The following is a 57671-nucleotide window of genomic DNA, read 5'->3' on the forward strand; positions in this document are numbered from 1 at the left end:
TTCATACACTATTTCGGCTAGAACGCCTCCTTTCGACGCTCCAGTGTAGGATTCATACACTAATCCGGCTCGCATGCCCCTTTTCGGCGCTCCAGTGTAGGATTCATACACTATTTCGGCTCGCACGCCCCTTTTCGGCGCTACAGTGTAGGATTCATACACTAATCCGGCTCGCATGCCCCTTTTCGGCGCTACAGTGTAGGATTCATACACTATTTCGGCTCGCACGCCTCCTTTCGGCGCTCCAGTGTAGGATTCATACACTAATCCGGCTCGCATGCCCCTTTTCGGCGCTACAGTGTAGGATTCATACACTATTTCGGCTAGAACTCCCCTTTTCGGCGCTACAGTGTAGGATTCATACACTAATCCGGCTCGCATGCCCCTTTTCGGCGCTACAGTGTAGGATTCATACACTATTTCGGCCAGAACGCCCCTTTTCGGCGCTCCAGTGTAGGATTCATACACTAATCCGGCTCGCATGCCCCTTTTCGGCGCTCCAGTGTAGGATTCATGCACTATTTCGGCTCGCACGCCCCTTTTCGGCGCTACAGTGTAGGATTCATACACTCATATGGCTCGCACAAGTCTATCCACTTGCCTAGGGTATTCAGCTCGGGCTCCGCTTCGAAGCTTACTGGGGTACTCTGCGGGGACCCCGAAACTTATATTTTCTATGTATGTAAAAAAACGCCCCTTGTCTCATGGAGACATAGGGACGATTGTTCAACCTCGTTATCGCCCGGCCTGCATCAATGGATCATTAAGCAGTCGGGCTCTGTCATCGTAATCAGCTTCTATTCATTTTCTCATATATCATCAGGTACTGCTCATATTGGACTGTAAAGTCGGCTTCCTTCAACTCCTCAATCACTGCGGGACATGCCATGGACAAATTAACGGTCCGGCGGGTACACGCACAATCGCCGGGGCCATACACTTCCTGGAGCATAATGCGGATCAATAGGTCCTTATCCGGGCGCTCGGCTGCCGCTTCACATTGATACAATGCAATTGACGCCAGCTGACCTTTCTCGTTATAGAGACGGCGGTACAGGGCATAACCCGCCGCTTCGCCCGAAGCGTCCAGCACAATCACAACTTCACCGTCTGGGATATTGTTACATATGGACGACCATGCAGCCTTATCCCGGTAAAATGACAACAGACCGGCTTCGATCGCTTTCCCGTGTTTCAACCGAATGCCCTCGGGCAGCTCGCCTTCATGCCACTGATGATGCAGCGGTCCCTCCTTCGTTAAACCTATCAACCGGTCTTGAATGGCAAATCCGCCACGCTCATAAGCGGCAATGGCATGTGAATTGATCGTAACCACCTCCAATATGGCCCGATCAACTTGCTCCGCCCGAATAATGCGCTGTGCCTCCTGCATCATCGCTTTGGCAATCCCTTTTCCCCGATATTCGGGGAAAACACCGGTTCCGCCGTTCCAAGCCAGCTTCAACTCCCCAACCTTCTTGAGAGCGATGAACACAAAGCCGACTGGCCGATTATTCCAATAAGCAACGACAGACAGATCAGGCCGGATGGCATTCGCCGCGAAATGCGCCAGCAGTTGTTCCATCGTGCTTGTCATATCCGTGTAATAACCTTCAAATCCTTTATTTTTCAATTCCAACGCTTGTTCAAATGTGCAGACGTGCAATCGGCCAAAAGTCAGCTCTGCAGCATCCATCATTTCCCCACCTCTCGTTCCGCTTCCGTTGTCGGAACGTTTGTTATGCGATCGGGCACTGTCATTCGCTGCAGCAGCTCCAAACTTTGCTTGACCATTATCTCGCCCGCCTCTTCGACAAGCCTGTTCTTCGACGTTATGCGCGGCTCGTAACCGCCTTGCCGGTAAGCTTCACGGGTACAGAGGTAAGCGTCTACGGACCCGTTGCACAGCTCATTGATGAAAGTCATCCGGAACGGAGACTTATCTTTAATCTCCAGCCCGAATTCGACGAACAGCTCTGCCGGCAAGCCAATGACGGCATAATCGCCTATCCGGACTGCCTGTATTTCGATTTCCACTGCTCCATCCTTCATCTCCGCTGCCTCTAACAGCTCCTTGGCGAAAGCATGTTCAACGTCTTGAGGCGAAACCGTGCGCAGCGTAGTTCGCGCGGCGCTGACTTCACTATCGGTCGGTGCACGATATTCCATTGGGAAAAATGACTGGCGAATTTCAAGTTTCACGCTGTCAGGCGAAGTGCGGATTTTCTCCCTCACCTTCACTACTTCTCCCGCCAGGATGCGGCCCATCTTCTCATAATGCCTGGAGAGACTGGCGTTGTCATCTGAACAACCGCCCTGAACATCGATATGATTAATATTGCCGCTTGCTCCCATCATGAACAAGCTGACCACCTCGGCGCCGAGCACCTTCTTGATTACAGCGGACAGCTCACCTGGATAATCTCCGCTATATTCCGTTCCCCCAACAACGTCCGTATGGCAAGCATAGTTCGTGACCACGCCAATCGGATTGCCAGCCGTATCATCAATTCGCATAACCGACACTTCTGGATCAATTGGACCTGTGGCGCAATGGACTTGCGGATTGCCTATCCCCGGATTGGTCTTCACCGTCCCGTCGTTCATCCGGAAACGGCGATTGAACGCAATATCCTCCTCATGGCCCGAAGCGAATCCAACCTGCGCTTCTCTCCGCGTGCGATAGGCCATAATGGCGGCATCCGCGGCCTTATCCGCCATCCAGTCCAAATACTCGTGGTTGGCTTCAAAGATGGTGTTGGACTTCACTGGCGGCCCGGTATGCGTATGAGTCGCCGAGACCATCACATTGGACGGGGAGATGCCTGTCTCCGCATGGATTCGCTCTCTTATCCGAATGACCACCGAGCGTGTCAGTGTCAGACAATCCAGACTTACGAACGCGACTTGTGTTCCGCCGGACTCCATAACCAATGCCTTCGCATACAAAGGATCTCTTATGCCCGTCGATTGCCGAACATAGAAATAACCGGGAATGGTATTGCCAAGCGGCGGCGTAATGTCCAATTCAACCATTCCGCAACGTATCATCTTCATCACCTGCCCTTTCATCACAATGGGAAAGCTGTCCTGTTCCAATGACCAGGCGTAATAACCTTCTCCGGCACATCGCGGAATAACTCCATCATTTCCGCCCTCATCCGATCCGGTATCGCGGGCCCGCCGATCAACGCCATATTTTCTCGAACCTGTTCCCGGGTTTCGGCGCCAATGATAAGGCTGTTCACGCCGGGCATATCGCGTATGAACGATACGGCCATTTGAGCCAGAGGGATCGTATACCGTTCGGACAATTCCCGCAGCACGGCAAGCGGGCCACGGGCCTCCTGCAGGCCGGCAGGGAGCTCTTCTGCCTTCATATGAATAAGCCCTTGCAGAAATACACTTCGAACGAATACCGTCTTCCCTGCTCTGCTCAACATGTCGAGGCAGCCGTTCCGAAGCGGCCGGTGGTCCAGCATGTTCATCGGAATTTGGATTGCATCATAACTATCGTCCTGTAAGTACTTCCACATCGTCTCGTACTCTTCCTTCGTATTGTGCGAGATTGAAATGCCTGCTTTTTCTACCAGCCCTTCCCGCACCATCGTCCGGAACGAGCCGGATATCGCATCTCCGTAATGCTTCATGACGTCCGTATTATGAAGCATCAGAATCGGCACAACGGATAAACGCAAATGCACAAGGGAGCGTTCAATCTTCTCGCGCATATCCCGCTCAATCATGTCCGGCGTTGCGCCGGGCTCCGGCTGCATAGCAATCTTCGTCATGATCAGCGGACGCTTGCCCTCAAAAAAACGTCCCAACAGCATCTCCGACTGTCCGTAAGCGGAAGCCGTATCGAAAGATACGACGCCCCCTTCCCACGCTTCCCGCAGCAGTTCGAAGCTGCTTTCCTCCGAAGGCACCCCATTCCGGTTGTGAATGCCGTAAGGCATGCCGAGCTGTACCGTGCCGAGTGTAAGCCTGGACGGCACCATTCCCATCTTCTTATTCGCCACTAGATCCGCTCCTCTCCGCCAAGCATTCCCGGTTCTGCTTAACTCTTCGCTTATGCCGATTTCATCCTGTCCGACGTTTTCGTTACTTCGCCGTATACCCGCCATCGACGGGCAAGTTAGCTCCCGTCACGTATGCGGAGGCATCGGAAGCCAGGAAGACGACGCTTCCCATCAGATCTCTATCACCGGCCATTCTGCCCAGCAGCGTTCGCTCACAGTACCGTTCAATGAATCTTTCCGGCGTGCGGTGAGAAGCAAGTCCGCCAGGGCTCAGGCAATTGCAGCGAACGTTGCGGGAACCGTAATAGCTTGCCGCGTAACGGGTGAAATTGAGCATGCCGCCCTTATGGAAGAAATAATCGGGATTGGGGATACGCATCCCCAATCCCTTGTACAGCGAGCTGTCCGCGCCGACCATCCCCTGAATGGAGCCAATATTGATGATCGAGCCGGAGCCCTGCTCCGCCATTATGTCGCCGAACGCGCGCGTAATCGCGAACAATCCGGAGGCGTTAATCCGCATGCTGCGTTCAAACGTCTCCAGCGGGTCATCCCATGTTCCCATCGTACGGGCGACGGCGTTGTTGACGAGAATATCGATCCGGCCGTGCTCGGCCAGTATGCTGTCCCTCAGTTCCAGAATCGACGACTCCCGCTCCTGATCCAGACAATGGGCGCGAACCTTGGCGCCATCTTGGGCGAAGCCTTCCTCTATCTCGGACAGCCTCCCGTTGTCGCGGGAGGTCATATTCGTCACAGCCCCGGCTTGCGCCAGCGCCAATGCGATCTGCCTTCCATACATACCGGCGCCGCCGGTAACAAGTGCGACCTTCCCCTCCAGACAGAACGATTGCATGATATTCATAACGAAGCCTCCCCGCTTCCTATATCCGAATAAATGCTCTTGACTCGGCCGCTGTCCTGCTTGCGCAGCTCGTCGATCAGACATCGGTAGTATTGCGACAAGGCGACTACGTCCGCACCAACGCTAATAAAGCGGTAACCCATCTCGACGAGCGCTTCGGCATTGCCGGCAGAACCGACCGTTCCGGCGAATTTGCCGTGCTTGCCCGCGAGCTTCGCTATCCTGACGCGCGTCTCCAGCAGCAGCGGATGATCCATCTGTCCCGGAGCGCCGATCGACTGGCTGAAATCTCCGGGACCGAAGAAGATCATATCGAGCCCCGGAAGGGCGATAATCGCTTCAAGCTCGTCAAGAGCCTCCGCGTCTTCGATTTGCAAAATGTTGAACCGTTCCGCATTCGCCTGTTCCAAATAATCCTTAAGCCCGATCGTGCAAAAGCCGCCGTCTGCATTGCCGCCATCAACGGCTCTGCGGCCTAACGGATGAAATTTGGTGTGCCGGACAACCGCCTTTGCATCGGCAAGACTCATAATGTGAGGAACCATAATGCCTGCCGCGTCCATTTCAAGCGGCCGTATATAATCGCTATAGCTGCCTCGTGATATCCGGACAATCGTATCGACACCGTAAACCTTTCCTGCAAGGATCTGCTTCTCGACGGCGGACCAGTCGTTCGGAACATGCTCCATATCCGTCCAAATGCAATCGAAGCCGCTCATCGCCGCAATTTCCGCCGCTCTGGCGTCGGCCAAATTCAGCTTCGTGCAGTAGGCGGTCTCACCCGCTTTAAGCTTCTGCAGCACCCGGCTGGGCCGCATCGCATACGTCGATCCCGACATCTCTCTACCTCCCTGTGACAGAGCTCCTTACTCATTCGGGGCAATCTCCGTCAACCATACTTCACGGCCATTTTGTTCGCGGCTAATGATGCCGGCAATGATCATTTTCATCAATTCAATCGTTTCGTCAAAGGAGTACGGCCTTACTCCCGTCCGCACATAATCGACAAAGGCCTGAAGCTGCGCCTTGAACGAATAAAAGGTGTCCTGGAACGGCACAAACGCATGGCCGGCCGTTCCGCATAGCTGCAGCAAACCTGAGCTTCCGAACATATCCGCACTCGCGACGGCAACGATATCGGCTCCGTACGCATGCTTCAAATGGACGATATTCCGTTCGAACGTTCCCGTATTCCGAACAGAGAGGAAGCCTGCTCCAAAAATCGGATACACGCTCTCCAGAGCATGAATGCCGTAGCGCTCCCATGTTTTCGGAGTTGTAATGGAGGCGAAGCGTATCCCGCCCAAGTTGTTGGCGGACAAGCGGTAAGGCGCGAACTCCTTGCTGTAACGCATGCTGCTGGAAGACATAATCGCCTTTCCCTGCTTGACCCATTCAGTGAATGTGATCAAATCCGCCTCATTGTCGGCAAGCGGTTTGTCCACGAAGACGGGGATTCCCGCCTCTACGAAAGAACGGCAGCGCTCGACATGCTCGTGTCCTTTGTCAGTAGCGACGACAACCGCATCGACATGACCGATCACTTCTTCCGGCCGTTCGACGACATTGGGGATAAGCGATGCCCGCGATACGCGCACCGCATCGGCTGGGTCGTCGGTCCAAATATGCGTGACGACCGCCCCTTCAATCCGCAGCGTCTCTTTCGGCTCCTTGTCCAGATAGGCTGGTATTCTGGTGTATGGGCAGAGCATCATCTCCTCGGCGTCGTATCCGTTGCATATGGCGCTCCACGAATACGGATGCCCGTTCCCCTCCACCATGCCGAGCATCGCAAGCCGAATCGCGTCGCGCTTCACGGGCGGACTTCCCGAGGCTACGGATGCTTGCGCAGATATTGCTTCTGTCACGGTACGGTCACTCCGTTTCATTAGATGATGGTGATCCGGCGGACAAGAATCGTTTTGCATGGAACGCCATCGCCGTTCGGATACTGGAAATCCGAATAGACGATCAGAATCGAATGGTCATCAATCGCGAGCAGCCCGCAATAGGAGCACGTGTCCTTCTGATACTCCCCCGGAGGTACAATGACCAGCTTCCGGTCGGCCCGCAAGCCTTCGGGATCGTTCGAGACGTTCAGATACAAGCCCAATCTGCCGTAAGCCGCCAGCGTATAACCGCTCTTCAAGACAATCAGAGTCGGCCACACGCCAAAGGACTCATATAATGCCGGCCTGCTCCACGTTTGACCGTTGTCTGCCGATCGCGTACTGTAAAGCGGTCCGAGGCCCAGCCCATCCGTCGTCCTTAGCAGGCCTATGATGGAACCGTCCGGCATGAAAGCGATGTCCGGCTCGGAAAAGCCTTCGCGGTCGTCCTGCTTCGGATCAACCGCCGAATTACCCCGATAAGGAATTGTCGATTGAACATGCCAGTTGTGCCCATCGTCGTCCGATTGGAAGAAGACAGGCGTCATCCGCATTATGCCCGATCTCTCATCGGGCATATAGGGGTAAGCCAGTCCCCAGAGGGAGCCGTCCGGAGCGGCTTTCAACCGGCAGAACGAAGGATAGGGAAGCACACCTTCAGCGGTAAACCGGGTTTCCTCGGGAAAATGAACCTTCGTTCGTTCAACCTTCCATTGGCTCTCGCCTTTCCTCTTCCGCCTTAAAAACCGGCCGCTGTAAAGATCCGGAATATCCGAAGCGCGGTAAATGGTGCGCAGGTTGCCGTAACTGTCTACAATGCCAAGCGGCTTCGGCAGCTGCATATCCCGTTCAGCCAGCTTCTCCGGCACTTTCGCATGCGGCTTCAGCCTGTCCCCGCCGGCAAGCAGAAGTCCTCCTTCCAGATCGTCCGGCCGTTCCGGAACGCTCCACGTAAGCCCGTTATCGTCGGACACGGCATGTCCCACGGGCTTTCCATAGGATACGATGCTATCCTTATGGATGCTGAACTCCACATGCAGTCTGCCGTCCGCCAGCCTCTCGATGGAAGGAAATTGCCAATGTCCCCATTGTTTCACTTCCGGTGAAGCTTGAGCGACGACGATTGGCTTAGACATTCGGACATCAAATTGTTGATTTTGCTTGGTCATGGTTAAGCTCCTTCTGCATAATCCGCCGCTTACTTTTTCGTGACGAACTCGTCTTGCATAATCTGCTCGGCCTTATCGCCGCCGGCCTTGCTCCAGGCCTTGCGAATGTCCTCCATCGCCATATCCGAAGTATATTTGTCTCCGGATACGACCGCTTTCAACCGTATTTTATCGAGCTCGTTGCCGAAGTCAGCCTTTATTTTCGCCAGCTCCGGATTGATGGATGGGATCGGGAAGTCGGAACGGAACGGCTCCGCCGTAAAAATGTCATACGCTTGAACCAGCAATTCATTGCGCTCCTGTGTAAGCGGGTCCGGATTTTTCGGAGTCGCCAGCGATTCCACAGTGGGCTGATAGTTGTTCGTCAAAATGTAATTGCCCGCATATTTCAGCTCTTTGCTGTTTTTCTCCGCATCGATCGGCACCTTCTGCCCGTTCTCGATTTTGTAATGCACGCCCTCAATACCGTATTTGAGCGTTTCCCAGCCTGAATCCAGCATCCAGTCCAGAAATTCAACAGCGGCCTTCGGATTTTTCATCGTCTTGTTGAACATGAACATCTTGTCGCCGATGCCTTCCGGGGTGCGGGCGTAGCCGTTTTTGCCGAATTCCGTCGATACTGCGGGAACCGGAACGATATGCGCCGCAGGCACGTTCTGCTTCACTTCGTTATATTTGACCGAATTCCACGCTCCGTACCACATGCCGGCTTTTCCGCTCGACCAGAGCTGCAAGGAACGCTCGAAGGTTTTGTCCGTCGGGAACTCCTTATCGATCATCCCCTGCTCATACATCGTTTTGAACGTATCCAGAAAGTTTTTGTACCGGTCCAGCGTCGGTCCGTATTTCGCCTTCCCGTCCTCCGAATACCAGTAGCCCGAATTCGCCTGGAACAAATTCTCGAACATGCCGAAGTTGCGGCTGTCAAACGAAAAAGCGACCGTATCCTTCTTTCCGTTGCCGTCCGGATCGCGTTCAACGAAGGCTTTGGCAACCTCCAGCAGCTCCTCCACCGTCTCCGGCATGCTTAATTGCAATTGATCCAGCCAATCCTTGCGGATATACAATCCGGTATCAAGCGAGCTAAGCCGCGTTCGGTTGCTGGTTGCCGCATACATGCTGCCGTCATCGAAGGTGACGTAAGATTTCAACGCCGGATTGCTCTCCAAAAATGCCTTATAGCTCGTGCTATATTTCTCGATATATTCGTCCAGCGGCTGAATGGCGCCCTGCGTGATCAGCTCTGCCGGATAATTGCGTCCCCATTCCCAGATGATGTCCGGCGCGTCGCCTGCCGCCAGCAAGGAATTGAGCTTTTGCGTCCGAGCCCCGTTTCCCGTAAGCGGGATCGACACCCACTTCACTTTGACCGGCGAGTTTTCATTGATCCACTTGGTCCAGCGATTCTCGATGAACGTGCCTTCCTCGCTTGGCACCTGTCCGCTCTCATATACCTGGATCGTCAGCTCCTTGGGAAGCTTGTCGTACGGATCGGCCGTCGTTGCGGCCACTTGCTCCTTCTGCTTCGTCTCATTGTCCCCGCAGCCTGCTGCTGCCATCGCTACCAATGTCATGGCGATTGTCAGCGCGAACCATTTTTTTCTCATATCCGATGACGCCCCTTTGCTCAATGGTATTGTTTGTCCCGTGCCTGTTCGTTCAGCCCTTTATCGAGCCGATCAGTACGCCTTTCACGAAGTGCTTCTGCAGAAACGGATAGACGAGCAGAATCGGCATCGTCGATACGACGATCGCCGCCGCCTTGACCGCTTCCGGCGTTAAAATTTCCACATCGAGTACTTTCATCCCCGTTGAATCCTGCAGCAGCTCGTTCAAATTAAGCAGCATCGAATACAGCTTGACCATCAGCGTCGCTTTGGCCGGATCGTTAATGTAGAGAAGCACGCCAAAGTAAGAATTCCACCAGCCGACCGCATAGAATAGCGAGATCGCGGCCAGCATCGGCTTCGCCAGCGGCAATATAATCCGGAGCAGAATAACGGGATCGCTGGCGCCGTCAATCGCGGCCGATTCCTCCAGTTCCTGAGGCAGCGATTCGAAATAAGTCTTCATAACGAGCAGATTATAGGTGCTGATCATGCCGGGAAGCCATAGCGCCCAGTAGTCCCCCATCAATCCCAGGTATTTGACCAGCAGGAAGCTTGGAATAAGTCCGGCGGAGAACAGCATCGTAAATACGATTGCCATGAGCACCTGGGAGCGGAAGAGCAGACGCTTCTTCGATAACGGATATGCCGCAAGCGAAGTCGCCACAATGTTCAACACCGTCCCGACCAGCGTCAGAATAACGGAATTCTGAAAAGCGGCAAACATGCTCCCTTCGCGGAATATTTGCACATAGCTGCGCACATTGAATTCAACCGGCCATAGCAGCACTTCTCCGGATACGATCGCCCTTGAGCTGCTTAACGAGCTTGCGGCAATATTGATCAGCGGAAACAGCATGGTGACGGCGATCGCGGCGAGAAAAACGTACAGCATGCCGTAGGCAAGCTTGACCGGCAACGGCTCCTTCCATCTTTTCATCGTGGTATTCACCATATCCCCTGCTCTCCAAGCGCTTTCACGATTTTGTTCACCGTCATAACCAGAATGAATCCGACAAGCGACTGAAACAGCCCCAGCGCGGTAGTATAACTGTAATTCATCGACAGAATCCCCTGTTTGTACACGTAGGTGCTGATTACCTCCGCCACATCCAGCACGAGATCGTTCTGCATGGCGTACACATGCTCGAAGCCGATGCTGAGGAAATGGCCGACGTTCAGGATCAGCAGAAGCGCGATGATGCTGCGGATGCCCGGAAGCGTAATATGCCATATCTGGCGCAGCTTCCTCGCTCCGTCTATACGGGCCGCTTCATACAACTGCGGATCAATATTGGACATGGCCGCCAAGTACAGGATTGTCCCCCAGCCAGCCCCCTGCCAAATACCAGACAACACATAAACGATGGGCCACCAAAACGGGCTTATCATAAAATAAGTCGGCTCTATGCCAAAAACCCGATTCAGCAAAAAATTGACGATTCCCGTACTCGGCGATAACACGGCTATAACCATCCCGCTCAGTATGACCCATGAAATAAAATGAGGGATGTACAGGATGCTTTGAATCGTCCTTTTGTACAGGTTGTGCCGCACCTCATTAAGCAGCAAGGCAAGCGCGATCGGCGCCGGGAACCCGAAGACGAGCCCGTACAGATTGAGCAGCAGCGTGTTTTTCAGCACCAGATAAAATTCACTGCTTGCGAACAGCTCCTTATAGTACTTCAAGCCGACCCATTCGCTGCCCAAGAAGCCTTTGTTGATTTTGTAATCCTTGAAGGCGATAATCTCCCCCGATAACGGAAGGTACTTAAAAATCAGATAATAGGCGATAACCGGCAGCAGGAACAAATACAAATACCGGTCACGTCGGATGTGCTTCCATGCCCTGCTCAATTCCGATCACCCTTTCTTTGCTCATCGTCGTCCGCCTCCCCTCTTTCCTCGATTTCAATTGCAATCGTAAGCGAACTGCCCGCTCTCCGGCTATCCGCATTTATTTGCATCATCGTCGTTTGTTCATATCGAGCGGCCTGCATTTTTTCATGCGCCGTTTTTATCCTTTTCAATGACCTGATTCCGATATTCCCCGGGCGTCACGCCTTTATGTTTCTTGAATATGCGGATAAAGCTGTACGCATTGTTGTAACCGACCGCCTCCGCAATTTCCTGGATGCTGAGGCGGCTTTCGCGCAGCAGCGACTCCGCTTTGCCCATGCGCAGCTGGAATAAATAATTGACGAAATTGCTGCCTGCATGCTCCTTGAACAGTTTGCTTAAATAAGGCACGCTGATGCGGAACTCGTCCGCCAGCAAGTTCAATGAAAGCTCGCTTTCCTGAAAGTGGTTGTCGACGTATTGCCGGATAACTTCGATCAAATCGTTTTTCGTCCTTGCCGTTTTTTTGTCCGCCAGTTGTTCGCTTAGCGCCATGAGCAACCGCAGCAGGCAGCCCTCCAGTTCAACCGCATCCTTGCACAGCATAAGCTGCTGAATCGGCTGATCGCCTGGACGGAAAATGCTCTTCGCCTCGATGCCCGCCGCGGCTGCCGCTTCCGCCGCTTTCATCAGTATGTGCAGGCAGCTTTGCTTCAGCATATCGGGAGAGCAATTCCGAAGAATATTGCTGCGGAAAGCGGCATGCAGCGTCTCGCGCAACTGCTCCATATCGCCTTTTTTCACGGCATCCATAACCTTCTCAGCGCCTGTCGCGAACAGGAGCGCTTCGTCGCCCTCCGCTTCCCGAACATCTTCATACGAGATAACGGTGCCGCTCCCCATAATCATTCTGTAGCTCAGCGCCTCAAGCGACTCGAGATACGATCTGTGAACGCCGTCCAGCCGCGAATACGGCTTCCCGACACCGATCGTCACTGTCTGATTGACATACTGAGGCACCTGATCCTTGATCAGCTCCGCTACAGCGTAAGCCGTAATCGCATTATCCCGTTCATCGTCAGCCTCAAAGCTCAAAATGCAGGTGCAGCTGTCCGGCGACAGCTGAATGGAAACGCCTTTGCATTCCGCATTGATCAATTCCTCCGCCATGTTGCCGATGCCGTAAAGATACAGCAGTTTATCCTTCGGATTCACAGAGAGGTCCGAAGGCTCCATTTCGATCGTCATTACGATAAAATTTCGCGGGTACAAGTTGATGTCCAGCATTTTGAAATACGACTTCTCCTGCTCGTAATCGTAACGGTGTGACATGACGATCTCCATCAAATACCGCCATCTGACAGCCTGCTTGCTGTCCCTGAGCTGTTCCTGCAGCTGCTGATGGTCGTCGAGCACCTGATGAAACGCCTGCTCCAGATTGCCAAGGCTGAAGTCCGGACGGCGTCCCGATGCGGGCGGCTGCAGCTTGAGCCGACTTCTGAACGTTTGCATGAAGCTGTCGACTGGCCTTAACGTCCATCGCCCCAGCATGGGAATAACGACTAGAGAGACGATGCCCATCACAACAGCGATAGCGGCCAAAATATTGCGCAATGTCACGAACGGCCCGTTCAGACTGTCTACCGGAATCGTTCTGACGATCGTCCAGCCCGTCTGCTCCGAGCGCAAATAAAACACAAAGCTATTGGAACCGTTTACATTTTGCTTCATAGCGCCCTCGTCTGGTCCGCTTACAATATCCGCAACATAAGGGTCTTGAAGCTTTTGATTCAGCAGCTTTTTGTCACCGTGTATGACGACCTTGCCTTCCGCATTCAGAACATATAAGGTCCCTGATTGCAGCTGACGGTTATCTGTCATGCTCTCGTAAAGCAAGTTTTCGTCGATGTTGGCGACAACGGCTCCCGTACGGGTTCCTGGCACGCTAAGAATCGGATAAGTGCGGACGAGCGTAATCATATCCTTGAAATTGCGGGACTGGTCGTTATTTTCACTGAACTCGACTCTCCTCGCAGGAAGCAGAACGGAATACTCTTCCCGTTCGCGAAATTCGTCCAGCCATCCCATGTCGAAGAAAGCCTCCTCCTTATAAATGGTATTATCCGTCATCATTTTACGCTCGGAAAGCGAGTATAAGTAAACGGAGTAAATATTCGGGTTGGCGAAGGTCATCGATTTCATGGCGTTGCTGAGCGCATCGAATTCACTGTACCTTTGCTCCTCGCTTTCGTACTGATCTTCGACGAAGTTTTTGACGGCGGGCAGCTCGGCCAACTCCAGCGTCGATTGACTGACGTCCTTCAGCGATTGCTCCAGCTTGTGGGACATTTGCTCCAGAAGCGACAGGTTGGACACTTTGAGCGATTGCTCCAGCTGACGAATCGAGTTCCAATAGGAAAGTGCGGCAATTGTTGCGATAATCGTGAGGAAAAAGACGATATAAACGACGACAACCTTCTTGTAGCTGCGATAAGCAAATGGCGGCATAACGACGCTCCATTCTGTTATGATTTACTAACCGATATCCGCTCTTACCGCTGCACCGGTCGCTCCGTTCGAGCGGGTCGTAATGACGAAGCTGCCTTTGTCTACTTGGCTGATAAATGCGCCGGCATCGAGCCCTTCTCCATTCACCGGCTGAAGCGTCAGCTTGCTAGCAGCCGTTACATTGAGGTTGGCTACCGTAACGGTACCGCCCGCTCCCAGTCCCGCCACGCTTATCGTCTGGGTCATCGGATCGTCCGCCAGCCGGACGTTGGTCAATAAGGCTTCCGTCGTACCGCCTTGGTTGAACCTGTGCGTATTTCCCCGGAAATCGCATGACGTTGCCTGAAGCTTCGTATTCCAGGCCGTTAAGCCGAAGACGCCGCACCCTATGGCCACGCACCCGGTCAATGAAGCGTCGACTGCATTGTCCGACACGTTGAAGCCATGCCTGTACGCGCCGATAGCGCGGCAGTTGACCAGCGCGACAGACTGTGAGCCCGCTACAATATTGAAGCCGTTGGCGACGTTCGTGGCCGACGTTGTCATGTGCCCGGCATTGATCGAGATGCAATTGACTACCGTCGTATAATGCGCCGGGACGCCGGCATGACCGAAATTGAACCCGTTGAAATACTTATTGTCCTTGACTATGCAATCAGATACGACAGAGTGGGTGGAATCAATCGATATCCCGGAAGCGCCGGCGTCGATTACGCGAACATTGCAGATCATATTGCGCGTTCCGCTTATTTGCAAGCCGGACCAGCTGTCCGCCCCACCGATCGCATTCAAGCCTTCGATGTTGGAATCGCTGCAATTTTGCAGCCATAAGGCTTCCCTGCCGTAGTCTTCAAGCCTGCTTATATTTAGGGTTACGAATTCGCTGTTCTTGACATACACGCAAGCCGTCGTCATATTGGAAGCGAGCGCAACTGGGAAATAGTTGCCTCTGATCACTCCTGCGGCTTGGACAGAAATATGGCTGCACTTGACGAAATCGAGCAGCCCGACCTTGTTCTCCACTTGCGTTTGCCCGCTTTTGTTGCCGTCTATCATACCGCCGACCGTTATTCGAATATGGTCATTGCCTTGCGTTTGATCCGCGTTGCGAATGATGGCTCCGGAAGTGCCCGCTTTTTTGAACAGTGTCCCATCCACTTTGAAATGAGTGCTGCTCGGGAGCAGCAGCGTTGATACGATGCATGTCAAATGCCCGGGCACACATACAGTTTTGCCGGCGGCGCTGTCGATTGCCAGTTGAATAGCTGTGGTATCGTCCGTCACTCCGTCGCCGACGGCGCCAAAATCCTCAACGCTGCACTCGCTTGCCGCCGACAGCCGTTTTTTCATGTCCACCTTGTCACGGTCGCTGTCTTTTTTCCTTTCGCCGCTCTCTCCGGATACCGCCTCCGTGATTGTTGCAGCATATGATCGATCCGGCCATAATGCGGAGGCCGCCATCACTACACCTGCCGTCCCGAGCGACGCCAGCAGCGCCCTTCTGCTGATCGTTTTTCCCGAACCGACGCGATTATCCTCCAGTCCCGGCTCTTCCCGCTTCGCTTCCTTTGACTGCTCCCATTCCTTGTTCCGCATAACGATCTCTCCTTCGTATTTATTTGTGAATCTCCATAATTGTAAGCCCTTCCATTTCAAAGTGACTATCCTTTCTTTTTCATTTCATGCGCCATTTTTCTTGTAAAAACAGCAAAAAGCCCGCGGTTCCGCTGGAATCCGCAGGCTGGCTTGCAAGGAGCCGAATTGTTGCTACAGCTCGGTTTATTCTTCTTTCCATTCTTCTATGAGAATTTGAGCGTCTTGTGCCAGCTCTTCTCTCACCTCTTCCGTGACCAAATGCTGCAATCCGTTGTTGGTCAAATGCCGGAGAAAGTCCTCCATATGTTTGATCGCTTGCTTGGTGCGCTCGCCTTGTCTATGGTGCTCCGCCTGATCCAATCGATTGCCCAATTGTTGATGCAGTGGATCGTGCAAGTCGCCGGAAGTTTTATAACGATTGAGCGCTTCGCGCATGGACGCAATGCTGAGGACTTGTTCCGCCAGGTTGGATTTGGCGGTAAATGCAATCGTGTGATCACCTCTCTGTATTTCCACCGATGGCGCATCCCCCGCATCATCCAACGAAATTTGGTGCCGGCTGCCGTCCTCGAATACTATGACAAGGTCTTTGCCGCCGTTATCCAGCTCCAAAGCCAACTGATCCGGTTGGGACATAGGCGAAATGACAGTGAAAAACCGTACATCGGTTCCATTTACCGTATACTGCTGTGTCGGTGTAGGCGTATTATGCTCCAACCAGCCCCGCATTTCCTTTTCCCTGCCTGTTCCGTTTAGTTCCGCACCCAGATCGACATTGCCAGGGTTAAGACCCTCTACTATAGCGGAGTCGAATGGCGCTGCGGAGATTCCCTTCATGACCGCTTCAGCAGAGCCAATGCTCCAATGCATGCCGTCCGCCAATTCTACCGCCTCGGCTGTTACGGAAGGGCTGTTCTGCTGATAATATCCGACCGGCGTGTGAAACAACAGCTCATACTGATGCTCTTGCTGATCCAGCGCCTTGAAATCGTCGATAAGGACAGCATATGCATCCTTTAAGTAAATGACGCTTCTTGTATGCTCAACCTCCACATCGGCCGTTTCCAAGATGCTGCCATACCCTGCCGTTCCGTAGGGCTTGTCATACGTGGCGGAAGCAAATGATACGCCTTCCCCGTCATAGTAAAAATAATCGGCCAGCCTTCTTAATATGTTCATCGGAGTGCTTGTTCTTCTTGCCTGGCCATAACCGTCCACCAGGGCGCTGTTGCTACCTCTCGTATTGGTCACGTACCATCTCGCTGCGCTTTTGTCATACAAGTGCTTTCCCGCATTCACAAGAAGGGGATAGCCATTGCTGTACAATTGTACATCCAGTTTATTTTGGAAGGAGTGCCAGCCGGTAGATCCAGTAGGGCCGGCCGTAAAGTGCAAGTAATCATCATTCAGTTCCCATCCTGAGCGCATCGTAATATTGCCCGCGTTTCTCAAGTGATAGAAATCGAAATCGGGACGCTGCCCCTCCGCTCCCCCTGTGGCCACCCATCTGAAGTCCTCCCGTTCCGGAAAGATGTCGAGAGCATTGGCAAAAATCTCACGCAAACTGCTCCCCGCAAACTTGCTCAATGTCGCTTCATTGCCTGTCGGCATGCCTCCATTCGGAGCTGTAATGGCAAGGAAGGCGGAATATTGCCTCTCTATGCTCTCCTCCAGCTGTTCCCACGTCTCACCCCGCAATTTCCCGTCCCTTACCCCCTTTATGAAAGCCGTGTATCTATTCAAAACAGAGATATGGTACGTCGGAGAGAGCTCATTCAGCGCTCCATCGGGAAGCACCTGACCGTCAATCGCCCTTGTCAGACGCTTGGCTGCCAATTCGGCCATTTCCTGTTGCACTGTAATTTCCGGGAAGTAAGTCGCTGTATACAGCATGCCTCCCGCTTCATAACTCCCCCAATTGCTGCCCTCGGTATAATGATGCGGGAAGGCCAGCCATGTCGCCTGATCGACGAGCGAACGCGTCAACAGATCGTTTAATTCCGCATCATACCATTCGGAGTGCTTGAAATAATAAATGGTCTCGACCCATTTTTGGAGTCTCACCCCTACCTCGATCGTTCTCCACGAAGCCGAAGTCCCGATCATTTGACTGCCGTTGTCATCCCTATAGCCGTAGCTGAACGGGTCCTCCTCGTCTCTGATCAGCCCTCCCGGAACAGAATTATAGTTGACAAAGGATTTATTCGCATCGTGAAAATCGTAACCGACACTCCTCACTCCGGGAATTTGGGTCGCAATCCAGCTTTTCATCTGATCCGCCAGCTCTTCCCCGTACTCATTCCCATCCTGAAGCAACGAAGCCATGGCCATGCTCATCCAGGAGGCATGATTGTGCAATGTCCATAACCACCCGTTATCGAGGGGAACTTCTTCGTCATAGTAGGTGGGATTATAATTCCAATCGATCTCATCAGGGAAGTAGTATTCATAGCCGCTTCGAATATGCCCCCGGTTCAGCCCTCTGTTCGCGGAGGAATAATTAATATCGCCCGCTGTCAATTGATCGGGAGACTTTAGATCGGACAACATCAATAGCCGATCATCCCGATTGACGATATAATGATGCCATTTTTCCTTCGCCCCCTGCGCATCCCCGGATTGATACGTTTCTACGATGTCTGCGATTTCTGCATTGTAAGTCGGGTCCAGCAACTTCCCGTAGAACTCGTCTTCACTCACGATAGGACCGGCTTCAAGATTGCTGTGCGGATAAACATCCAATGCGGCAAGCCGCGCCTCATATCTGTATTCATAGGCGAATGCCCTTGCCGGCATCCCGATAAGCACCATCATCATCAATAAAGAGACAGTTATTTTGATCGATCTCATCGTTCACCCTTCTTTCTTTATATATTCAGCGCTGCTCGACTGCATAGATCATCTCTTCACTCAGCATCAATTCGGGAAAGAATGCAAGCGCACTCCGCAAGCCGCTAGTCTCGTCCTCCTCCCACTCCTGTCCCTCGCTGAAATGATGGGGAATGGCCAGCCATGTCGCTTGATCTATGAGAGAACGCGTAACCAACTCGCAAAGCTCCGGATCAAAGGAAGGCGACTCTCTGAAATAGTAAAGCGTTTTCAGCCATTCGCGCAGCCGAATCCCGGTTTCAAGTGTTCTCCAGCTGGCAGACATTCCCGTCAAGCTTGTCCCGTCAGGACCCGTCAGCTCGTACTCAAATACATCAGACCCGTCGTCAAGAATGTCCGAATGCAAGGAGTGGCTGTACTGGACATATCGTTTATGCTGATCATGAAATTCCTGGCCTACGCTGGGTGTGCCGGGTACTTGGGTTGTAATCCAGCTCTTCATCTGGTAGGCGAGTTCCTCCGCATAGGCTGCATTTCCGCTTACGGCCGCTGCTTTCGCCATTTCCACCCACCATTCATGCGCATTCAGCGACCAGGTCCAGCCATGATCCGTCTGCAATTCGGGATCCGAATAGGTAGGATTATACGTCCAGTCGATCTCATCCGTGAATGAATACGCATAATCATTATATTCATGGCCTCTGCTTAAGCCTCTGTCCGCCATATCCCAGTCGACATCCTCCCGCGTCAATTCCGAAGCGGATTTGACAAGCTGAAGCTCCGTTCGCAATTCCGTTGCATATTCCTTGTTTTTGAAATAGGTGTGCCATTTGTTTCTCGTTAGTTCCAAATCGCCTGACCGGTACGTATCGATGATCTCTGTGATTGCAACGGAATTGCTGTCGTCCAGAAGCTGCTCATACAGTTCCTTGCTGCTCAGGACAGGCCCTTCCACAAGACTTGTATCCGCATAAAACTGCATGACAGCAAGTCTGGCTTCATATCTGTACTCATAACCGTATACACTATTGCTGGCGGAAAACAAGAGAATGAGAGCAACGAACATGTAACCTGTTTTTTTGACAAAACGCATGCAACAGTCCTCCTTGTTCATTTTTCCATTCTTATTGAAAATGGATTACATGATATAATGAGTAAAATTCATATCCTTTTTCCAATAGGGGGAATTCCATTGTTTCAAAGCAATCCGAATCCGTCTTATGATTTTGTCGTAACGGACATACCCTTTGTTCTTGAACGGAGAACAGATCCAGATTGGACAATAACAGTGGGAAATCAAAGCCATTACATACTGGCCTTTGCCAAAAGCGGCAAAGCCCGCTATATCGTTGACAATGAACAATACGATGTACAAGGCGGAGACATCCTCTTCTTCCCGCAAAAACTCAAGCGCACTGCCGTAAGCAACCCGGACGAGCCGTGGCATTTTTGTTCCGTCGCTTTTGGAATCGCTTTCTTGGATGAGAACATTTCAGCCCCGCTTTTCTCCGAATGGCCTCTCGTGAACCTCAGCTCGCACACGAACGAACTCGCCATTCTCTTTACTGAGCTCAGCTTGGCATGGACCGGTAAAAAAACGGGTTATTTGCTAAAATGCCGCAGTCTCATATTGGACATCATCCATATTTTCATCAATGAGCAAATGATCGCCGCCCGTTCCAATCCCCCTCATTTCCGTGCGATCGAAAAAGTGATGCATATGATGCTGGAAAACTATCAAACTACGTTCACGATAGAAGACTTGTTGTCTCATACCGAATTAAGTCCTTCCCATTTTCGCCTGTTATTCAAACGAGTGGCCGGCCAATCCATTACCAAATACCAAAATAAAATCAAAATCAACAAAGCGAAGGATTTCCTGCTCAGCGGCAGCTGCAATGTAACGGAGGCTGCCCGGAAAGTGGGATTTGAAGATGTTTACTATTTCAGCCGGTTGTTCAAAAGGATTACAGGGGTAAACCCTTCATCCTTTCTCAAAAAGGGGTGACCAAAAACTCGTTAGCTGACAACGGAACCCGACATCATATCCCCTCCTTATCAGTTGTTGTATTTCGCCCTCATTTTATCGAGAAAGGGCTTTCATAAGCCATGGAGAGAATAACGGAAATTTGGACAATTTGATTACGGTTGTTCACTTACACGTATGACTGGCATGCAAGAACGCTCATCCTCGTATCGGATTCACTAATCGCCAGTCGATCGTATACTATGGATATTATTGTGAAGTGGAGGGCTGCCCATTGGAGAAGAGTATTACAGCCATCATCAGCTTCGTTATGATTGTTGTCGCGTTCGGCGCGGGGCTTCTGTTGTCTGATCGCGAGCATAGACAGCAGTTGACCGAGATAACTTCCGCTCATCAACAGCTGGAGTCGGTGCTTCAGGAGTCGAATGCACAGCTGGCATCCACGCTAGAGCAGGCACGGTTGAACATTGAACAATTGGAAGCGGATAATCGGGGGCTACAACTAGCGAAGGAAGAATACGTTGATTTGCTGGAGGAGCTGAACGACAAGCTGCAGCGCAGAGAGGACATGCTGCGGGTGGTTACAGACGGACAAGTGCCTGACTTCGAGCTGCTGGAGGAGGGAGCGACGGGAACTATCGTATACGTGAAGGAGACGCCGAATGATAATGAGGAACGCGAACGGCTGCTTTACAAATTAGGCGCTGCATTCGCCCACTTGGACACCGTATCCTTCTGGAGCGACAAGACGCAAGCGGAACGGTATGTGAGAGGAGAATTGGAACGGAACGCGGATGAGATGCTGCCTCCATATGTCGGCATGTTCGGAGAGATCGTGCGATCGAACGAAGGGAAGCCGCGGCTGCTTCTGCACGGCTCGACAGGCGGACCGCTTGATTTGCAATTTGGAAAGTATGGAGTTGAGGCTCGGGCTGAGGCTGGGGAACCCTAGTGCGGACAAGTGCGAGGTACTGCCGAGTGAGGATGTGATCACACTCTACTCCGAGATCACACTCCACTCCGTGATCACACTCCACTCCGCGATCACACTCCACTCCTTCTATTGCGCGTTCTGAGCATACGTGGCATTAGGGGAATTCCATTCATTGCTCGTACTGAGCATGCGTTGTGTTAGCGGGTATTCCTTTCATTGCTCTTACTGAGCATGCGTGGCGTTTGCGGGAATTCCACTCATTGCTCGTACTGAGCATGCGTGGCATTAGGGGAATTCCATTCATTGCTCGTACTGAGCATGCGTGGCATTAGCTGGAATTCCTTTCTCGTACTGAGCATGCGTTGCGTTTGAGGGAACTCCTTTCATGTAGCCTGCATGGGGAGGGGGAATGTTTTCGTGGTAAGCAACTGTATTTCATGCCATTATATCGCAGCAAAACGGAGACTCAGCTGATTCAAATGGAAAACCTACAGTTATTATGCACGTTTTCGACCAATTGGACGATTATCCGCTAGATTAACTGTAGGAAATCCATTACCTACCTCACATACCATACTTGGAGCACAAAATAGCTACATAAAATCCATTTAAAGTGACCCTGGACACTGTTGATCCGTCGATGACCAGTCGTTCACTATGATGCCAACGGTTGCCTTTGACAACCGTTATCTCTTACGCCCCTTTTCGCCGCTCCAGTGTAGGATTCATACACTATATCTACTCATACCCGTATTTCCGTCTCCCCAGTGCTGGCCACATACACTATATCTACTCATACCCGTATTTCCGTCTCTCCAGTGTTGGCCACATACACTATATCTACTGATACCCTCATTTCCGTCTCTCCAGTGTTGGCCACATACACTATATCTACTCATACCCGCATTTCCGTCTCCTCAGTGTTGGCCACATACACTATATCTACTCATACCCGCATTTCCGTCTCATCAATGTTGGCCACATACACTATATCTACTCATAACCGCATTTCCGTCTCCCCAGTGTTGGCCACATACACTATATCTACTCATACCCGCATTTCCGTCTCATCAATGTTGGCCACATACACTATATCTACTCATAACCGCATTTCCGTCTCCCCAGTGTTGGCCACATACACTATTCCAGCCCGCACGAGTCTATCCACTAGCTACGGGTATTCAATTCGAATGTTATATCACTTGCGCCTATGGCAGTCGATGAGCAACTATTCACTATAACTATAACTATAACTATAACGACTGACGCTGAACAGAGGCCGTCACTTATACCAACGGTTGCTGCTGAACAGAGGCCGATACTTATGCCAACAACTGCCGCTGCACAACCGTTGACATTGACGCGCTCGCCAGTCCCTGACCGCCTATTGCCTCTGACGCACGATAGTCAACAGCTTACCCGTTCAGTGCCCGCACAGCCTTCAGCACTTCTTCGGCGTGGCCCTTCACCTTCACCTTGCGCCATTCGCGGACGAGGTTGCCTTCCTTGTCAATGAGGAAGGTAGAGCGCACGATGCCCATATACTCGCGTCCATACAGCTTCTTCAGTTGCCATACGCCATACTTCTCGCATACGCTGTGCTCCTCATCCGCCAGCAGAAGGAAGGGAAGTTCCTTCTTCGCAATGAAGTTCTGATGTGACTTCACGCTGTCGGTGCTGATACCGAGCAGAACGGCGTTCTCCTCCCGGAACTGGCCGTACGCATCACGCATATCGCATGCCTGCTGCGTGCAGGTCGGCGTCATGTCCTTCGGATAGAAGAAGATGACGACATGCTGCCCGCGCATGTCCATCAGCGACACCGTCTCGCCGTTCGACGCCGGAAGCTTGAACTTCGGCGCTTTCTTCCCTATTTCAATAGTCATCTCTATACTCCTCTCTAGTCGCACGCTTACGCGCTTATTGAACATAGGCAGCAGGTCCCGGCTGGTTGGGGAACATAGCAGCACACGCTATTACGAGCCGGCTCCCCGGTACCGCTTCACGCCGTGGTTCCACAACGCCAGCCCCAGCGTGAAGACGACAAGGCCCATCACCGGAGTGAGCATCGCCAGCTTGGACAGGTCATCCGCCTTTTTCTCCAGGAAGTAGGAGGCCGGAATGACCCCAACGAACGCGAAAGGCAGCAGCCATGTGAGCACGAAGCGAATCGCCTTGTTGTAGATGTTCACAGGATAACGCCCGTAGTTCTGAATATTGTAGATGAGCGGTACGATACCCGTCGGAGAATCGGAGAAGAAGGATATCGCGCTAAGCGCCGTGTAGATGCCTCCGTAGATCAGCACCGCCCCAATGACGAATAATGCCAGCATCAGCAGGTCCATGGCATGGAACGGCAAGTCCAGTCTGGTCCAGCAGATTGCCATTATGCCTGCTCCAACGGCTGAGCCCATCAGCGATGGCGGATCGACGTTCTCCAGCAGCACCTGGAACAGGCTGTGCGCAGGGCGCGTCAATACCCGGTCCATCTCCCCCTTCACGACATACCGCTCGCTGAAATTCCATATGCCGAAGAATGTGCTGAAGATGCCGTACGGAATCATGAAGAAGCCGTACACGAACACCACCTCGTCTTGCGACCAGCCGCCGAGCGACGGCGTATGCTGGAACACGACCAGAATGAAGATCAGGTTCATGATCTGGAACAACAGGTCCGAGATGACCTCGATCCAGAAGTCCGCCCGATAGGTCAGCTTTGTCTTGGCATAGTTTTTCAGATACTCCGTAAATAATGAAGCGTATCTCATCGCTGTCACCCTCCTTGCACGAACAGACGCTTGCGCGCCGCCCGCCATGTCAACCAGATGGGCAGCAGCAGCAGCGCGAACCACAGCATCTGCAGCCCCAGCACGTTTGAGGCGTCTCCCAGCGGAGTCCGTCCCGTGAAGACGGAGCTGGGCAAGTATGTGATGGCCTGGAACGGCAGCCATTCCATGATCCCGGACAGCCAACCCGGGAAGAAGGCAATCGGCACGACCACGCCGGAGAACAAGTCCACCATTACCCGCTTCATGCGCATCATGCCCTCGTTATTTTCCACGAAGAAAGCGAATAGTCCCGTCAAGATGTTGATCTGGGAATTGATCAGGAAGCTGAAGAACAGCATGACAAGATAGATCACCCAGACGAGCGGCTCCGTCGGCAGCTTCACCGGGAAGATCAGACAGACGATGAACAGTCCCGGCACCATGAAGAGCAGCAAGCGGAACAAGCCCTCGCCGAAGCCCTGCATCATTTTCACCAGCAAATAATTATAAGGACGAATAATCTGGATCGCTACGCTGCCGTCCCGTATCTCGTTCGCAATCTCCCTGTCCAGATTATTGAAGTAGAAGGCGCGCGCCATCCAGGACACCGCAATATACGTCGTCATCTGCGCCACGGTAAAGCCTGCCAGCGTCTCCTGATCGCCATAGATCGCCTGCCACAGAAAATAATACGCGCCGATGTTGATCGCATAGATGACGATTCCGCTGTAATAATTGACCCGATAGGCCAGCATCATGAGGAAGCGGATACGAATAAAATCAAGATAAGCGCTCATCATGGGGACGCCACTTCTTCCTTCTTGACTTCCGCCGCTTCCGCTGGAAGCTTCGCCGCCATCCCGCTGCTCGCTTCGGCCGATCCCGTCTGGTAGATGCCCCTGACGATTTCGTCCGTGTTCGTTTCGAAAATTTTGATATCGCGGATTTCCGCGCCGCCGACTACTCTGCCCATTGCATCCGACACGCTGACCTCATGCGGCACGAACATCTTCGCCGTCACATCGTTCTCAATCGTCCAACTGACAGCCAGCCCCGCAGTCAACGCCTGCAGCTTCGCCAGCGAAGTATGGCTGCCGAATTGGAACTGGATCTCTCTCCCCTTGCTCCATCTCGTCTTCAGCTCATCCAACCCGCCGTCGTATATGATCCGCCCGTCATCCAGCATGATGACCCGCGAGCAAAGGGCCTCGATATCCTGCAGATCATGCGTCGTAAGCAGAATTGTGGTCCCTTCCTGCCTGTTCATCTCCAGCAGGAAGTCCCTGATCTCCGTCTTCACGACGATATCCAGCCCGATCGTCGGCTCGTCCAGGAACAGGATAGACGGATTATGCAGCAGGGACGCCACCAGCTCGCAGCGCATCCGCTGCCCCAGACTCAGCTTGCGGACGGGACGGTTCAACAAGTCGCCTAACTGAAGCCGTTCCACCAGATTGTCCAGCCGCTTCTTGAATTCCGCTTCCGGCACGCGGTACACCTTGCGCAGCAGTTGGAACGATTCAATGACACCGATATCCCACCACAGCTGGGAACGCTGTCCGAAGACGACGCCGATGCCGTTTACGAACTTCTCCCGCTCTTTATACGGAACGAAGCCGTTCACCTTTAATTCGCCAGACGTCGGCACCAGAATGCCGGTCAGCATTTTAATCGTGGTCGATTTGCCCGCTCCGTTCTCTCCGATATAACCGCATATCTCGCCTTGCGGAATCTGGAATGAAATATCCTTCACCGCAGTCACTTCCCTGTAATCGCGCTTGAATAGATCCTTCAGCGCGCCAGACAAGCCCTCGCGATTCTTTTGCACTTTGAATTGCTTCCGCAGATCCTTCACATCAATTGCATGCATGACGCTGTTCTAGCCCCTCTCGCTCGACATTTCCTGGGAAATAGCGATATTATTTTGCTCGAAATGATAAAACTTGCATGTCATCCGTGCCTAACGATATAATTTTATGATATGTAATGATACATTACTTCTTGTAAAGCGTAAATGTTTCGGTTGCACGAATCGAAGGTAAACATACATATGAGACTCCGTCCATAAGCATGCTCTGGTGCCGAGGCTTTCTGTGCATCATGCAACTTAAGCGGCAGCCTGGCGTCTAATCCTAATAAAGTTTTTATTCGCGCTTTGTATCTCCCCTTCATTCAATCAAACTTTAGCTTCACAAAGCTTTTTTGAAAGGAGACCAGCTCACACCATGAGTACGCGGTCAAAAAAGAAAAAATCAGGATGGAAATGGTTTTTCATTATTTTCTCAGTAATTGTAGCGCTATTAATCGGAGGCGCCGTCTATTGGGGCGTGGGCGTATATGGAGAGTTGGAAAAATTCCAGAAGTCGCCTGACGAGTCCCGATTCCCTACTCAAGCACCTGATAAAATTGTCGAAATTCCGAAGTGGGAAGGCAAGGAACGCGTCAACGTCCTGCTACTGGGCGGAGATGCACGCGATGCCGCGGAAGGCGAGCCTGCCCGCTCCGATTCTATGCTGGTTGCTTCGATCGATCCCGTCACGAAGACGGCTCATCTCTTCTCTGTCTTGCGCGATACGTACGGGGATATCGAAGGATACCGGAAAGGCAAGATCAATTCTGCGATTACGCTTGGCGGACCTCCGCTGGCGATGAAGACGGTCGGCAATTTGCTTGGGCTGGACATTCAATACTTCATCTATACCGACTTCGAGGGATTCAAATCGCTTGTCGATACGATCGACGGCGTCTGGTTCGAAGTGGAGAAGGACATGCGCTACCGCGACAATGCGGACGGCAACCGCTACGATATCGATCTGAAGAAGGGCTATCAGCTGCTGGACGGTGACAAAGCGCTGCAATACGTCCGCTTCCGCCACGATGCATTGAGCGACTATACCCGAACGGAGCGCCAGCGCAACTTCTTGACAGCTGTAGCGAAGAAGCTGCAGTCAACCTGGAACATTATTCGGATGAAGGAAATATTGGAGAGCGTCTCCCCTTATATCGAGACCAATATGTCCGTAAGCGATATGCTTAAGCTGGGACAGTTGGGCGTGAATTTGAATATGGGCGGCACAGCGCAAATTCCGCCAATGGAGCTGGTCAAGGAAGAAAGAGTGAACGGCTCGGACGTCATCACCATCCGCAGCGAAGATGCGCTGCTCGGCTACGTGCAGGAAGTACTGTCGAAGGACGAATCGCAGCCGGAGCCGGAACAGTCCGCATCTCCTGACGGGGAGAGCGGCGGGAACGCAGGGAGCAGCGGAAGCTCGACCAACTAACATCATTGCATTACACGGAAGGAGTTCAAGACCGTGACTATGAACAGAACAACCTCGGACGCGTTGTACGAACAAGCGCTGGAGCATATCGTAGGGGGCGTCAATAGCCCCTCTCGCTCCTTCAAGGCGGTGGGCGGCGGTGCCCCCGTCATGATGAAGCGGGCCGAAGGCGCCTACTTCTGGGACGTCGACGATAACCGGTACATCGATTATCTGGCGGCTTACGGCCCCATCATTGCCGGGCATGCTCACCCACATATTACGGAAGCGATTATTCGCGCGGCGCAGAACGGCACGCTGTACGGTACGCCGACGGAGCTGGAGATCAAGCTGGCCCGCATGCTGAAGGAAGCCATTCCTTCCATGGACAAGGTTCGGTTCGTCAATTCCGGCACGGAAGCCGTCATGACGACTATACGGGTCGCACGCGCTTATACGAACCGCAGCAAAATCATCAAATTCGCCGGCTGCTATCATGGCCATTCCGATCTGGTGCTCGTAGCCGCCGGCTCGGGCCCTTCCACACTCGGCATTCCCGACAGTGCGGGCATTCCGACGAGCATCGCGCATGAGGTCATTACCGTCCCGTTCAACAATCTGGACGCACTGAAGAAAGCGCTGGACCGGTGGGGCGACGATACGGCAGCGGTCATGGTGGAGCCGATCGTCGGCAACTTCGGCATGGTCATGCCGCATGAGGGCTTCCTGGAAGGGCTGTGCAAGCTGACGCGCGAAGCCGGCGCTCTCGTCATCTACGACGAAGTGATCAGCGCCTTCCGCTTCCACTACGGCTCGGTCCAGACGTTCGGCGCCTTCAAGGACCATGCGGCAATCGAACCGGATCTGACCGCACTGGGCAAAATCATCGGAGGCGGCATGCCGATCGGCGCTTATGGCGGACGCCGTCACATTATGGAGCAGGTCGCTCCGCTCGGCCCTGCTTATCAGGCCGGCACGATGGCCGGCAACCCCGCTTCCATCTCCGCCGGCATCGCCTGCCTTGAGGTACTGCAGGAGCCGGGGTTATACGATCGGATGGACCGACTGGCGTCACGACTGGCTGGCGGACTGCAGGAGGCGGCGGATGCGCATGAGATCCCGCTGACGATCAACCAGATTCGCGGCTCCTTCTCGGCTCACTTCTGTGACCATCCCGTCACGAACTACGACGAGGCGCAGGACACCGACGGCGACTTGTTCGGCCGCTTCTTCCGCCTGATGCTGGATCAAGGCATCAACCTGGCGCCATCCAAGTACGAGGCGTGGTTCCTGACGACGGCCCATACAGATGCGGACATCGACGCCACGATTGAAGCCGCCCGCAAGGCGATGGCCTCGCTAGCTTGAGCGAACGCGACTAAGACCGGCAAATGAGAGAGGAAGACATGGAGCAAGAACGCTCTCCCTCCTTCTGCCGGTCTTTTTTTGTGCCCTTTACTTGTCAGGTCGCAGCCTCCCGTCAACTGTGCCTCGTCTTGCTAATCGCCCCCCCGCCAGGCCGATTACTTTGCATCAGATTAGCCTACTTTATACGAAATTTCGTACAGATCCACATGCCACATCAGCATATCAGCCACTTTTATACGATTTATCATACAAACTCGCCACCACCTCTAGCATATCAACCACTTTTATACGATTTATCATACAAACTCGCCGCCACCTCCAGCATATCAACCACTTTTATACGATTTATCATACAAACTCGCCGCCACCTCCAGCATATCAGCCACTTTTATACGATTTATCGTACAAACTCGCCACCACCTCTAGCATATCAACCACTTTTATACGATTTATCGTACAAACTCGCCACCACCTCTAGCATATCAACCACTTTTATACGATTTATCATACAAACTCGCCGCCACCTCCAGCATATCAGCCACTTTTATACGAAATATCGTATAAAGCCGCCGATCACCACAATAACTCCACCCAATTTGTATGATTAATCGTACAAGGCAGCGGTCGGCCTCAGCCTATCAACTTTGAATTCCTACAAATTTAGAGCGGTTTCGCAACGCCCTCTCTATGCCTTATCGACACCTTCTCCAGTCCAATTTGCACAATCTTATCATTATTTATGGACGAACAAACTGTTCCCTCACTTTTTCCATGGTATAATCTATCTGTTCATTTATTCCCCTAGGAGGCATTCATCATGATTGGAAATTCCGGCTTGTTTCGAAGATCTGTCTTCCGCAAGCATTTGCTGCTTTTTTTTGCTACTATTCTGATTCCAACATTGCTTATCGTCACGGTCTACTGGTTCATCGCCTCGCACGAGACGAAGGAACAGATCACGAAGGATTCATCCGCCCGCTTGGACCGAATCGACCGCAATATGAATATGTTTCTGGACAGTATCGACCGTATGGCGCTCCAATTCTCCTTCACGCCTTCGGTATCGAATTACTTGAACCATTCCTATACGATGACCGCCTTCGATTATTACATAGTCAAAGAACAGATGCGCGACTGGAAATTTTCCAATCCGCTTATCCATTCCTTCTCCATGCATGTCTTCCTGAACGACAAAGTGCTGACAGCCGATGAAGGGATATACGACAACGAGGAGTATTTTGACCGAGCCTTTCTGAATGATATGAGAGAGATGAATATCGAACGAGCCGCCTCCTGGACGGGGCTTCGCACGCCGAAGGACCCGTTGATGAATTCGGAATCGGAAGTTGTGACATTCGTGAAAGCGATTCCAATTCTTCAGCATCCTCCGCTCGGCTTGCTGAATATCGGGATCGACAAGAACCGGCTGCTTGATCTCATTACACCCCGAACAGACTCAGCGGGGACGATGGAGCTTATTATTGATCCGCAGAACCAGCTGCTGTCCAGAGCTCCTGTCCAGATGGATTACAACAGCTTGATTCAAAATCTACAATCGGGAGAACAGCGGACACACATCGCCTCGCTGGGAGAGGAACGTTACTTCGTAACAGCCCGCAAGCATAGCGGCAATGAATGGGTCATGCTGCAATTGACGCCTTACCAAGTCTATAGCGAAGAGATGCTGAGCACATTGCGCACCATCCTGCTCGTATTCACTGTCATCTTGCTGCTTGGGCTAGCCATGTCCTATTTGTTCGCATCGCTTCTGTACGAGCCGTGGAAGCGGCTTACAAAGCGATTGAAGGATCACATGATCTATCCGCCCGATTCTGCCGTGGACGATTACACGATCGTAGACAGCACGATCGGCAATATGATCTCGACGATACGGCATAACGAACCGATCGTTCGAAGCACGCTCGTTCGCGACCTGCTGCAAGGCCAGCTCGCGGGGGAACAGGAAGCGGAGCGCCGCCTGAACGAGCTCGGCATCTCCTTCCCCCATCCCGGCTGTCTGGCGTTAATCATCGCATGGGAGCCGTCCAAGCTTGCCGCAGCAGATCCGCAGAAGCACAGCATTCTCTACCTGTTCAGTCTGGCGGAGGACGTGCTGGACGCGGAATTCCGATTGATCGGCACCGTGCTGGACCGCAGCAAGATCGGGTTTATCCTGAACGTGGAGCAAGCCGAAAGAGATGCCGCATTAACGGACAAGCTCAGCGAATGCTGCGACCGGCTGCTCTCCCATATTAACGGGCAAGGACTGGCCCCGCTCACGATCAGCGCGGGCGAGGTTAAATCTCTGCATCTCATCCATGAATCCTGCGAGCAAGCGCAGCGCACGATGACATACAAGGCATTCCTGCATCACGAAGGCGTCTTGTTCCCGGACGACACGGCGGCTCCGCAACGCTTCGATTACCCCGTCTCCTATCAGAAGCTGCTGCTGAATGTCATCTTGACCGGCGACCGCAAGCAAGCGGAAGAGCTGATGTCCGGCTTGTTCGACCGGTACGTCTTCAATTCCAGGTATTCCGAATCCAAGCTGCAGCAGATGATTACGATGCTGATGGGCTCCATCGTAAGCTCACTTGCGCAAGAGGGCTACGATGTGGGTCCGATTCTGGGAGAGACGGATTTCCTTCACTTTCAAGACAGCCGCAATTCTTCGCAGCTGCTTGTCGATATTAACGCGCGAATCGGGTTGATCATGAACCATCTGGATTCGCTCCGTCAAGTACAGCCGTATAGCTCGCTCGTCAGCAAGACGATCGCTTTCATGGAACAGAATTACGCGAACAACTTATCCATAGCGGACATTGCCGAAGCGATGGGCATCAGCAACAGCCATTTGAGCCGCGTATTCAAGTCGGAGCTCGGCAAGACGCCACTGGAATATTTGACGGAATACCGACTGGAGCATGGCAAGCGGCTGCTTGCCGATTCCACGCTTTCCCTGAATCAGATCAGTCAGGCGATCGGCTACAATCATGCCCATACATTTATCCGATATTTCAAATTGTACGTAGGCATGACGCCCGGAGACTTCCGCAAGACGCAGTTAGAGTAGCTGCAACTTTTTGATATCCATGTATACAATCGTGTAGAATAGCGGCTTTACGCAAAAAAGTCTGCACAGCGGGCAGAAACTGTGGATGTACGCTCCACCCGTGACGGGCTATGCTTTAACCGTGTTGACGCGAGTCACACCATTAACGCATAGAAAGGAGGTTGCAACCTTGAATCTGTCCGCTGCTTCTTCAGCTCCCGCCACAACGGTCCGTCAATCGGGATGGCGCAGACAATTGAAAGCTTTTAGCCGGCACAAGTACTACTTTATTTTGTTTTTTCCGGGTCTCGTCTTTTTTCTTATCTTTCAATACTGGCCGTTGTTCGGGATTACGATCGCCTTCAAAGATTACCGCATGCTAGAGGGGATATTAGGGAGTCCTTGGGCCGGCCTGAAATGGTTCCGCATTCTGTTCGATTCGCCGGACTTCTATATGGCGTTCCGCAATACGGTAATCATCAGCTTCTACAAGCTGGCCATTAACTTTCCGGCACCTATTATACTGGCGCTGCTGCTGAACGAGGTACGTCTGATGTTCTTCAAGCGGGTCGTGCAGACGATTGTCTACTTCCCGCACTTTCTGTCCTGGGTCATTCTTGGCGGAATCCTGTTCTCCCTCTTCTCGGCGAACGCGGCGCTGCTTAACTTGCTCGGAATGGACACTTCTCCATTCATGGACCCGTCCAAATTCCGCGGCTTTCTTGTGCTGAGCGAATTATGGAAGGAAGTCGGCTGGGGCACGATCATCTATATGGCAGCCATTGCCGGCATTAATCAGGATTTATATGAAGCTGCGCGCATGGACGGCGCCTCGCGCTTTCAACTGATTCGTCATATTACGCTGCCATCGATAGCTGGGACCATCATCATTATGCTGATTCTGCGCACCGGCAATATTCTGCATGTCGGCTTCGATCAAATCTTCATCATGTACAATCCGCTCGTCTACGAAGTGGCCGATGTGCTGGATACCTATGTATACCGGGTCGGACTGATGATGGGACGCTATTCTTATGCAACGGCTGCAGGCTTGTTCCAATCCGTTATCGGCCTTGTCCTGCTGCTCATAACGAATGCAATCGCCCGCAGAGTCGGCGAACGCGGAATTTGGTGAGGTGCACATGAAACAATCAGCAGCATCAAAAATATTCAGTGTAAGCAACTATTCTTTTCTGATCGCGCTCAGCTTCGTGACCTTATACCCGCTGTGGCATGTCATGTCCTTGTCGCTAAGCTCCAAGACGGAAGCGTTAAGCGGAGGCCTGTTCCTCTGGCCCAGGGATTTCACCTGGACCGCTTATGCCGACATCTTGAGCGCCGATTATATATGGAACGCCTACGGCAACACCATTTACATCACTTTCGTCGGTACATTCCTTAACCTGTTATTCACCTCCAGCACGGCTTATGCGCTGTCGAAGCGGACGCTGCCATGGCTGAAGGTGTGGATTGTCATGATTCTGTTCGCCATGTTGTTCAGCGGAGGCATGATTCCCAATTACATGGTCGTCAAGGAGCTGGGATTGCTCAATACGCATATGGCGCTAATTATTCCCAATCTGATCTCCTCCTTTAACGTCATTATCATGCTGAACTTTATCCGTTCCATTCCGGAAGAAGTGGAAGAGTCCGCGATGATCGACGGAGCGAATCCGATACATATCTTCTTCCGCATCATTATCCCGCTATGCAAGCCGGTACTTGCGACATTGGCCTTATGGGTCGGAGTCGGCTTGTGGAACAACTTTTTTCAGGCGCTTATTTACTTGAATGACAAAGAGCTGACGACGCTGCCGCTTCTTCTGCGCAATATTATCGAAGGACAGCAGCAGTTCGAAGAGATGGGCATGCTGTCGGATTCCTCTACGGAATCGGTTATCGCGGCTACAATCATCATCTCCATCATTCCAATTATAGCTGTTTACCCTTTCCTGCAACGTTTTTTTGCCAAAGGTATTATGCTCGGCTCGGTAAAATCTTGATTTTCACTTAATCGATGGAGGTCGACCCATGACATTAATGAAGAGATTGTCCGTTCTTACACTCGCATCCGCTATGCTGGTGACTGCTGCCGGCTGCGGTAGCGGCAACAATAATACGCCTGAGCCTACGAAGAGCCCTTCCAAGCCTTCGAACGAGAAGCAGACCGAAGCTCCAGCGGAAACGACAACAACCTATAACATCATGCGCAATATCTCCATTCCGGAATATCCCTCCGATGGCGGAGAAGCGAAGACGAAAATTATCGCAGAGCTTGAGAAATCCGGCATTAAGGGCTTCGATTACAAGATCAATATGGCTGCGGGAACAGAATATTATACGAAATTGAATTTGCTGGCATCCTCCGGCGAGTTGCCGGATCTGTTCGATATCGACGGCATTACACTCAAGCGGTTCGTAGAGCAAGGGCTCGTCCTTCCATTGGACGATTACTTGGCGAAGGTGCCGGAATATGTGGAGCTGATTCCCGAGGATCGTTGGGAGCAAGTGACATTCGATGGCAAAATATACGCTATCCCTTCCGGAAAGCTGCCTAATCCGATCAACCACAGCAGTGTTACATCCATCTTGATTAGAGAGGATTGGCTCAAGGAATTGAATCTGGAGCAGCCCGACACGTTGGATGAGCTGTATGAGACGCTGAAGGCGATCACCGCACACTATCCTGGCAATAATGGACTCGGCGGCATTAAGACGTCTAATTTCTTCTCGATATTCGGCGCATTCGGCATCACTCCGAACTTCTGGTTCGAGCGTGATGGCGTGATCAAGAAAGGCATGGTGCTTCCGGAAGCCAAGGAGGCGCTGGCTGTCCTGCAGAAATGGTATAAAGAAGGTCTGATCGATCCCGACTTCCCGATTATGGAGTCCAAGCAGCTGAACGAGAAGATCGTCAATTCGAAAATCGGCGTATGGGAAGGCACAGGCTTCATGACCCATCCGCAGACCAACTCGACGACGGAAGCGCTTATGAGCACTAGTCCCGAAGCTGTACTGACAATGCTGGAAACGCCGGCCGGTCCGGAAGGCAAGCGCGGTTATCCGGAATCGCTTGGCAGCCTGCGCGCATTCTCCGCCAAGATCGAAGATCCCGACAAGCTTCTCCAGGTGTTGAACTGGATGACGATAACCGGCGACCAAGGCGGCGGACTCGATCTCGTTCATTACGGTGTAGAGGGCGAGGACTATACGTACGACCGCGAGAAGGACTTCATTCAGCAGTCTTCATCCTACTCGGAGTTGTATAAGAAGGGCTACTCCAACCCGCTTCGCATATCCGGCATTTCCGATCGCCGCTACGCGCTGCCTGAAGTAAGAGGCGCGATCGAGACTGCGACGAAGCATCTGATCCAGAACGAGCTGTGGAAGCCGCTTCAGTCGGAGCTTGATTATCCTGATCTCACAAGCAAGCTGTGGACGGAATACTTCGTCAAGATTGTTACCGGCGTCTACTCTGTCGACAAGCACGATGAGTTCGTGGAGAAGTACTACGCCCAGGGCGGAGACAAGGTCGAGCAGGAAGCGAACGAAGAGTGGAGCAAGCTGAAGCAGCAATAATAATACGCATGTGCGAGGAGGCAACAATATGAACGTATGGAACGCAACATCCCGAATTCGCTGGATTAGCTTCTTCACGATTTCCTTATTGATCATAGCACTTCTCTCAAGCACGATGCCATCTCCTTCACCGGCGCGGGCCAGCTCGTCCGCTGCTTGCGCCGGCTCGGATCAGGCATCCAATGCAATCGTCGCGTTCGATCCGACGGATACGAACTGGAACGACAGCGGCTCCCAGCAATGGTCATGGGCACCGAGCGCGGCGAACGGCTTCAGCTCCCCCACTCCGGGCTGGGGGAACCCGACCGATATGCGCATACGGAACAATTGCGTATTCGGCGGAACATATATGGCGATTACCGCTTCCGACGGACTAGCCGCGATCATCCCATATCCGGCCGGCAACAGCAGGCAATGGTCGCTTAACGTTGGCGGCAACCCGCAGGCAGCAGAGCTGCTGCCGAACGGCAATATTGCCATCGCCGCCACCTCGGGCGGATGGGTACGCATATATACCTCTTCTCAGGGAGCTTCCTCGACGAATTATGTCCAATACGATCTGCCCGGCGCCAAAGGCGTATTATGGGACCCGCTTCACAACGTATTGTGGGCGGTCGGGCAACATCATCTGGTAGCTCTGCTGGAGAATGGCTCCGCTTCGGCGCCGAATCTGGAAGAATCCTTCAAGATCGCGCTGCCGACCGCTGTCGGCCGTGATGTTCAGCCCGTCTATGGCGACACCGACCGGCTATGGGTTTCAACGGACAGCGCAGTCTACCAGTATGTGAAATCGACTAAAACCTTCGATACGTCTTATACAGGCTCCGCTTCCATCAGCAGAGCCGGAGTGCGAAGCGTAGGCAGCAACGAAGACGGCCAAGTCGTCGAGACCGTACCGAAGGCGGGCTGTCAGAACGCCTGGTGCACCGACACAGCTGACTTCTTCGAACCAGCGGCTACACGAACCCGCACAGGAGCATCCTTCTATAAAGTCCGTTACCTGATTCCCGAATACCAATAAGGAGGAGTTGCCGATATGTTGCGTATATGGAAAGCATCCGCCGTCTCTCTTGCGGCTATCGTCATCGTCGTCAGTTCAATGAATTGGATGGGTAATGCCCGCGCGAATACGACTGTTCCCGATTCCTATGTTGCCGTAGCCGATCAGGGCTCGGGAGGCCGAATCACGTTGTATGACCCGCTCGCGACAGACTGGAACCAAAGCAGTGCCGTGAAGTGGTCCTGGTATCCGAATGCCTCCAACGGCTTCGTCGACAACCAGCCCGGTTGGGGTTATCCTTCGGGCGTCAAGCTAAGGGAAAACTGTGTATACGGCGGAAAATGGATGGTCGTCGTGGATTCCAACGGATTCGCCGGCATTATTCCTTACCCGGCGGGCAATTCGAAGAAATGGTCGCAAGTCATTCCCGGCAATCTGCACTCCATCGAGCTGCTGCCGGACGGCAATGTCGCCATTGCCGCCAGCAACGGCGGCTGGGTTCGCATTTATACTTCGTCGCAAGCCGTCGACTCCTCCACTTATGTGCAATATGATCTGCCTGGCGGACATGGCGTGCTATGGGATCCCGAGAACGAGCTGCTCTGGGCGCTTGGCAACGATCATCTGGTCTCCTTGCGCATCACAGGAACGGCCAGCGCTCCCGTTATAACAGAAGTAGACAAGATTACCTTGCCGACTCGCTGGGGACATGATCTGTCTCCCGTCTATGGCGACACGGATCGGCTCTGGGTGTCTTCGGGCTCCAAAGTCTATCAATTTACGAAGTCTACGAAAATCTGGTCAGAAACCTATGCAGGCTCTAGCGATGCCAATCGTGCGCATGTGAAGGCGCATGGCAACCAGCCGTCCGGTCAGATCGTTCGGGCGGTGCCGAAGGACGGAGGCGTTCATCCTTGGACGACCGATACCGTCGACTTCTTCTTGCCCAATACATCGCGTACAGTGACTGGCGGGGGCTTCTACAAAGCTCGCATATGGAACTCCGATTACCAGTAAGATGAAGGAGGCCCGTGATGATAGAAAGAAGAACGCTGGTCTCGCTGCTCATCGTGTTCGCCATGCTATGGCTGGCGGGCTGCAGTGAAGGAGCAGGAATGGAGACTGATCCGGAGGAAAATGCCTTGACGGAAGACGAAGCATCCGCCGAGTACATTGCCGTGACGGATCAGAGTGCAGGCGGCAGCATCCTCGTGTTCGATCCGGAGGTCGGCGACTGGAATAGCTCAGAAGCGGTGAAGTGGTCCTGGCGGCCCGGTGCCGACAACGGCTTCTCCGATGACGAGCCCGGGTGGGGCTACCCTTCGGGCGTCAAGCTCAGACACAGCGAACTCCATGGCGGGCAGGTCATGCTCGTCGTGGATTCCGACGGCTTCGCAGGCATCGTTCCTTCCCCTGCTGGAGACGCCAGACTATGGTCGCAGGTGGTTCCCGGCAATCTGCCGTCCGGAAGAATCGCGCTGACCGTGCCGAAGGCCGGAGGCGTGCATGCATGGACGACCGACACTGTTCACGTCCTGCTCCCGGACAGCAGTACGCGCACCCGCGACGGCGCCGGCTTCTACAAGGCGCGAGTGTGGAACTCTGCCTATCAATAGGTCGGCTATAGACGAGAGAGCCGCATTGTACGAATTATTCAATGCGGCTCGTCCGTCACGGCAATCGGATGCGTTTGTACGATAATTCGTACAATCCGTTCGACCGGCATCACTCGCGTACCTGCCACCTTTGTACGAAAAATCGTACAAAACGACCGGCATCACTCGCGTACCGGCCACTTTTGTACGAAAAATCGTACAAAACGACCGGTCAGACTCGCGAACCTGCCACTTTTGTACGAAAAATCGTACAAAACGACCGGCATCACTCGCGTACCTGCCACTTTTGTACGAAAAATCGTACAAACCAAACGGCCGGACTCGCCAACCGGCCCCCTTTGTACGAAAAATCGTACAAAACGATCGGCATCACTCGCGTACCGGCCACTTTTGTACGAAAAATCGTACAAAACGATCGGCCGGACTCGCCAACCGGCCACTTTTGTACGAAAAATCGTACAAAACGACCGGTCAGACTCGCGAACCTGCCACCTTTGTACGAAAAATCGTACAAAACGATCGGCATCACTCGCGTACCGGCCACTTTTGTACGAAAAATCGTACAAAACGACCGGCATCACTCGCGTACCGGCCACTTTTGTACGAAAAATCGTACAAAACGATCGGCCGGACTCGCCAACCTGCCACTTTTGTACGAAAAATCGTACAAAACGACCGGCATCACTCGCCAACCTGCCACCTTTGTACGAAAAATCGTACAAAGGGGGCTGGCTATTTCAGTATGGTTCCCCCAACACACATAGCAGAGAAAACAAAAGCGCCGTGACGACCGTAAAATGGAATAACACGTCGTTCAACAAGGAGAATTGTTCATATGACTGACACGCAACGCACATTGCCCGAGCAATGGCTGCTCGGTACGACCTATCGCTTGCAAGGAGAGCTGGCGCTTGAAGATGTCGCCAATGCCGGTCTCCAATGCATCGAACTAACTTTCCATGGCCTGGATATGCATTCGGCTGCCATCCGCCGCCAACTGGAAGAGACTGTCGGTGCTGCGCAACGTCACGGACTTGCCGTCTGGTCCATGCATCTTCCGTTCGGCGAAGAGTGGGACCCCTCCACACTGAATGCCGGCATACGAGATGCCATGATCGGTAATATACGCGACATCTTTCAGTTGGCACAGCGGCTCGGTATTGGCAGACTCGTCTATCATCCCAGCTATGAGCCAATCAGACCGGAGGAACGGGAAGAGCGAATCGCGGCCTGTATAAGCAATTTGCACACGCTAGGTACGGAGGCGCAATCGCATGGCGTTCGGCTCGCCGTGGAGTGTCTGCCGCGCACTTGTCTGGCCAACACGGCAAGCGAGATGGCCAGACTGCTGGAGGCGCATCCCGGGCTAGGCATCTGCTGCGATGTCAATCATCTGCTGCAGGAGCCGCCGGAGCAATTCATCCGCAAGCTGGGGGCTTCGATCGTCACGACCCATATCTCCGACAATGACGGTATGGATGAAAAGCATTGGCTGCCGGGTAAGGGTGTCCTGTCGTGGAACGCCATCATTCGAGCGCTATCGGAGACTGGCTATCAGGGGGCGTTCATGTACGAGCTGCGCGACTGCCCGCCCGACCGCCTGAAGACCAATTGGCAGCGGCTGCTGGAGGATTATCGAGCAGTTGACCTGAACGAACAGAAGTAACACCGTTTTGCAGCCTGAATCGGAAGGTGAACGGCAGCAAGCGTCATGGCAATGGAAAAGCGCGAGAACTCCGGACACAGGAGTTCTCGCGCCAAAAATAGCTATTACGATTTTAGCCAATCCAATGTGAAGGTGCCAAAGCTGATGTCCATGTTGTTCCAATCCGAATAGTCATATACACGTTCATACAGAACTCCGATTTCTCCGCTCTCCAACACCGTTAGACAGGAATAACCGTAATACCCGTCTTCGACTATTTTACTGTAAGGCCATGTCTCCCCGCCGTCTTCACTCAAGCGAACCGTACCTTTGACTCGCACCTTCTCATCGGCCGGATTGGCGAAGAGCACGCGCACCTTGCCGTCGCCCAGATCGGGATACAGAATGACGCTGGATTGACAGATCGGATCGATGAGCGTCATATCGAACGTCACTTCTCCCCAGGATTCTCCGCCATCTCCGCTCACGGTTACCGCAGTTCGTTGGAGTCCGTAATGATTCCTTAAAAAATACTTTAACTCGCCTGTCGGCAATTCGATAACCTGAGATTCCGTCAAGTACTGCTTCCCTTCGGAGATCGTCTTCGCCGAGAGTACCTCGCCGTCCAATTCTCTGCCATCGTTCGGTGACGCTCCGCGTTGCCAAGTGGCCCCATGATCATCGCTATAGATACATGCGCAAGAGAGATGCCCCGCCTCGTTGGAGAAATAGATCGGGAATATCAGTCGGCCCGCATGATCCCCATGCCGCAATTGAATGCCGCACCCTGGTCCTGATCCGATAAAGCGCATCCACTCCTCTTTCACCATAGGATTCAATTCTCTTGGCTTCGACCAAGTAAGCCCGTCGTCATCGCTTTGGATGATTTGTAAAAATGATGTTCTCGCTTCCAGCAAACTCTCTCTCGGGTCAATCCCCTTCTTATAATACATATTTCCCCGAGGTTCGCCTGACTTGAACACATAGCCTTCTGCATCGACCTTATAATCCGTGGCATGCCCCTGCACATCCGCAACCGCCCCGCTCTCTTCGAGAACATACAGTTCCCCTTCCCCGTCATACAGCTTCCTGCGGCCTTGCGCATCGAATCCGATACCGGGTTCGCTTGCCCGAAGACCGATTCCGCCTGGCGTGTGACTGTAGAGCATGAAGACTGTTCCAGTGTGATCATCCTGCAGCAGCGCCGTATCGATCGCCGCCGCGCCGTCCAATCCTTCCCCGGCGAATGACACCAGCTTCTGCACAGGGCCCCATGTTCGGCCGTCATCCTCGCTTCTTCGAATGGTCGCATCGATCTGGTTCGGATTATCCGTCTGGTCTGCGATTCTGGCATCAATGCCCGCAATGACAGTTCCTTTGTTCGTCGTGATCATGGACGGTATCCGATAAGCCCTTGATTGGGCCAGGTTCGGATAAAATAAGGCTTGCGTTTCAATGTTCGGCATAAGCGCAATCTCCCTTTTATTTCATTAGTCATTTAACAGATCAGATACTTTCGGCGCCTTCTCCAGCTCGGCAAGCGTCTCTTTCCCGCCGTTATTCATCCAGTTCTCCACATAGCTGTCCCATTCTTTGTCAATATCGATTTCCCCTACGATCGCTTTCATACGGAATTCATCCACAATCGTATTCATCTGCCCACTGTAACGCTTAGCAATCTCTTGCAAATCGGTTTCGTTCAGAATATCCCATTTGTATGGACGAATCAGCATCTTATCTTTAATATCCTCTCGAGCGTAAAACTCATCTTTCAGCTTCAGTGTATATTCGGAGGTAAACCATTTTACTCTTTCTTTGCTGTATGTGCGAAAATTGTATGCCCAGAAGCCGGAATTGCCTTCTTCCTGCGCATATTCCGGAAGCACTTTCAGAGCAGACTTCTCCGGTTCTCCTTCCCACTTCGAATGAACGCCGACTTCGCCGTAAAGCGTCCATCTGGCCTCGTCATCATGATTAATATAATCAAAGATTTGCAAAATCCTGGCCAGTTCTTCATCGGTCACATCTTTCGACACGTAGAACGCATCGGCCAAATTTGTAACAGGCAAATAGGCCCCTAAGCCTTGCTGACCGTCTTTCCCGATCTCAGGCGCCATTGCCAGCACCTTTGCCGTTGAATCCGGATTTTCTACAATGTTTTGAGGCGCTCTCCCTTTGGCCCAGTCATCCATAGCAATATAGGCGGGTTGTGTAATGTAATAACCGATCTTGCCTTGTTTGTATTTCTCCCAGCCCAGTTTTTCGTCCAAAGTGGTGAACTCCGGATCAATAATGCCCATATCATACCATTTCGCCATCAATTTCAGGAATTCCTTATACTTTTGCGAGATTTCCGTAACGACGAGTTTATCATTCTCAATCAAATTATAGCCTCTATAGATTCCGAAGCTGCCCATTAACGTACCGGCCCAGTTCAAGTTATTATTGGCCGGCAGGAGACCGTAGGTGTCATCTTTCCCATTTTTGTCCGGGTCGTTGAAAGTAAAGGCTTTCAGAATTTCTTCTAATTCTTCGATTGTATAAGCGCCTTCCGTGAAAAGAATTTTCTCGCGTCCGCCGCTCGGCCCAACCGGTTTCATCTCGCCCGGAGACTCAATGCCCAAGTTCTCAAGCCAGTCCAGACGGAGTGTAGGTCCCCACGCCAATCCATCTACATGAGAATATTGTCCGATTAATTGCAAGTATTCATTATCTGTGCCCTTCTTCAAATTCATGATGGGGCCAGGCGGGTTTTCAGACAGCATCTTCATATAGCGAGGAGCATATTTTTCCAGCATCTCCTTGGGAATCGTTCTCGTTAATCCGGAATCGTACAGCTGCTGTGCATTTTTCCCGCTTGTCGTGAACGCGAATGTATCAGGCAGGTCACCCGAAGCTACCATTAAATTCACTTGATCGGCGTTCCACGTATCTACTTTAGTATTCACAATCTTAATGTTGAATTGCTCCTCCAGCCTTTTCTGAACATAGCTCCCGTCCTCGGCTTTCCCTTTCGTTATGGAACCGGATAGCTGCAATGTAAGTTTATTCGAGAAATCTCCCGGTTCCGGAAGCTTCGACAGATCGGCTTTTCCTTCCGTGTTCTGCCCGCTCTCATTGCTGCAGCCCGTAATCGCTATAGCGGCGGATAGCATAACCACCGCGGCATACCGCATTCTTTTTTTCATCGTTTTTTCCTCCTTTTGGATTATCCCTTAAGTGAACCGATCATTATGCCTTTAATGAAATACTTCTGAACATATGGGTACACCATAACGATGGGTCCGATGGATATGATTACTGTTGATGCGCGCACATTGCTCAACAATAAATTCTCTGTCGCCCCTCCTCCGCCGCCGATGGCGCCGGCATTGGCCGATTGAGACAAGTCGAGAGCTGTCAGCATGTCTCTGACAATGATTTGCAGAACCGTTTTCGAAGAATCTTGTATGTACACCATGGCATGGAACCATTCATTCCAATGGTATACGGCCGCCCACAGAGCAATCGTCGCGAGCACAGGCTTCGATAACGGCATAATGATTTTCGTAAGAATCGTGAAGTAGCTTGCGCCATCCACGACCGCCGATTCCTCGATCCCCTTGTCGATCGTCATGAAGTAATTTCTCATAATAATGATGTAGAACACATTCACCGCGGACGGTAAAATAAGGGCCCATCGGGTGTCGAGCAGTCCCAGGTTTTTCACTAGCAGGTAATCCGGAATAATGCCCCCTGAGAAAAACATCGCAATCAGGAAAAATATTGTGATCGTATTGCGGTACGGCAATTCCCGCTTGGACAGCGGATACGCTGCCAGCACGGTAAATCCTACGATCAAGAGCGTTCCTGCCAGCGTACGAATAATTGTATTGACATACGCCTGCATAATATCCCCATAACCAAACACGAACCGATAGGCATCCGTGATCCATTGTTCGGGCCATAGATTCAATCCCAAGCTCGACACTCCGATCGGATCGGAGAACGACAGAACGAATGTCTGCCAGAAGGGATACAAAACAAGAATCGAGAACACCACGAAGCCCGCCATTAAAACCATTTCAAAGAGCGAGAATTTTTTGGCGCTCGCCATAATGCTTCCTCCTTTCTACCAAATGCCATGCTCGCTTTTTCTACGGATGATTGCATTCGCACCCAAAATGAAAGTGACGCCGATGATGTTCTTGAACAATCCGACTGCCGTTGCGTAATCGAATTGGAATTGCTCCAGACCGCTGCGGTATACGTAAGTATCGATAATGTCGGCCACTTCGTAGACAAGCGGGTTGTACAAGTTCAGAATTTGGTCGAACCCCGCATTCAGAATGCCTCCCAATCGAAGGATGAATAAAATAATGACCATGGGCATGATAGATGGCAAAGTGATATGAAGCATTTTTTTGAATCTGCCTGCACCGTCCATATCGGCAGCTTCGTAGAGCGAAGGATCGACAGAAGCAATCGCCGCCAGGTAAATAATCGCGCCGTATCCGACCTCCTTCCAAATATCTGTCAGCAAAAGCACCGGAATGAAGTACAGCTTGCTTGACAAAAAATGAATAGGATCTCCGCCGAAGGACGTAATAATGAAGTTTACAATTCCTCTTTGGGGCGAAAATACTTCTATAATCATGGCGGACAAAATGACCCATGACATAAAGTGCGGCAAATAAGAGATCGACTGAGTAACCTTCAAAAATTTCTGGTTGCGGATTTCATTGAGCATTAATGCAAACAAAATCGGCGCGGGAAATGCAATGACGATTTTCAAAATACTGATCCAGAGGGTGTTATTTAATGCTCTTATAAACAAGAAATCCGAGAAAAGCCGGGTAAAATGTTCGAATTGGTTCCACGCACTTCCCCAAATTCCAAGTCCCGGTGAAAAATCTTTAAAAGCAATGAGAATTCCGTACATAGGAAGATAGTTGAAAACAAATAACATGATGACGGGAAACAGCAGCATGACGTAAAGCAATTTCATTTTGTTCATTTGCTGAAGCGTAGCTCTTTTAACCGTTTCAGTTTTTTTGGACATGGTTCCACTCCCACTATGAAATAGTGTTTTCCTCCGGCGGCCTTTCCCCTGTTCAAACTTGATAACGGGTGTAAGAGGCCGTCAGCTTCCCGATTTCTTCATTAAGCGCTTCTAAACTCCCCATATCCTCCTCTCCGACCGGCAATAGCGGCAATCTCGGAATCCCCGTCTCAATCCCTCTTAGGCTTAGAATAGCTTTGCATGCTCCGTATAGAGACGGGAAGCTGAGCAGCTTGCTGATGATTGCGTTAATCTTGCATTGCAGTTGCTGAGCTTCATTGATTTCTCCTTCCCTGTACAACCGTTCCAGCCGGCAGAACAATTCAGGCATAACCCCGTAGGTTCCGCCGATCCCGCCGTCTGCGCCCATAATTCTGCCACCCAAGTATTGTTCATCCGGTCCGTTATAGACTAGGAATGGTTTCTCGGCATTCACTTTAAATTGTTGAAGCTCAAACACGCTTTCCCCGGACATTTTGATCCCGATGACCTTGTCTTGCACCGCCATTTTCTTAAACAGCGATTGGGACAAATGAAACCCGGTTGTTTGCGGGATGTTGTAGATGATGAAGGGCAAGGAGGTACTGTCTATCATTTCCTGCCAATGTCGTTCGACGGCCGCTTCCGATAAGCGATAGTAGATGGCGGGCACGCTCGAAATCGCGTCGGCACCTACGGACTCGGCATGAACGGCCAGCTCAGCGCTTTCTTTCGTGGAATTGGCCCCTACATGGACAATAACGGTAAGCTCCTTGGCCACTTCGTCCATTACCGTCTCCAGAACGAGCTTTCTTTCCTCTGCCGTTTGAAGAATGCCCTCGCCGGAGCTGCCGCCGACATACAATCCGTTAACGCCGGTAGACACATAATAACGCGCTAATTTCCGTACTCTTTCCTCGCTGACTTCTCCTGTGTCATCATAGGCCGAATACATTGCGACAAATACTCCTTTATACTTTTCTTTATCCCATTCCTTTACTGACATTCATTCACCCCTTTTCTTCGATGTTGTGCCAAGCGTACTTTGTATTATGCCGAATTCGAGAAATACGCATCCAACTCATACTTCAATCTTCTGGTCAGACCAGTACGTTCGATATGATTATAGCATGTTTGTAACCGCTGTCAACACCATTTTCAACACGAAATTATCGTTCTAATGGCTGCATTATCGCACTTCTGAATGGATAAGAGCTTCAGATACGAGCTTCTGATATTGACATTTCCATTGTCAACACTTACGATCTTAGCAGGTAGTATGACCACTGAATGAACACTATAAAGCGTGGTGGACAATGAATATTAAAAAAACTTCCCTCGTGGATCTCGTTCATGACCGGATAAAAGATTACATCGTCGACCATCAATTGCAGCCAGGGGACCGGCTTCCTGCCGAGAAAGAAATCATAGAAGCGCTTGGGGTTAGCCGCGCGGTCGTCCGAGAAGCATTGAAATCGCTCCAGATGATGGGGATTGTAGAAATCAAATCAGGACAAGGCATCGTTGTCGGAGAGCTGTCGGTCAGGTCGATCTTCGAACAAATCGCTTTCCATTGGAAGATTGGCGCTAACAACTTCAAGGAACTGCTCGATACTCGATCCATACTTGAGCTCGGCGCTATCGATCTTGCCATTGAACATTACGATATGGACAAGCTCGATGCGATTGAGCACTGGAACCAGGTGCTTCTGGGGAAGATCGAGCGGAATGAAAAGCCGCAGCATGAAGATCTGCAATTTCACCATGCTCTGTTTCTTGCCACCGGCAATGACACCTATTGTCAGTTAAGTCAAGTCGTACACCAATACTTCAGCCTCAGTCAGCTTGATAAAATCAACAATTTGAGCGATTATGAACAGGCCTATGAACAGCATAGCTTAATCCTTCACTGGATTCGGAAGAAAGATGCTCCAAGAGCCAAGCAATGTATGGTCGCACACCTTCAGCCGCTGTACCACTATTTGAAATAGAATATATTTAGGTGGTTATCTCCATGAAACCTATTCAAAAGAACGAACGTTTAACGCTTAGCAAAATCGTGAGCGAAAACCTGAAAGAGTATATTTTGGACTATCAGCTTGTACCGGGTCAGAAGCTTCCTTCCGAACGAGATCTGGTCAAGATGTTGAATGTCAGCCGCACGGTGCTCCGTGAAGCGCTTCGCATTCTGGAGAGTACAGGCATTATTACCATCAGACATGGTGAAGGGGCTTACGTGCAAGACGACAGCAACTTGTCCTCTCTCTTCGAGCACATGATATTCATGTGGAAGCTTGGCAATAAAACACGTGGCGACTTGCTTGAATTGCGGCATATTTTCGAATTGACCGCTATTGAACAGGCCGTACAGAGAGCAAGCGATGAAGATCTGGAAGCGTTGGAGCAATTAGCGCTGCGGATGCAAGCCTTTACTGACACGAAATCAATTCAAGACGCGGACATCGAATTCCACCGCGGTCTGCTTAAGGCCACCAACAACAAGCTGTTCGTGCAAATGACCGATCTCATTATCGAGTATTTCGCGAATGTTCCGCATGATCACATGGACGCCATAGAACGCGACAAATCGGTAAGCGATCACCTGCGAATTGTAGAAGCCTTGCGTGAACGCGATGCGGCAAAGGGCAAGCAGTTGCTGACCAGCCACTTGAATTATTCCAAGAAGTACATGCAGTCTGTCAACGAGTCGCTATAAGCTTTTCATATGAAAGTAAAGTCGGCAAATACGAGGCTTCTCAGCCCGGATTTGCCGACTTTTACTTGTCGCTAAGCGTTTTCGCCGTTTACGTAACTTGGAATTTCGTGCGCTCGTCGTCCGTTTATATTTATTCATTATCATTCTCGTACATTTTTAGCAACTTTCACCTGTTAATTTGTGTCTAACTATAAGGACTCTCTACTGAACGGTGCGAAAAAAATCGAAATGGAGGTACCTTCGAAATGAAAAAGTATGCGATAGGTTTTGTATGCGGCGCACTACTTGCCAGCGCTTCCGTCGTATATGCGGCAGATGCTATTAAGGCGACTTTATTTCCCGTCAAGTATGTGGTGAATGGAGAACAGAAAGACCTGTCCACCGGATACCATACCATAAATGTGGAAGGCAGGGCTTATGTGCCGGTAAGGTTCATAGCGGAAAGTCTGGATGCCGTCGTCGTCTATGACGATGCGTCGAAGTCAATTGAGCTGGACAATACGTTCCATATGAAAAGCATGTACACTCGCGTGAAAGCAGGGCATCTCCAAGTGAAGCAAGAAGGCAACGGAAGCCTTGTTACAGGCAAGCTCTATGTGGGACAAAGCTATTGGGATTCATTTGACGGAGCGAAATTCAGCTTTCCTCCTGGCACAGAAGTCAATGTAGGTGGAAGGATTGCCTTTTATGATGCTGACGGTGTTCCAATGGCGAAGGAAAACGTTTCTTTTCCCCTCACTGCGGGGGGAGATCGCATGCTGGACTTTGAATTTGTTACGGAAACGGACGTCAGTAATTACGATTATGCATCTTTGGAATCTGTAGGTCCGGAGCCATTGGATATGTTCCTTCCGCCACCAGCAGTGCATGTGTCCGATGCAACGAATAGTTTGGGAATCTGCTACTCCTCCATGATAAGAGACGGAGACTATACCAAGATTCAATATGAGCTGGCCGTATTGAAGCCTGAACGTTACCGCTTTAACGCAAAAGTAGACTACTATGATGAGCTGGGAAAATTGCTGGGAACCGCCCACATTGCCTTCACTGGGCAAGGTCCATATGAAATTGAAGGCCCGGGCAGCAGCGATTATCCTTACACTTATGAAACAGCCGCCAAAGGCGACGTCACCGGAGCCGCGTCGTATAAGTTGACCGTGGAGGAGATGGAGGTCATTTCGGATTAGGGCGTGTCTGAGAACTCTGAGGATAGCAAATTTTGCCGAATTTCCGTTCCATGCAAGGCGCGTTTGTGAAGGCGTACCCGGGGGTACGTCAAGCAAACGGAACGCAGCAGGGGGCGGAAAGGCGGTGAAAGATGCCACTGAGCGGGTTTTCAGACACGTCCTAGATGTTTTTCGCAACTCAAATTTTCACAGCGTGTTAAAACGGGTATAATGCATATTAACTAAACTTCACATGACTTATGCAATTCACGAGATTAACTGGTAATTGTGAGAAAAACCGGCGTACTTCTATGTCAAAATCAATGTAGATCCGTTCGGAATTCTTATGCGCATGCTGATGCGCTTCGGATGTGGAGTGACAACAAGATTCAGTCGTGACCGGCCTGTCCGTAACCGTCACAGCAATCGATGCTGCAGACAATGAATCATCCGGCAACACTGTTAGCATGACGACCACGAATACGCCTCCTGTAGCTGCTTGGGCACTTACACTTTAGGCACTCAAGTAACTTACGGCGGCGGCGTATACGAATGTATCCAGGCTCACACATCCTTAACCGGTTGGGAGCCTGCAACTACCCCGGCCCTTTGGTCAGTCGTCTAATCATGGCTTGAGGAACAAGCCTTCAACCGATGTGGTTGAATAAGAAGCAGCATCGCCGTCTTCACGGCGCATCCTCTTCCATGTAATACCCTGTCATGCGGAAAAGACCTCATTCCCCGATCGCTCAGGAAATGAGGTCTGATTGGCAGAGGCTCGAATGAATCACACGCCTCGCTTATTCCCGTCCAGTCTTCGAGCCAGCTCCGACAGATCGCGCCCCTTCAAGGCGCCTTCGACCAGATGCGGCAGCATAGCCGGCGTGCAGGAGAAGCACGGCGTGCCGTCCCGCGACAGCCGCTTCGCCAAGCGCTCGTCATAATACGGAGCTCCGCCGTCCGCCAGTGCAAGCAGGCACATCGTCTTCACGCCCGCTTCCCGCAGCTCCCGCATTCTGCGGACAAGCGCCGCCTCGTTGCCTCCTTCGTACAGATCGGACACGATGATGAACAATGTCTTCTTCGGCTCCGTAATGAACTGCTCGCAGTAAGCGACCGACTTGTTAATATCCGTGCCGCCGCCCAGCTGAACACCGAACAGCATGTCCACAGGGTCGTTGTCGCATTGCTCCGTCAGGTCTACGACCTCCGTATCGAAGACGACCACTCTCGTATCCAGCGCGGGAATGCTGGCGAAGATAGAGCCGATGATAGACGCCCAGATGACGGAATCCGCCATGGAGCCGCTCTGGTCGATATCGATAATAACGGTCCACTCCTTGGTGCGCTGCGAACGGTCGAAGAAGTAGAATCTCTCCGGAATAATCCGCTTGCGCTCCGCATCGTAATGCTTCAGATTGCGCTGGATCGTCCGCTTCCAGTCGATTCCGCTGACAGAAGGGAGCGGCGAATGCTGGCGCCGGTTCAGCGCCCCTGTCACCGCACGGCGAATATCGCTATCCATCTTCTTCACCAATTCCTCTACAACCGCCTCCACCAGCATCCTGGCCGTATCCTTCGTCTTCTCCGGAATTTGCCCCTTCAGACTTAGCAAGGTGCCCACCAGCCCGATATCCGGCTTGACGCTCGCCAGCACCTCCGGCTCGAACAGCAGCTGCTTCCAACCCTTGCGCTCCATGGCGTCATGCTGAATGATGGACACGACATCCTCGGGGAAGAAGGTGCGCACATCGCCTAGCCACTTCGCGAGACGCGGCGCAGACTTCTCCTTCCCGCCGCTTCTGCCGCTCCCACCTGCAGATCCTGCCGCTCCGGACGTGTCGTCATAGATCGTCGCCAGCGCTTCATCCATAATCCGTTCATCCTCGCTGAATCCGATGCCGCCTCCCTCGCCGTGACGAGATAGCTCTCCTTCCGCCGCCGCACCGAGAATGAGCCTCCAACGCTTCACTTCCCTATAATCCACTGTGCTACTCATGTTAAAAGTCCTCGAAATCAAAATCATTCAATTGGTCGATCATCTCTTCCTCGTCCTCCTTCAGCTCGCCCGTCAACGCTTCCGCCGTCTGCTCCGCTCCAGTGCCCCACAGCTCGCCCAGCAGCTCCGCGATCATCGTCTTCTCCCGCGGGTCGAAGGAGCTGAATGCACGGCGCAAAAAGACAAGCGCACGCAGAAACTCCTCATCCTCCAGTGATCCGATGTACTCGTTCAACTGCTCCCACAAGCTCATGCGGGACAGCAGCGCATAGCGGTTGCGCAGCGACAGGCCCTCGAACCAGCCCGCCCCGATATCTGCCGGTATGCCCGGCGACAGCCGGCGCGACACCTCTTGCGCGCACTGCTCCGCCGTCATCTTGTTGCGCTCCAGCAGAATGGCCGCCGCGAAGCCCGACAGCCGCGGATTGAGATCGTCCCGCTCCGCCAACTCTTGCAGCTCCTGCAGCCACAGCTCCTCATCGATATGCTCGTAATGATCCGATGCTATGGCGTTCAGCTCGTTCATGGCCGACGTCATGCCGTGCGCCGCTTCGTCATTGCAGCCGCTTCCCTCTACGAGGAACAGACACGCCCGGGAGAACAGCTCCATCATAAGCGGAAGCAGATGCGCCGTATCGATCCGTCTTAGATCGCCGTAGCTGATCGTCGTCGACAATTCGCGCGCGGCAGCGGCCAGCTGCACCACATCGCGGCTGTCGGCAGCAAGATGCTGCAGAGTGCTCCGCGCCTCTTCCATCTGCGCGATCATCCCGCACCGGCAAGCGACCTTGATCAGCGCGGACGCTTCCGCGATGCTGCCGCAGCTCTCCAGCTGTCCCTTCAGCTTGAACGCCGCCGCCACCTCGACCGTCTCGCCCAGCAGCGTCGATTCCACCACTTCAATCTCCACTTCAGGCGACCAACGCAGCACCCAATGCTCCGCCCAGGTCGCATTTTCCTGTCCGCTGGCCTGCTGCTTCGCGAAGGAGATGCCCAGCAACGCCAAGCGATGCAGCAGCGTCGATCGGTTCAGATCGAGGAATGCGGCTTCCTCGCTCTTCACACGGCGATTCTCCCGCAGGTCCAGCGCCAGATCCGCCGCTACAGCTGTACGATACTTGTCCAGCTTCAACTTCTTAAGCAGCCGATTCAAGTCATCTTGGATCGGCGTCTGGCTGACGCCATCCGCCAGCTCTCCGATCGCCGTGCCGACATCGATATGCGCCAGCGCTTCAGCAATGACCGACAGCTCGCCCCTTCCCAGCAGCGTCTGAGCCGCATCGCGCAGATCGCGGTGCGTCGGAGCGCTTCCGCCATGCAGCGCGGCCAGCGACTGCGCAAGCCGGACCGCTTCAATCACTTCGGCGGTGGACCGATGATGCCCCTCCTCTCGCAGACGCCGCGCAATGCGGGACAAGTAATGCTCCGGCAGCTCGTCCAGCGTCCCCTGCTCCATATGCTGCCACATCATCTCATAGTAATACGGCGCATGGTTCCCAGCGCCGTAGCCCGACTTCGTAGACAGCCGGTAATAGGAGTACGGCATAAGCGTCAACTTGGCGCTGCGCTTCGGAAGCAGCGCATATTCTTCATCGGTCATCGCATCCTGCCAATGCTCCAGCGCAGCCGCATGATAAGCGCCGCATACGACGACGATGCGGTCCGGCTGATGGCCCGCTTGAACGGCCTTCCCGATCTCCCTGCGCATATACGCTTCCCGTATTGCATTATGGGCGAACTCATAAGGCTGGTCACTGCGTTCCTTCGCCTCCGACAGCTCGCGCATTTCCCGCGAGAAGGCGAGGATCGCCTCCCTGTATGCGCCGCTGTTCAGGTTATGCTCATAATGGCGCTCCCAGTACATGTCGTAGTCGTGCTCTCCGGCCAGCTCTGCGATGCGCTCATAGATCGAGCCGATCGCGCTGCCCTCCGGTTCGCCATCGCTCTTGCCGTCTCCCGCTCTGCCATCCGTAGCGCCATCGTCCCGCCCGTCTCCTGAAGTACTGTCCGCTTCTTCCGCCGCTTCTGCGTCATCCGCTTCTACACCGTCCGCCTCTCCGCCTTGCCGCTTATCTCTTAAAGCCAGCGTAACGGAGGAAGGCAGATCGATGAAGGCCGCTTCCGCGCCGTTCTCCTTCGCCCACTTCATCGCTTGGAATTCCGGCGAATATACGGCGAACGGCCACATCGCCGTTCGAACGGGAAGGCTATCGGTGAAAGCCAGCAAGGCTACGGGAGGCTTCGTCCGCTTGTTGGTCAGATGGCGAATCTCCGCCGTTGCATCCGCCGGCCCTTCAATCAGCACCGCCGTCGGCTTCATCTCGTCCAAGAATTGCAGCAGATGCTTCGCTCCGCCCGGAGATAGATGCCGCACGCCAAATATATGTACAGCGCTCTCCATTCCCGTACTCACTCGTTCATCTCCTTGCACGCATTGTACAGGCCGCGCCATTCCGCACCGCGCTTCTTCATCACGTTGTCGATATATTCCTTCCAGACCAGCTTGTCCTTCACATCATCCTTCACAATAGCGCCCTGCAGCCCTGCAGCCAGATCTTCATCGCTCAGCGTGCCATCGCCGAAGCTGGCCGCCAACGCCATGCTGTTCGTCAGCAAGGAGATGGCTTCCGCCGTAGAGATAACGCCCGCCGGCGACTTCAGCTTCTCCTTCTTGTCGATGGTCATGCCGCTGCGCAGCTCGCGGAAGATCGTGACCACCTTGCGCAGCGCCTCATCCGCAGGAGCAGCTGCCTCCAAGTCATAAGCGCCGGCAATCTCCGCGACGCGCTTCTTCACAATTTCCACTTCCGTCTCCATATCCGAAGGCGTAGGCAGCACAATAATATTGAAGCGCCGCTTCAGTGCCGCGGACATCTCGTTCACGCCGCGGTCTCTCGTATTCGCCGTCGCGATAATTGAGAAGCCCTTGCGCGCGCTGCACTCCTTGCCCAGCTCCGGTACAGTAATCGTCTTCTCCGACAGAATGGAGATAAGCGCATCCTGCACCTCCGACGCACAGCGGGAGATTTCCTCGAACCGTGCCACGCCGCCCGCTTCCATCGCTCGCATGATCGGGCTTGGCACCATCGCCTCCGGCGTAGGACCGTCAGCCAATAACATGGCATAGTTCCACGAATAGCGCACTTGCTCCTCGCTCGTTCCCGCCGTGCCTTGCACGACGAGACCGGAGTTGCCATAGATTGCCGCCGTCAAGTTCTCGGACAGCCACGACTTGGCCGTGCCCGGCTCCCCGATCAGCAGCAGCGCGCGGTCCGTGACCAGAGTCGCAATCGCCATCTCTACGATCCGCTTGTTGCCGATATACTTCGGCGTAATAACTGTATCTCCAGCCTTGCCTCCCGTAATGAACGTCAGCACCGCTTTGGGCGACATCTGCCAGCCAGCGGGTACCTTCCCTTGATCCGTTTTGATCAATGCCTCGATTTCCTCTTTATAGAGCTGCTCCGCCGGCAGCCTTATCATATCCTGCAAATTTTCTGTTTGTGCGTTCATTACTCTCATCCTCTCCCTGTGTCAAAATACGCTTCAGCGTATACAGCATACACGATTCAGGCTCTCTCTCAATAGATGCACTAGAACACCTATTGCTAGTTTAATATTTATTCGCAGTGCAGTTCAACTTGATGCCTCCCTGTCTCCTCCTCCCCCGGCTCTCTCCTTCATTCTGGTCAAGATAAGCCCTAATTGTTGGCGAATATATCCATATCCGCCCAGTTTCCCTCCCCGCCAGCACAGCCTCTACCCTTGGCTTGAAAGTCGGTGGCAAGTAAATGAAAATAGATTCCAAAAATTCCGTTCTTTAAAAAAATGCCGACTGTCGTTCTCCGGATGTTCGATCGCCCGCATAATCGCTTCCCACTTCCGCTCGGAGTCCATCCCGACGCGCCGCCTCGTAAGCGCGGACATAGCAACCGCAAGCTGACGATAGGTCAGCGGGGTGGATAGATGATTACGCTGATTTCCCCCTTCTTCGAGCCCACTGAGCTTTCCCAACACTCCACGATCACCTGCCAGCTTGGAGTAAGACATTCCCCCCCCTGTTTAACTCTTGTTGAACGTTATGAAGCTTAGCGGCTTATCATCTCTCACATTCATTTGATTCAAGATTCCCTCCACTTGCCTGAGAGACCAGCTCCACTTTCTGTAGCGGCTTAATCTCTCTTCCAGCCTCTCTCTGTAACAAGATGGCATGCCATCTGCATGAATATAAATGAATGAATGGCTGAATTCACGAATATTCGTATTGTCAGGATGTTCAATCACCCGCATAATCGCTTCCCACTTGCATTCAGATTCCATTCTTGCACGTACCATGCCCAGCAGCAACAATTCCACGGCAATCGTATAAGACAACTCTTGCTGTTCCAGCAGTAACGCATGTTCCATGTATGCCCGGCAGCCTTCATGGTCGGGACGGGCGAGCACGCCGACCATAACAGGATCGTCGTGTTCGATCGCCCAATCCAGCCAACGTTCATCCCACATGTCGCGACAAGGGGCCTGACTTTGCGCTTCCATCCACCGCCCGTAGTAACGAGAGACGCTCCCGCGATACAGCTCATCTTCCACCTCTGCCAATTGTTCCTGCATCAGCGCTCTCGTCGCTTGCTTGAATCGCTTGAGGAACGACTGGAATTGCTCTACAGCCCCTGTCGTCCGCTTATCGTTCAGAAGGGCGATATAATGCTCGTAAAACTCCTTCTGCGAAAAAATGCTGAAAGCCATAGGGACTGCTTCCAGCATGTAATCGCCATCTAGCGATTCCAGCACAAACATAAGCTCAAGCTCCTTGCGACTGCCCATCAGACGCGAATAGCGGACTGCTTCATCATAAATAAGCTTGTGCCACCCCAGATCTCGAACGAAAGGATGCTCCTCGGCAGCTCGCCTAAAAAAATCATGAAGACGCTCTACGGATCTGTCGCGCATAGCCAACAAAAAACGTTGTAAAAAATATCTGCCTTGAGCTTGCTTCCCTTCATCGTCCAGCCATTCACAGCCTCTATCCAACAGGGCGTGCATATATTGCAAGATCTTCTCGTCCAGCTGAGGATTGCGATGAGAACGGATAACGCTGTCGATCACGTCATTCGCTTTGCTCATATAAGCATTCAGAATATGCTGTACGGCCAATTCCGATTGACATTCCGCCAGCGCTCTGAACGCTTCTTCCTGTATACCGCTATTGCGTGAAGAGGTCTGAGCGATCAGCTCCTGTTGGAATCTCAGCTTGCCGGACATGCTGCGAACGGCAGCTTTTCGCACAGTAGACGATCCCTTCTTGACACATTGCAGAACCAGATCGTCTACCTCTTCGTCGCGGACTGCGGCTATGACCAGAAGCTTATTCGCCTCCAGCTTCTTTCCTTTCATGTGGAATCCATCCTCGACATACGGCAATACAGCTCTGCCGAACGCAGGAAGAATATATTCGGAAGCATATTCCGACACTTTCACGCCTTTATCCTCTAGCAATTCCAGTGCTGGCGAAAGCAGCCGCAAGTCGGGGAACAAGCCGCGTTCATAGGCAAGCTGCAATGCGTCCAAGCGATCCTTCTCTTTGCTGGTCAGAGCGGATAAAGCCATAGCAAGCTGACGATACGTCAGCCGCGTTGGCAACGTCATTGCCTGCACCACCTTATCTCCACCTTCACGTTCTCATCGTCTCTATCACTTCTTCTATTTGATACGCAGCGTTCCACACGAACTTTTCCTGAACGGCAGCAACTCTTGACATATAATGAGCAGGCAGCTTCTTGAAGCAGTCTTCGACCGTATCATCGCTGAATTGATGGATCTGCCAAGAGACGGGCGATTCCAAATACGCAACAATGCCTTCCCATCTTGCTTCCTCGCTCATCCCGGCCCGCTCTGCACCGGCCAGAAGAAGAGGCAACAATTGTTCGGAATGATCCCCTGCTTGCTCCTGCCATTGCAGCTTATCCTTGAAATAATCCCGGCAACGCTGATGGTCAGGCCGTGCCAAGCACGCTGCGAGCAACGTGATATCTTGATCAATCGTCCAGTCCAGCCAGCGCTCGTCCCACAGCGTTCCGAATGGCATATCACGCAACCGTCCAATCTCAAATTCACGATTGGAACGTTCCCATAGCTCGGCATCATGTTGTTGTACTTGCATGCCCAGCACATCGCGAATACCCTCATTCAAATAATTCCTCAGCTCTTGACTGTCCTCACTTCCCAGCCCTGTCCATTCCATCTCAGCTCGCTCTTCATAAAGTTCATAAAAATCATGCTGCGTGTACACACTGGCCGCCGTTCGGAATGCACTCCCCGCTACGAAAGGGCAAATCAGCTCCATTCGGAACAGTAGCTGCAGCGCTGCCTTCGTCGCCATCATCTCCAAGTTTTCCGACGCATAATTGCACAGCTCGCTCAACCAGCCCAAGCGCTCGTAATGCTCGGCATGATCTAACATATCGGAGTAAACGGCATACAGCTCGTCTGCAGGCTTCTGGCGCAGAAGAAAAATATACCGCAGGATGAGAACATATCGCTCCTCCTGCTTCGCATCCGCTTCGGGATAGAGACGCACTTCCCTCAACACCTCGCCTAACGATCGGGCAAGGGCCGAATGAAATAATGAATTGTCGTTTTCATCCATGTATTCGTAATATTCCTCTTTGCCGCTTATTCCCTCCACTGCGCGCTTAATCGCAGCTTCCGATCGACATGAGGTCAGTGCGATTAAGGCAGCCCTGCGCACTTCTTTCTTCTTATCCGTGCTCCATGCCATTAAGCGTTCCACAAGCGAATCCCGTCCTGCCATTCCCTGAATCGCTGCTGCTCTCATCCGTACCGACTCGCTTTCAGCATAATGCAGCAGCAGAGGCTCGACGTCTTTCCCGCCGAGCTTCCCAATCAAGCGTATTCTGCGCATATCCCCCTTCTTCGCTTCCGAGCTCATAGCCGCAATCAGATGCGGTACGGCATCTTGACCATAGGAGGGAATCACAGCAGCTTCAACGAAATACGCGATGTCGTCATTCCCGTCATCCAGCGCATCTATAGCGGGAAGCATTAGCCGGAAATCGCTGAATACTCCCTTCTCGTACGCATCTGCAATGGTGTCGTAACGCCCTCCGCCCTTCGATGTCAACGCCTTCACTACAGGTGCAATTGTCTTATAAGAATATGGTGAAGACCCCGTCCCTCTCCTGCTGTCCATTGTCTCAGTCATTCAGCTCCCCCCATC

General features: G+C 52.4%; 46 protein-coding genes. 16 read left to right on the plus strand and 30 right to left on the minus strand.

Annotated features, from left to right (window positions below; translation table 11 throughout):
* Positions 1-790 precede the first annotated feature (790 nt).
* From M6D81_RS24230 to M6D81_RS24300, 15 genes are all read right to left on the minus strand, one after another.
* Positions 791-1699: a GNAT family N-acetyltransferase gene (locus M6D81_RS24230; RefSeq protein ID WP_262679749.1), complete on the minus strand. Its 909-nt coding sequence runs from the start codon at positions 1697-1699 to the stop codon at positions 791-793.
* Positions 1696-3051, minus strand: coding sequence for a neutral/alkaline non-lysosomal ceramidase N-terminal domain-containing protein (locus M6D81_RS24235; protein ID WP_262679750.1), 1356 nt, complete (start codon positions 3049-3051; stop codon positions 1696-1698). The genes M6D81_RS24230 and M6D81_RS24235 overlap by 4 nt, the downstream gene beginning before the upstream one ends.
* Positions 3052-3071: 20 nt before the next feature.
* Positions 3072-4022, minus strand: coding sequence for an aldo/keto reductase (locus M6D81_RS24240; RefSeq protein ID WP_262679751.1), 951 nt, complete (start codon positions 4020-4022; stop codon positions 3072-3074).
* An 82-nt stretch (positions 4023-4104) separates the two neighbouring features.
* On the minus strand, positions 4105-4887 hold the full coding sequence (locus M6D81_RS24245) for an SDR family NAD(P)-dependent oxidoreductase (protein WP_262679752.1): 783 nt from the start codon (positions 4885-4887) through the stop codon (positions 4105-4107).
* The gene (locus M6D81_RS24250; RefSeq protein WP_262679753.1) at positions 4884-5726 is read right to left on the minus strand and encodes an HpcH/HpaI aldolase family protein; all 843 of its coding nucleotides are present in this window, start codon (positions 5724-5726) and stop codon (positions 4884-4886) included. The genes M6D81_RS24245 and M6D81_RS24250 overlap by 4 nt, the downstream gene beginning before the upstream one ends.
* Positions 5727-5753: 27 nt before the next feature.
* Positions 5754-6755: a Gfo/Idh/MocA family oxidoreductase gene (locus tag M6D81_RS24255; protein WP_262679754.1), complete on the minus strand. Its 1002-nt coding sequence runs from the start codon at positions 6753-6755 to the stop codon at positions 5754-5756.
* A gap of 20 nt (positions 6756-6775) precedes the next feature.
* Positions 6776-7945: a sialidase family protein gene (locus M6D81_RS24260; protein ID WP_262679755.1), complete on the minus strand. Its 1170-nt coding sequence runs from the start codon at positions 7943-7945 to the stop codon at positions 6776-6778.
* A 29-nt stretch (positions 7946-7974) separates the two neighbouring features.
* On the minus strand, positions 7975-9552 hold the full coding sequence (locus tag M6D81_RS24265) for an extracellular solute-binding protein (protein ID WP_262679756.1): 1578 nt from the start codon (positions 9550-9552) through the stop codon (positions 7975-7977).
* 52 nt (positions 9553-9604) lie between these two features.
* Entirely contained in the window at positions 9605-10492 is an 888-nt protein-coding gene (locus M6D81_RS24270; RefSeq protein WP_262679757.1) for a carbohydrate ABC transporter permease, read from the minus strand.
* An 8-nt stretch (positions 10493-10500) separates the two neighbouring features.
* Positions 10501-11409 carry an ABC transporter permease gene (locus tag M6D81_RS24275; RefSeq protein WP_262679758.1) on the minus strand — a complete coding sequence of 303 codons (909 nt, stop codon included), beginning with the start codon at positions 11407-11409 and terminating at the stop codon, positions 10501-10503.
* Positions 11406-11582 carry a hypothetical protein gene (locus M6D81_RS24280; RefSeq protein WP_262679807.1) on the minus strand — a complete coding sequence of 59 codons (177 nt, stop codon included), beginning with the start codon at positions 11580-11582 and terminating at the stop codon, positions 11406-11408. Before M6D81_RS24280 ends, M6D81_RS24275 begins: the two co-directional genes overlap by 4 nt.
* Positions 11557-13899 carry a helix-turn-helix domain-containing protein gene (locus tag M6D81_RS24285; RefSeq protein ID WP_262679759.1) on the minus strand — a complete coding sequence of 781 codons (2343 nt, stop codon included), beginning with the start codon at positions 13897-13899 and terminating at the stop codon, positions 11557-11559. Before M6D81_RS24285 ends, M6D81_RS24280 begins: the two co-directional genes overlap by 26 nt.
* Before the next feature lie 27 nt (positions 13900-13926).
* Positions 13927-15495, minus strand: coding sequence for a right-handed parallel beta-helix repeat-containing protein (locus tag M6D81_RS24290; protein ID WP_262679760.1), 1569 nt, complete (start codon positions 15493-15495; stop codon positions 13927-13929).
* Between the two features lie 183 nt (positions 15496-15678).
* On the minus strand, positions 15679-18345 hold the full coding sequence (locus M6D81_RS24295) for a heparinase II/III family protein (RefSeq protein ID WP_262679761.1): 2667 nt from the start codon (positions 18343-18345) through the stop codon (positions 15679-15681).
* 25 nt (positions 18346-18370) lie between these two features.
* Positions 18371-19417 (minus strand): heparinase II/III family protein, encoded by a 1047-nt coding sequence (locus M6D81_RS24300; RefSeq protein WP_262679762.1) that lies wholly within the window; start codon positions 19415-19417, stop codon positions 18371-18373.
* A gap of 57 nt (positions 19418-19474) precedes the next feature.
* Here M6D81_RS24300 and M6D81_RS24305 point away from each other — a divergent pair, with 57 nt between their 5' ends.
* Together M6D81_RS24305 and M6D81_RS24310 are read left to right on the plus strand one after the other, a co-directional pair.
* Complete coding sequence (locus M6D81_RS24305) at positions 19475-20332, plus strand: AraC family transcriptional regulator (protein ID WP_262679763.1); 858 nt, start codon at positions 19475-19477, stop codon at positions 20330-20332.
* Between the two features lie 253 nt (positions 20333-20585).
* Positions 20586-21263 carry a hypothetical protein gene (locus M6D81_RS24310; RefSeq protein WP_262679764.1) on the plus strand — a complete coding sequence of 226 codons (678 nt, stop codon included), beginning with the start codon at positions 20586-20588 and terminating at the stop codon, positions 21261-21263.
* A gap of 1397 nt (positions 21264-22660) precedes the next feature.
* Here the strand turns inward: M6D81_RS24310 and bcp are convergent.
* The 4 genes from bcp to M6D81_RS24330 all read right to left on the minus strand — a co-directional run bounded on the left by bcp (position 22661) and on the right by M6D81_RS24330 (position 25883).
* Positions 22661-23131: a thioredoxin-dependent thiol peroxidase gene (bcp, locus tag M6D81_RS24315; protein WP_262679765.1), complete on the minus strand. Its 471-nt coding sequence runs from the start codon at positions 23129-23131 to the stop codon at positions 22661-22663.
* Positions 23132-23221: 90 nt separating this feature from the next.
* Positions 23222-24013: an ABC transporter permease gene (locus M6D81_RS24320; protein ID WP_262679766.1), complete on the minus strand. Its 792-nt coding sequence runs from the start codon at positions 24011-24013 to the stop codon at positions 23222-23224.
* A 5-nt stretch (positions 24014-24018) separates the two neighbouring features.
* The gene (locus M6D81_RS24325; protein ID WP_262679767.1) at positions 24019-24813 is read right to left on the minus strand and encodes an ABC transporter permease; all 795 of its coding nucleotides are present in this window, start codon (positions 24811-24813) and stop codon (positions 24019-24021) included.
* Positions 24810-25883 carry an ABC transporter ATP-binding protein gene (locus M6D81_RS24330; protein ID WP_262679768.1) on the minus strand — a complete coding sequence of 358 codons (1074 nt, stop codon included), beginning with the start codon at positions 25881-25883 and terminating at the stop codon, positions 24810-24812. The genes M6D81_RS24325 and M6D81_RS24330 overlap by 4 nt, the downstream gene beginning before the upstream one ends.
* 355 nt (positions 25884-26238) lie before the next feature.
* On the opposite strand from M6D81_RS24330, the gene M6D81_RS24335 reads away from it, so the two are divergent.
* The 10 genes from M6D81_RS24335 to M6D81_RS24380 all read left to right on the plus strand — a co-directional run bounded on the left by M6D81_RS24335 (position 26239) and on the right by M6D81_RS24380 (position 39554).
* Positions 26239-27294 (plus strand): LCP family protein, encoded by a 1056-nt coding sequence (locus M6D81_RS24335; protein ID WP_262679769.1) that lies wholly within the window; start codon positions 26239-26241, stop codon positions 27292-27294.
* A 33-nt stretch (positions 27295-27327) separates the two neighbouring features.
* Entirely contained in the window at positions 27328-28641 is a 1314-nt protein-coding gene (locus tag M6D81_RS24340) for a glutamate-1-semialdehyde 2,1-aminomutase (RefSeq protein ID WP_317259164.1), read from the plus strand.
* Positions 28642-29458: 817 nt separating this feature from the next.
* Positions 29459-31714 (plus strand): helix-turn-helix domain-containing protein, encoded by a 2256-nt coding sequence (locus tag M6D81_RS24345; RefSeq protein WP_262679770.1) that lies wholly within the window; start codon positions 29459-29461, stop codon positions 31712-31714.
* Positions 31715-31883: 169 nt separating this feature from the next.
* Positions 31884-32828 carry an ABC transporter permease gene (locus tag M6D81_RS24350; RefSeq protein WP_262679771.1) on the plus strand — a complete coding sequence of 315 codons (945 nt, stop codon included), beginning with the start codon at positions 31884-31886 and terminating at the stop codon, positions 32826-32828.
* A gap of 7 nt (positions 32829-32835) precedes the next feature.
* Complete coding sequence (locus M6D81_RS24355; protein ID WP_262679772.1) at positions 32836-33696, plus strand: carbohydrate ABC transporter permease; 861 nt, start codon at positions 32836-32838, stop codon at positions 33694-33696.
* 28 nt (positions 33697-33724) lie between these two features.
* Positions 33725-35272, plus strand: coding sequence for an extracellular solute-binding protein (locus M6D81_RS24360; protein ID WP_262679773.1), 1548 nt, complete (start codon positions 33725-33727; stop codon positions 35270-35272).
* Positions 35273-35300: 28 nt separating this feature from the next.
* On the plus strand, positions 35301-36293 hold the full coding sequence (locus tag M6D81_RS24365) for a DUF6528 family protein (protein ID WP_262679774.1): 993 nt from the start codon (positions 35301-35303) through the stop codon (positions 36291-36293).
* Positions 36294-36308: 15 nt separating this feature from the next.
* The gene (locus tag M6D81_RS24370; protein WP_262679775.1) at positions 36309-37289 is read left to right on the plus strand and encodes a DUF6528 family protein; all 981 of its coding nucleotides are present in this window, start codon (positions 36309-36311) and stop codon (positions 37287-37289) included.
* A 17-nt stretch (positions 37290-37306) separates the two neighbouring features.
* Positions 37307-37888, plus strand: a complete 582-nt coding sequence (locus M6D81_RS24375; protein ID WP_262679776.1) for a hypothetical protein — start codon at positions 37307-37309, stop codon at positions 37886-37888.
* A gap of 835 nt (positions 37889-38723) precedes the next feature.
* On the plus strand, positions 38724-39554 hold the full coding sequence (locus M6D81_RS24380; RefSeq protein ID WP_262679777.1) for a sugar phosphate isomerase/epimerase family protein: 831 nt from the start codon (positions 38724-38726) through the stop codon (positions 39552-39554).
* A 104-nt stretch (positions 39555-39658) separates the two neighbouring features.
* Here M6D81_RS24380 and M6D81_RS24385 read toward each other — a convergent pair whose 3' ends face one another.
* From M6D81_RS24385 to M6D81_RS24405, 5 genes are read right to left on the minus strand one after another with little or no spacing between them, the layout of a single operon-like run.
* Entirely contained in the window at positions 39659-40999 is a 1341-nt protein-coding gene (locus M6D81_RS24385) for a sialidase family protein (RefSeq protein ID WP_262679778.1), read from the minus strand.
* A 24-nt stretch (positions 41000-41023) separates the two neighbouring features.
* Positions 41024-42721 (minus strand): type 2 periplasmic-binding domain-containing protein, encoded by a 1698-nt coding sequence (locus tag M6D81_RS24390; protein ID WP_262679779.1) that lies wholly within the window; start codon positions 42719-42721, stop codon positions 41024-41026.
* A 20-nt stretch (positions 42722-42741) separates the two neighbouring features.
* Positions 42742-43629 (minus strand): carbohydrate ABC transporter permease, encoded by an 888-nt coding sequence (locus tag M6D81_RS24395; RefSeq protein ID WP_262679780.1) that lies wholly within the window; start codon positions 43627-43629, stop codon positions 42742-42744.
* Positions 43630-43644: 15 nt separating this feature from the next.
* The gene (locus tag M6D81_RS24400) at positions 43645-44574 is read right to left on the minus strand and encodes an ABC transporter permease (RefSeq protein ID WP_262679781.1); all 930 of its coding nucleotides are present in this window, start codon (positions 44572-44574) and stop codon (positions 43645-43647) included.
* Between the two features lie 52 nt (positions 44575-44626).
* Entirely contained in the window at positions 44627-45559 is a 933-nt protein-coding gene (locus M6D81_RS24405) for a dihydrodipicolinate synthase family protein (protein WP_262679782.1), read from the minus strand.
* 310 nt (positions 45560-45869) lie between these two features.
* Between M6D81_RS24405 and M6D81_RS24410 the strand changes: the two genes are divergently transcribed.
* From M6D81_RS24410 to M6D81_RS31900, 4 genes are all read left to right on the plus strand, one after another.
* Positions 45870-46544 carry a FadR/GntR family transcriptional regulator gene (locus M6D81_RS24410; RefSeq protein ID WP_262679783.1) on the plus strand — a complete coding sequence of 225 codons (675 nt, stop codon included), beginning with the start codon at positions 45870-45872 and terminating at the stop codon, positions 46542-46544.
* A 23-nt stretch (positions 46545-46567) separates the two neighbouring features.
* Positions 46568-47269 carry a FadR/GntR family transcriptional regulator gene (locus M6D81_RS24415; RefSeq protein ID WP_262679784.1) on the plus strand — a complete coding sequence of 234 codons (702 nt, stop codon included), beginning with the start codon at positions 46568-46570 and terminating at the stop codon, positions 47267-47269.
* A gap of 245 nt (positions 47270-47514) precedes the next feature.
* The gene (locus tag M6D81_RS24420; protein WP_262679785.1) at positions 47515-48456 is read left to right on the plus strand and encodes a stalk domain-containing protein; all 942 of its coding nucleotides are present in this window, start codon (positions 47515-47517) and stop codon (positions 48454-48456) included.
* Positions 48457-48934: 478 nt separating this feature from the next.
* Entirely contained in the window at positions 48935-49060 is a 126-nt protein-coding gene (locus tag M6D81_RS31900) for a carbohydrate-binding protein (protein WP_410795789.1), read from the plus strand.
* 162 nt (positions 49061-49222) lie between these two features.
* Here M6D81_RS31900 and M6D81_RS24425 read toward each other — a convergent pair whose 3' ends face one another.
* The 6 genes from M6D81_RS24425 to M6D81_RS24450 form a co-directional block, all read right to left on the minus strand.
* The gene (locus tag M6D81_RS24425; RefSeq protein ID WP_262679786.1) at positions 49223-50434 is read right to left on the minus strand and encodes a VWA domain-containing protein; all 1212 of its coding nucleotides are present in this window, start codon (positions 50432-50434) and stop codon (positions 49223-49225) included.
* Position 50435: 1 nt separating this feature from the next.
* Positions 50436-52835, minus strand: coding sequence for a DUF5682 family protein (locus M6D81_RS24430; RefSeq protein ID WP_262679805.1), 2400 nt, complete (start codon positions 52833-52835; stop codon positions 50436-50438).
* Positions 52836-52843: 8 nt separating this feature from the next.
* The gene (locus M6D81_RS24435) at positions 52844-53947 is read right to left on the minus strand and encodes an ATP-binding protein (protein ID WP_262679787.1); all 1104 of its coding nucleotides are present in this window, start codon (positions 53945-53947) and stop codon (positions 52844-52846) included.
* 246 nt (positions 53948-54193) lie between these two features.
* Positions 54194-54484 (minus strand): hypothetical protein, encoded by a 291-nt coding sequence (locus tag M6D81_RS24440; protein ID WP_262679788.1) that lies wholly within the window; start codon positions 54482-54484, stop codon positions 54194-54196.
* 12 nt (positions 54485-54496) lie between these two features.
* Positions 54497-56080 carry a hypothetical protein gene (locus M6D81_RS24445; RefSeq protein WP_262679789.1) on the minus strand — a complete coding sequence of 528 codons (1584 nt, stop codon included), beginning with the start codon at positions 56078-56080 and terminating at the stop codon, positions 54497-54499.
* Positions 56081-56105: 25 nt separating this feature from the next.
* Positions 56106-57656, minus strand: coding sequence for a HEAT repeat domain-containing protein (locus M6D81_RS24450; protein WP_262679790.1), 1551 nt, complete (start codon positions 57654-57656; stop codon positions 56106-56108).
* Between the last annotated feature and the right edge of the window lie 15 nt (positions 57657-57671).

The organism is Paenibacillus sp. J5C2022, from assembly GCF_025567625.1.
GTDB lineage: Bacteria > Bacillota > Bacilli > Paenibacillales > Paenibacillaceae > Pristimantibacillus.

Bases quoted from the DNA above. Each gene is read 5' to 3' on its own strand.
- M6D81_RS24245 (WP_262679752.1), bottom strand. From the start codon at position 4,887: ATGAATATCATGCAATCGTTCTGTCTGGAGGGGAAGGTCGCACTTGTT.
- M6D81_RS24295 (WP_262679761.1), bottom strand. From the start codon at position 18,345: ATGAGATCGATCAAAATAACTGTCTCTTTATTGATGATGATGGTGCTT.
- M6D81_RS24320 (WP_262679766.1), bottom strand. From the start codon at position 24,013: ATGAGATACGCTTCATTATTTACGGAGTATCTGAAAAACTATGCCAAG.
- M6D81_RS24375 (WP_262679776.1), top strand. From the start codon at position 37,307: ATGATAGAAAGAAGAACGCTGGTCTCGCTGCTCATCGTGTTCGCCATG.
- M6D81_RS24440 (WP_262679788.1), bottom strand. From the start codon at position 54,484: ATGTCTTACTCCAAGCTGGCAGGTGATCGTGGAGTGTTGGGAAAGCTC.
- M6D81_RS24250 (WP_262679753.1), bottom strand. From the start codon at position 5,726: ATGTCGGGATCGACGTATGCGATGCGGCCCAGCCGGGTGCTGCAGAAG.
- M6D81_RS24305 (WP_262679763.1), top strand. From the start codon at position 19,475: ATGAGTAAAATTCATATCCTTTTTCCAATAGGGGGAATTCCATTGTTT.
- M6D81_RS24325 (WP_262679767.1), bottom strand. From the start codon at position 24,813: ATGATGAGCGCTTATCTTGATTTTATTCGTATCCGCTTCCTCATGATG.
- M6D81_RS24260 (WP_262679755.1), bottom strand. From the start codon at position 7,945: ATGACCAAGCAAAATCAACAATTTGATGTCCGAATGTCTAAGCCAATC.
- M6D81_RS24235 (WP_262679750.1), bottom strand. From the start codon at position 3,051: ATGATACGTTGCGGAATGGTTGAATTGGACATTACGCCGCCGCTTGGC.
- M6D81_RS24355 (WP_262679772.1), top strand. From the start codon at position 32,836: ATGAAACAATCAGCAGCATCAAAAATATTCAGTGTAAGCAACTATTCT.
- M6D81_RS24335 (WP_262679769.1), top strand. From the start codon at position 26,239: ATGAGTACGCGGTCAAAAAAGAAAAAATCAGGATGGAAATGGTTTTTC.
- M6D81_RS24290 (WP_262679760.1), bottom strand. From the start codon at position 15,495: ATGCGGAACAAGGAATGGGAGCAGTCAAAGGAAGCGAAGCGGGAAGAG.
- M6D81_RS24270 (WP_262679757.1), bottom strand. From the start codon at position 10,492: ATGAAAAGATGGAAGGAGCCGTTGCCGGTCAAGCTTGCCTACGGCATG.
- M6D81_RS24385 (WP_262679778.1), bottom strand. From the start codon at position 40,999: ATGCCGAACATTGAAACGCAAGCCTTATTTTATCCGAACCTGGCCCAA.
- M6D81_RS24370 (WP_262679775.1), top strand. From the start codon at position 36,309: ATGTTGCGTATATGGAAAGCATCCGCCGTCTCTCTTGCGGCTATCGTC.
- M6D81_RS24415 (WP_262679784.1), top strand. From the start codon at position 46,568: ATGAAACCTATTCAAAAGAACGAACGTTTAACGCTTAGCAAAATCGTG.
- bcp (WP_262679765.1), bottom strand. From the start codon at position 23,131: ATGACTATTGAAATAGGGAAGAAAGCGCCGAAGTTCAAGCTTCCGGCG.
- M6D81_RS24360 (WP_262679773.1), top strand. From the start codon at position 33,725: ATGACATTAATGAAGAGATTGTCCGTTCTTACACTCGCATCCGCTATG.
- M6D81_RS24405 (WP_262679782.1), bottom strand. From the start codon at position 45,559: ATGTCAGTAAAGGAATGGGATAAAGAAAAGTATAAAGGAGTATTTGTC.
- M6D81_RS24380 (WP_262679777.1), top strand. From the start codon at position 38,724: ATGACTGACACGCAACGCACATTGCCCGAGCAATGGCTGCTCGGTACG.
- M6D81_RS24400 (WP_262679781.1), bottom strand. From the start codon at position 44,574: ATGTCCAAAAAAACTGAAACGGTTAAAAGAGCTACGCTTCAGCAAATG.
- M6D81_RS24230 (WP_262679749.1), bottom strand. From the start codon at position 1,699: ATGATGGATGCTGCAGAGCTGACTTTTGGCCGATTGCACGTCTGCACA.
- M6D81_RS24330 (WP_262679768.1), bottom strand. From the start codon at position 25,883: ATGCATGCAATTGATGTGAAGGATCTGCGGAAGCAATTCAAAGTGCAA.
- M6D81_RS24410 (WP_262679783.1), top strand. From the start codon at position 45,870: ATGAATATTAAAAAAACTTCCCTCGTGGATCTCGTTCATGACCGGATA.
- M6D81_RS24430 (WP_262679805.1), bottom strand. From the start codon at position 52,835: ATGGAGAGCGCTGTACATATATTTGGCGTGCGGCATCTATCTCCGGGC.
- M6D81_RS24435 (WP_262679787.1), bottom strand. From the start codon at position 53,947: ATGAACGCACAAACAGAAAATTTGCAGGATATGATAAGGCTGCCGGCG.
- M6D81_RS24300 (WP_262679762.1), bottom strand. From the start codon at position 19,417: ATGCGTTTTGTCAAAAAAACAGGTTACATGTTCGTTGCTCTCATTCTC.
- M6D81_RS24390 (WP_262679779.1), bottom strand. From the start codon at position 42,721: ATGAAAAAAAGAATGCGGTATGCCGCGGTGGTTATGCTATCCGCCGCT.
- M6D81_RS24425 (WP_262679786.1), bottom strand. From the start codon at position 50,434: ATGAGTAGCACAGTGGATTATAGGGAAGTGAAGCGTTGGAGGCTCATT.
- M6D81_RS24450 (WP_262679790.1), bottom strand. From the start codon at position 57,656: ATGACTGAGACAATGGACAGCAGGAGAGGGACGGGGTCTTCACCATAT.
- M6D81_RS24445 (WP_262679789.1), bottom strand. From the start codon at position 56,080: ATGACGTTGCCAACGCGGCTGACGTATCGTCAGCTTGCTATGGCTTTA.
- M6D81_RS24265 (WP_262679756.1), bottom strand. From the start codon at position 9,552: ATGAGAAAAAAATGGTTCGCGCTGACAATCGCCATGACATTGGTAGCG.
- M6D81_RS24395 (WP_262679780.1), bottom strand. From the start codon at position 43,629: ATGGCGAGCGCCAAAAAATTCTCGCTCTTTGAAATGGTTTTAATGGCG.
- M6D81_RS24345 (WP_262679770.1), top strand. From the start codon at position 29,459: ATGATTGGAAATTCCGGCTTGTTTCGAAGATCTGTCTTCCGCAAGCAT.
- M6D81_RS24285 (WP_262679759.1), bottom strand. From the start codon at position 13,899: ATGCCGCCATTTGCTTATCGCAGCTACAAGAAGGTTGTCGTCGTTTAT.
- M6D81_RS24365 (WP_262679774.1), top strand. From the start codon at position 35,301: ATGAACGTATGGAACGCAACATCCCGAATTCGCTGGATTAGCTTCTTC.
- M6D81_RS24420 (WP_262679785.1), top strand. From the start codon at position 47,515: ATGAAAAAGTATGCGATAGGTTTTGTATGCGGCGCACTACTTGCCAGC.